The sequence below is a fragment of the Streptomyces sp. WAC 06738 genome (assembly GCF_003945505.1).
In the GTDB taxonomy this organism is placed as follows: domain Bacteria; phylum Actinomycetota; class Actinomycetes; order Streptomycetales; family Streptomycetaceae; genus Streptomyces.
The window spans coordinates 1-56,617 of sequence record NZ_CP029618.1 but is presented as its reverse complement, the minus strand read 5'-3'; the positions used below and the strand labels follow the sequence as shown (position 1 = coordinate 56,617).

Annotated in this window: 49 protein-coding genes and 1 pseudogene (1 of these 50 cut by a window edge); 17 read left to right on the top strand and 33 right to left on the bottom strand. The window is 70.9% G+C overall.

Annotated elements, in window-relative coordinates:
• Window positions 1-838, top strand: partial view of an alpha/beta hydrolase gene (locus DMB38_RS00245; RefSeq protein ID WP_206337792.1) — the 3' portion only. The gene continues 8 nt to the left of window position 1, outside the view; the window shows 838 of its 846 coding nt (coding positions 9-846); its start codon lies beyond the left edge, outside the window; it ends in the stop codon at window positions 836-838.
• Entirely contained in the window at window positions 835-1,854 is a 1,020-nt protein-coding gene (locus DMB38_RS00240; RefSeq protein ID WP_125933421.1) for a VOC family protein, read from the top strand. The genes DMB38_RS00245 and DMB38_RS00240 overlap by 4 nt, the downstream gene beginning before the upstream one ends.
• 87 nt (window positions 1,855-1,941) lie before the next feature.
• Here DMB38_RS00240 and DMB38_RS00235 read toward each other — a convergent pair whose 3' ends face one another.
• The 3 genes from DMB38_RS00235 to DMB38_RS00225 are packed head-to-tail and all read right to left on the bottom strand — an operon-like array spanning window position 1,942 to window position 4,911.
• Window positions 1,942-2,598 (bottom strand): response regulator transcription factor, encoded by a 657-nt coding sequence (locus tag DMB38_RS00235; RefSeq protein WP_125933420.1) that lies wholly within the window; start codon window positions 2,596-2,598, stop codon window positions 1,942-1,944.
• Entirely contained in the window at window positions 2,577-3,746 is a 1,170-nt protein-coding gene (locus tag DMB38_RS00230) for a hypothetical protein (protein WP_125933419.1), read from the bottom strand. Before DMB38_RS00230 ends, DMB38_RS00235 begins: the two co-directional genes overlap by 22 nt.
• Window positions 3,736-4,911: an ATP-binding protein gene (locus tag DMB38_RS00225; protein WP_240661863.1), complete on the bottom strand. Its 1,176-nt coding sequence runs from the start codon at window positions 4,909-4,911 to the stop codon at window positions 3,736-3,738. The genes DMB38_RS00230 and DMB38_RS00225 overlap by 11 nt, the downstream gene beginning before the upstream one ends.
• A 172-nt stretch (window positions 4,912-5,083) precedes the next feature.
• On the opposite strand from DMB38_RS00225, the gene DMB38_RS00220 reads away from it, so the two are divergent.
• Together DMB38_RS00220 and DMB38_RS00215 are read left to right on the top strand one after the other, a co-directional pair.
• On the top strand, window positions 5,084-5,998 hold the full coding sequence (locus DMB38_RS00220) for a peptidoglycan-binding protein (protein WP_125933418.1): 915 nt from the start codon (window positions 5,084-5,086) through the stop codon (window positions 5,996-5,998).
• Between the two features lie 175 nt (window positions 5,999-6,173).
• A complete protein-coding gene (locus tag DMB38_RS00215) occupies window positions 6,174-7,076 on the top strand; it encodes a peptidoglycan-binding protein (protein ID WP_125938719.1) in 903 nt (300 codons plus the stop codon).
• Window positions 7,077-7,125: 49 nt separating this feature from the next.
• Here the strand turns inward: DMB38_RS00215 and DMB38_RS00210 are convergent, their stop codons facing one another.
• Complete coding sequence (locus DMB38_RS00210) at window positions 7,126-7,785, bottom strand: response regulator transcription factor (protein WP_125933417.1); 660 nt, start codon at window positions 7,783-7,785, stop codon at window positions 7,126-7,128.
• Between the two features lie 2 nt (window positions 7,786-7,787).
• The gene (locus DMB38_RS00205; protein WP_125933416.1) at window positions 7,788-8,741 is read right to left on the bottom strand and encodes a histidine kinase; all 954 of its coding nucleotides are present in this window, start codon (window positions 8,739-8,741) and stop codon (window positions 7,788-7,790) included.
• A 233-nt stretch (window positions 8,742-8,974) separates the two neighbouring features.
• Here DMB38_RS00205 and DMB38_RS00200 point away from each other — a divergent pair, with 233 nt between their 5' ends.
• Entirely contained in the window at window positions 8,975-10,273 is a 1,299-nt protein-coding gene (locus DMB38_RS00200; protein ID WP_125933415.1) for an ArsB/NhaD family transporter, read from the top strand.
• A 118-nt stretch (window positions 10,274-10,391) separates the two neighbouring features.
• Here the strand turns inward: DMB38_RS00200 and DMB38_RS00195 are convergent, their stop codons facing one another.
• The 7 genes from DMB38_RS00195 to DMB38_RS00165 all read right to left on the bottom strand — a co-directional run bounded on the left by DMB38_RS00195 (window position 10,392) and on the right by DMB38_RS00165 (window position 22,029).
• Window positions 10,392-13,208 carry a family 20 glycosylhydrolase gene (locus DMB38_RS00195; protein ID WP_125933414.1) on the bottom strand — a complete coding sequence of 939 codons (2,817 nt, stop codon included), beginning with the start codon at window positions 13,206-13,208 and terminating at the stop codon, window positions 10,392-10,394.
• A 202-nt stretch (window positions 13,209-13,410) separates the two neighbouring features.
• Window positions 13,411-14,343, bottom strand: coding sequence for an NEW3 domain-containing protein (locus DMB38_RS00190; RefSeq protein ID WP_125938718.1), 933 nt, complete (start codon window positions 14,341-14,343; stop codon window positions 13,411-13,413).
• A gap of 154 nt (window positions 14,344-14,497) precedes the next feature.
• Window positions 14,498-15,928: a Gfo/Idh/MocA family oxidoreductase gene (locus DMB38_RS00185; protein WP_125933413.1), complete on the bottom strand. Its 1,431-nt coding sequence runs from the start codon at window positions 15,926-15,928 to the stop codon at window positions 14,498-14,500.
• Between the two features lie 402 nt (window positions 15,929-16,330).
• A complete protein-coding gene (locus tag DMB38_RS00180) occupies window positions 16,331-18,550 on the bottom strand; it encodes a family 20 glycosylhydrolase (RefSeq protein ID WP_240661859.1) in 2,220 nt (739 codons plus the stop codon).
• 109 nt (window positions 18,551-18,659) lie between these two features.
• Complete coding sequence (locus tag DMB38_RS00175) at window positions 18,660-19,598, bottom strand: carbohydrate ABC transporter permease (protein WP_240661857.1); 939 nt, start codon at window positions 19,596-19,598, stop codon at window positions 18,660-18,662.
• Window positions 19,595-20,551: a sugar ABC transporter permease gene (locus DMB38_RS00170; protein ID WP_125933412.1), complete on the bottom strand. Its 957-nt coding sequence runs from the start codon at window positions 20,549-20,551 to the stop codon at window positions 19,595-19,597. Before DMB38_RS00170 ends, DMB38_RS00175 begins: the two co-directional genes overlap by 4 nt.
• Window positions 20,552-20,760: 209 nt before the next feature.
• Window positions 20,761-22,029 carry an extracellular solute-binding protein gene (locus DMB38_RS00165; RefSeq protein ID WP_125933411.1) on the bottom strand — a complete coding sequence of 423 codons (1,269 nt, stop codon included), beginning with the start codon at window positions 22,027-22,029 and terminating at the stop codon, window positions 20,761-20,763.
• 252 nt (window positions 22,030-22,281) lie between these two features.
• Between DMB38_RS00165 and DMB38_RS00160 the strand changes: the two genes are divergently transcribed.
• Window positions 22,282-23,082 carry a DeoR/GlpR family DNA-binding transcription regulator gene (locus tag DMB38_RS00160; RefSeq protein WP_125933410.1) on the top strand — a complete coding sequence of 267 codons (801 nt, stop codon included), beginning with the start codon at window positions 22,282-22,284 and terminating at the stop codon, window positions 23,080-23,082.
• Window positions 23,083-23,143: 61 nt separating this feature from the next.
• On the opposite strand, the gene DMB38_RS00155 is transcribed toward DMB38_RS00160, so the two are convergent.
• From DMB38_RS00155 to DMB38_RS00135, 5 genes are all read right to left on the bottom strand, one after another.
• Window positions 23,144-23,563 carry a VOC family protein gene (locus DMB38_RS00155; RefSeq protein WP_125933409.1) on the bottom strand — a complete coding sequence of 140 codons (420 nt, stop codon included), beginning with the start codon at window positions 23,561-23,563 and terminating at the stop codon, window positions 23,144-23,146.
• 171 nt (window positions 23,564-23,734) lie between these two features.
• On the bottom strand, window positions 23,735-24,748 hold the full coding sequence (locus DMB38_RS00150; protein ID WP_240661856.1) for a carbohydrate ABC transporter permease: 1,014 nt from the start codon (window positions 24,746-24,748) through the stop codon (window positions 23,735-23,737).
• Entirely contained in the window at window positions 24,745-25,836 is a 1,092-nt protein-coding gene (locus tag DMB38_RS00145; RefSeq protein ID WP_240661854.1) for a sugar ABC transporter permease, read from the bottom strand. The genes DMB38_RS00150 and DMB38_RS00145 overlap by 4 nt, the downstream gene beginning before the upstream one ends.
• Complete coding sequence (locus tag DMB38_RS00140) at window positions 25,833-27,077, bottom strand: extracellular solute-binding protein (protein WP_125933408.1); 1,245 nt, start codon at window positions 27,075-27,077, stop codon at window positions 25,833-25,835. The genes DMB38_RS00145 and DMB38_RS00140 overlap by 4 nt, the downstream gene beginning before the upstream one ends.
• Before the next feature lie 99 nt (window positions 27,078-27,176).
• A complete protein-coding gene (locus DMB38_RS00135) occupies window positions 27,177-28,265 on the bottom strand; it encodes a LacI family DNA-binding transcriptional regulator (RefSeq protein ID WP_125933407.1) in 1,089 nt (362 codons plus the stop codon).
• Window positions 28,266-28,427: 162 nt separating this feature from the next.
• On the opposite strand from DMB38_RS00135, the gene DMB38_RS00130 reads away from it, so the two are divergent.
• On the top strand, window positions 28,428-30,542 hold the full coding sequence (locus DMB38_RS00130) for a glycogen debranching N-terminal domain-containing protein (protein WP_125933406.1): 2,115 nt from the start codon (window positions 28,428-28,430) through the stop codon (window positions 30,540-30,542).
• Between the two features lie 65 nt (window positions 30,543-30,607).
• Here DMB38_RS00130 and DMB38_RS00125 read toward each other — a convergent pair whose 3' ends face one another.
• From DMB38_RS00125 to DMB38_RS00100, 6 genes are read right to left on the bottom strand one after another with little or no spacing between them, the layout of a single operon-like run.
• Window positions 30,608-31,468 (bottom strand): urease accessory protein UreD, encoded by an 861-nt coding sequence (locus DMB38_RS00125; RefSeq protein ID WP_125933405.1) that lies wholly within the window; start codon window positions 31,466-31,468, stop codon window positions 30,608-30,610.
• Window positions 31,465-32,196 (bottom strand): urease accessory protein UreG, encoded by a 732-nt coding sequence (gene ureG, locus DMB38_RS00120; RefSeq protein WP_125933404.1) that lies wholly within the window; start codon window positions 32,194-32,196, stop codon window positions 31,465-31,467. The genes DMB38_RS00125 and ureG overlap by 4 nt, the downstream gene beginning before the upstream one ends.
• A gap of 49 nt (window positions 32,197-32,245) precedes the next feature.
• Complete coding sequence (locus DMB38_RS00115) at window positions 32,246-32,947, bottom strand: urease accessory UreF family protein (protein ID WP_125933403.1); 702 nt, start codon at window positions 32,945-32,947, stop codon at window positions 32,246-32,248.
• Between the two features lie 3 nt (window positions 32,948-32,950).
• A complete protein-coding gene (locus DMB38_RS00110; protein WP_125933402.1) occupies window positions 32,951-34,672 on the bottom strand; it encodes an urease subunit alpha in 1,722 nt (573 codons plus the stop codon).
• On the bottom strand, window positions 34,665-34,976 hold the full coding sequence (locus tag DMB38_RS00105; protein ID WP_125933401.1) for an urease subunit beta: 312 nt from the start codon (window positions 34,974-34,976) through the stop codon (window positions 34,665-34,667). The genes DMB38_RS00110 and DMB38_RS00105 overlap by 8 nt, the downstream gene beginning before the upstream one ends.
• A gap of 16 nt (window positions 34,977-34,992) precedes the next feature.
• Window positions 34,993-35,295, bottom strand: coding sequence for an urease subunit gamma (locus DMB38_RS00100; protein WP_047014232.1), 303 nt, complete (start codon window positions 35,293-35,295; stop codon window positions 34,993-34,995).
• A gap of 299 nt (window positions 35,296-35,594) precedes the next feature.
• Between DMB38_RS00100 and DMB38_RS00095 the strand changes: the two genes are divergently transcribed.
• Complete coding sequence (locus DMB38_RS00095) at window positions 35,595-38,825, top strand: family 78 glycoside hydrolase catalytic domain (protein WP_240661852.1); 3,231 nt, start codon at window positions 35,595-35,597, stop codon at window positions 38,823-38,825.
• A gap of 240 nt (window positions 38,826-39,065) precedes the next feature.
• Window positions 39,066-40,073 carry an ADP-ribosylglycohydrolase family protein gene (locus DMB38_RS00090; protein WP_125933400.1) on the top strand — a complete coding sequence of 336 codons (1,008 nt, stop codon included), beginning with the start codon at window positions 39,066-39,068 and terminating at the stop codon, window positions 40,071-40,073.
• Between the two features lie 213 nt (window positions 40,074-40,286).
• Here the strand turns inward: DMB38_RS00090 and DMB38_RS00085 are convergent, their stop codons facing one another.
• Window positions 40,287-40,601, bottom strand: a complete 315-nt coding sequence (locus DMB38_RS00085) for a DUF3618 domain-containing protein (RefSeq protein WP_125933399.1) — start codon at window positions 40,599-40,601, stop codon at window positions 40,287-40,289.
• 203 nt (window positions 40,602-40,804) lie between these two features.
• Window positions 40,805-41,026, bottom strand: a complete 222-nt coding sequence (locus DMB38_RS00080; protein ID WP_026276408.1) for a DUF6458 family protein — start codon at window positions 41,024-41,026, stop codon at window positions 40,805-40,807.
• Between the two features lie 371 nt (window positions 41,027-41,397).
• Between DMB38_RS00080 and DMB38_RS00075 the strand changes: the two genes are divergently transcribed.
• From DMB38_RS00075 to DMB38_RS00060, 4 genes are read left to right on the top strand one after another with little or no spacing between them, the layout of a single operon-like run.
• Complete coding sequence (locus DMB38_RS00075) at window positions 41,398-42,153, top strand: (5-formylfuran-3-yl)methyl phosphate synthase (protein ID WP_125933398.1); 756 nt, start codon at window positions 41,398-41,400, stop codon at window positions 42,151-42,153.
• An 8-nt stretch (window positions 42,154-42,161) separates the two neighbouring features.
• Window positions 42,162-43,565, top strand: a complete 1,404-nt coding sequence (locus DMB38_RS00070; protein WP_125933397.1) for an aldehyde dehydrogenase family protein — start codon at window positions 42,162-42,164, stop codon at window positions 43,563-43,565.
• 2 nt (window positions 43,566-43,567) lie between these two features.
• A complete protein-coding gene (locus DMB38_RS00065) occupies window positions 43,568-44,674 on the top strand; it encodes an NAD(P)-dependent alcohol dehydrogenase (RefSeq protein WP_125933396.1) in 1,107 nt (368 codons plus the stop codon).
• 60 nt (window positions 44,675-44,734) lie between these two features.
• A complete protein-coding gene (locus DMB38_RS00060) occupies window positions 44,735-45,634 on the top strand; it encodes a class I SAM-dependent methyltransferase (protein WP_125933395.1) in 900 nt (299 codons plus the stop codon).
• Between the two features lie 334 nt (window positions 45,635-45,968).
• On the opposite strand, the gene DMB38_RS00055 is transcribed toward DMB38_RS00060, so the two are convergent.
• The 4 genes from DMB38_RS00055 to DMB38_RS00040 all read right to left on the bottom strand — a co-directional run bounded on the left by DMB38_RS00055 (window position 45,969) and on the right by DMB38_RS00040 (window position 50,147).
• Window positions 45,969-46,502 carry an EF-hand domain-containing protein gene (locus DMB38_RS00055; RefSeq protein WP_125938712.1) on the bottom strand — a complete coding sequence of 178 codons (534 nt, stop codon included), beginning with the start codon at window positions 46,500-46,502 and terminating at the stop codon, window positions 45,969-45,971.
• A gap of 636 nt (window positions 46,503-47,138) precedes the next feature.
• Window positions 47,139-47,882 carry a hypothetical protein gene (locus DMB38_RS00050; protein WP_125933394.1) on the bottom strand — a complete coding sequence of 248 codons (744 nt, stop codon included), beginning with the start codon at window positions 47,880-47,882 and terminating at the stop codon, window positions 47,139-47,141.
• A 698-nt stretch (window positions 47,883-48,580) separates the two neighbouring features.
• On the bottom strand, window positions 48,581-48,910 hold the full coding sequence (locus DMB38_RS00045; RefSeq protein ID WP_240661850.1) for a hypothetical protein: 330 nt from the start codon (window positions 48,908-48,910) through the stop codon (window positions 48,581-48,583).
• 667 nt (window positions 48,911-49,577) lie between these two features.
• Entirely contained in the window at window positions 49,578-50,147 is a 570-nt protein-coding gene (locus DMB38_RS00040; RefSeq protein WP_125933393.1) for a hypothetical protein, read from the bottom strand.
• A gap of 659 nt (window positions 50,148-50,806) precedes the next feature.
• On the opposite strand from DMB38_RS00040, the gene DMB38_RS00035 reads away from it, so the two are divergent.
• Window positions 50,807-51,079, top strand: a complete 273-nt coding sequence (locus DMB38_RS00035) for a hypothetical protein (protein ID WP_125933392.1) — start codon at window positions 50,807-50,809, stop codon at window positions 51,077-51,079.
• Between the two features lie 3 nt (window positions 51,080-51,082).
• Here DMB38_RS00035 and DMB38_RS00030 read toward each other — a convergent pair whose 3' ends face one another.
• Together DMB38_RS00030 and DMB38_RS00025 are read right to left on the bottom strand one after the other, a co-directional pair.
• Complete coding sequence (locus tag DMB38_RS00030) at window positions 51,083-51,592, bottom strand: hypothetical protein (protein WP_125933391.1); 510 nt, start codon at window positions 51,590-51,592, stop codon at window positions 51,083-51,085.
• A 136-nt stretch (window positions 51,593-51,728) separates the two neighbouring features.
• Window positions 51,729-51,935: pseudogene (locus DMB38_RS00025) on the bottom strand (zinc-binding dehydrogenase); the annotation flags it as partial.
• A gap of 1,557 nt (window positions 51,936-53,492) precedes the next feature.
• Between DMB38_RS00025 and DMB38_RS36000 the strand changes: the two are divergent.
• Together DMB38_RS36000 and DMB38_RS00020 are read left to right on the top strand one after the other, a co-directional pair.
• Window positions 53,493-53,666 (top strand): hypothetical protein, encoded by a 174-nt coding sequence (locus DMB38_RS36000; protein WP_164715897.1) that lies wholly within the window; start codon window positions 53,493-53,495, stop codon window positions 53,664-53,666.
• 899 nt (window positions 53,667-54,565) lie between these two features.
• Window positions 54,566-54,985 (top strand): hypothetical protein, encoded by a 420-nt coding sequence (locus DMB38_RS00020; protein WP_125933390.1) that lies wholly within the window; start codon window positions 54,566-54,568, stop codon window positions 54,983-54,985.
• A 106-nt stretch (window positions 54,986-55,091) separates the two neighbouring features.
• Here the strand turns inward: DMB38_RS00020 and DMB38_RS00015 are convergent, their stop codons facing one another.
• The gene (locus DMB38_RS00015; protein ID WP_125933389.1) at window positions 55,092-55,406 is read right to left on the bottom strand and encodes a hypothetical protein; all 315 of its coding nucleotides are present in this window, start codon (window positions 55,404-55,406) and stop codon (window positions 55,092-55,094) included.
• Window positions 55,407-55,601: 195 nt separating this feature from the next.
• Window positions 55,602-55,784 carry a hypothetical protein gene (locus DMB38_RS00010; RefSeq protein ID WP_125933388.1) on the bottom strand — a complete coding sequence of 61 codons (183 nt, stop codon included), beginning with the start codon at window positions 55,782-55,784 and terminating at the stop codon, window positions 55,602-55,604.
• A gap of 397 nt (window positions 55,785-56,181) precedes the next feature.
• On the opposite strand from DMB38_RS00010, the gene DMB38_RS00005 reads away from it, so the two are divergent.
• A partial coding sequence (locus DMB38_RS00005) for a hypothetical protein (protein ID WP_164715896.1) occupies window positions 56,182-56,617 on the top strand: 436 nt, incomplete at its 3' end.

Genomic DNA, 56,617 nt, shown 5'->3' with positions numbered 1-56,617 from the left:
GACCACGTACGACATCGGCGGCACGAAGATATACGCCGCCGAGACCGGCGTCGGCCCGCCCCTCCTCCTGCTGCACGGTGGCGGCCCCGGAGCCTCGGGGGTGTCCAACTACGCGCGCAATATCGCGGAGCTGGCCGAGGAGTACCGGGTCATCGTCCCCGACCTGCCCGGATACGGACGCAGCACCAAGGGCATCGACGGCAGCGATCCCTTCGGGTACCTGGCCAACCGCATCCGAGGACTCCTCGACGAACTGGGCCTGGACAAAGCCCACCTGGTCGGCAACTCCTACGGCGGTGCCGCCGCCCTGCGCCTGGCACTGGACACTCCCGGCCGGGTCGACCGCATGGTCCTGATGGGCCCCGGCGGCGTCGGCACCACACGTGCCCTGCCCACCCCCGGCCTCAACTGCTTGCTGAACTACTACACCGGCGACGGTCCCTCGCGGCGGAAGCTGGAGAGGTTCATCCGCAACTACCTCGTCTTCAACGCCGCGGACGTCCCCGAGTCCGCGATCGAGGAGCGCTACCAGGCCAGCATCGACCCCGAGGTGATCGCCGCACCACCGCTGCAACGGCCCTCCGGACGGGGCGCCCTGCGGACTCTGTGGAAGATGGACTTCACCCGCGACGCCCGCCTGTCCCGGCTGCCCGTACCCACGCTGGTGCTCTGGGGAGCGCAGGACAAGGTCAACCGTCCCTCAGGTGGACGGATGCTGGCCGAGCGCATGCCCAACTGCGACCTGTACCAGGTTGCCAACACCGGGCACTGGGTCCAGTTCGAACGCGCACAGCTCTTCAACCGGATGTGCGCCGGCTTCCTGGCGGGCCGCCGATGAAGAGCGAAGCGACCACGACCGCCTCTGTTTTCGGCGCCGTCCACCTCGGCTACCTCGTCATCGAGACCAACCGCTTCGCCGACTGGCGCCGCTTCGGCACCGAAGCCATCGGCATGCACCACGACACCGTCTCCCGTGACCTGATGCGATTCCGCCTCGACGACCAGGAATGCCGGTTCCTCCTGCGGCGCGGCCCCGCCGAGGACGTGGTCGCCACCGGCTGGCACGTCGACGACCACGCCGCCTTCCACGAGATCGAGGCCCGCGTCCGCGCCCACGGCGTCCCTCTCGTCCAGGGCACGGACGAAGAGACGGCCCTGCGCGGTGTCGAACGCCTGCTGCGCTTCCCCGGTCCGAAGGGCATCGCCCAGGAGATCTACACCACCCCGGTGAAGTCCACGGAACCGCTGCGCATGCTCGCCTCCGGCTTCGTCACCGGCGACTCCGGCATGGGACACATCGCGCTGACCTCCACCAGGCCCACGCAGATCCGCGGCTACTTCGACACCGTCTTCGACGCCCGCCTGACGGACTCCATCGACGAGACCATCAGCGGCGTCAAACTGAAGATCCGCTTCCTGCGCGTCAACGAACGCCACCACACCATCGCGGTGGCCGCCACCCGAGGTCTGCCGATCGACCCGATCCGCACCCGCGTCCAGCACCTCAACATCCAGGCCGCCACCCTGGACGACGTCGCCCAGAGCTACCAGCGGGTGCACGACCTCGGCTTCGACATGGCACTGTCCGTCGGGCAGCACACCAACGACAAGGAACTGTCGTACTACGCCCGCACGCCTTCGGGCTTCGAGTGGGAGGTGGGCTGGAACCCTCTCGTCATCGACGAGACCACCTGGGAACCCAGCACCCACCAGGGCATCAGCGACTGGGGGCATCTGCCCGTCGGCCGGACCATCGTGGACAAGCTCACCCAGTTCCGCGTCGGCGCCCGTTCCCTGACCCGCCGGGAGGACACCGTGCCGGCCCTCAGCGGAGCCGGCATAGCGGACGACTGACCGCGTACGGCACTCCTCGGTGAGGACGAGGGAAGAGCGCGCACGTCCGCCACCTGCATGCCGGGCCGTTGCGGTGCCGCGCCCGCCTCAGAGGTCGTCGACCCGGACCAGGCCGTCCTGGATGGCCCGGGCCAGGAGCGCCGCCTTGGTGGGGGCCTCGCGGCCGCTCATCGCGTACTTGATCCGGATGTGTTCGAGATGGGTGTTGACGGTGCGCGGTGAGATGCCCAGGCGCCGGCCCACGAAGTCCTTGGACTCGGACTGGAACCACTCGATCAGAACCTCGGTCTCGCGCGCCGAGAGCGACGGCCGGCCCGTGGACCGGTCGCCGGCGAGCGCACCCGCCAGCGACGGCGGTGTGAACGCGCGACCGGAGGCCGCCGCGGCGGCGGCTTCCAGGAGGTGTGCGGCGCCCTCCGCCTTCGTCAGATAGCTCAGCGCGCCCAGCTCCAGGCACTGGAGGGCGACGTCGTCCGCCGGACGCATCGAGTAGACGACGACCCGCCGCCCGGCCTCGGTCAGCCGGCGCAGGTCGTTGAGGGCCGGAGCCGGCCCGCCCAGGTGCAGGTCGAGGATGACCACGTCGGCGGTGGCGCCCTCGCCGGTCCACGCGACCCGGACGTCGTCGCCCGAGGCGGAGACCCGGATCGGCGGGGTGCCGGTGGTCAACCACTGGGCGACCCCGGCGCGTACCGCGGGGTGGTCGTCGACGATGGCCGCGCTCAGCCCTGGTGCGTGCGCCATCCTGCCTCCAGCCGCAGGTAGTCCCCGTAGACGCCGCACTCGACCCGGACCCGGCCGGTGGCGGCGGTGGCCACGTCGGCGGCGGCGTCGGCCACCACCGCGACCCGTACCTCCCGGTCGGTGCGGAGCACGCTCACCCTGGCACGACTCCGCGCCGCCGACAATGCCGCGATCACCGGACCGGTCAGCTCGCGGCGCACCTGCGCGGGCACCGGCACGGCCGCGCCGCTCACCGCGAACGACACGTCCACGCCGCGCCGTTCGGCGGCGTCCACACACGCGGTGACCTCGTGCACCAGAGGGTCGGGAACCTCGTCGTTCTCGGCGAACAGCCGCCGCAACTGCGTCGCCGCCAGTGCGCACCGCCGCCGGGTGTCAGGGTCGCGCGGATCGAGTTCGCCGTCGGCCAGACCCGCGAGCAGCGGCAGCGTCGAACCCAACTGCCCGGCGAATGCGCTGTGCTGGTGCTCTTCCCACTGCTGTGCCGCCAGTACCTTGGTCATCAGACGGTCCCGTTCGCCGGCCGCCCGGCTTGCCTCGCTGCTCTGCCGCCGCAGCACCCGGGTGATCACGATGACCGCGAGCTGGACGTTGACCGCGGCGAACGCGGCGGCGCCTGCCGCACCCAACGCGGAGCGGTCCGGCACGCCCGCCGACAGGAACATCCCCATACTCACCACCAGATGGCCTGCCAGCACCGTGACCAGGACCCGGACCCGGTCCAGTAACAGCAGCAGCAGATGCCATCCCACCAGGCCGAACGACCAGTCCGCCGGGTCGAACCGCCGTTCCGGGCCGAGCGCCACCGCGGCACAGAACGACGCCGCCAGCACCACCGTCGTACCGGCGGCCACGAGCACCCCGGGCAACGGCCGGCGGCGCAGCACCCACCCGCAGCAGACGGCGGTGACGCAGGCCAGCGAGGCGAACGCGGCCACCGCGAGCCACCGGTGGCGGCACTCCTGTACGAGCACGGGGTGCAGGCTCAGGCCGAACTGCAGGACGCCGGTGGCGCAGACCAGGACGATCCGCATCGTCGCGTAGACATGACCGCCCGTCGCCCGCGGCTCACCCGCGGCCGCCGCTCGCGACTCCTCCCCAGCCGGCCCGGCCGGTCTGCCGTCTGCCGCCCGCAGCTCATCCCTCATCGGGCCACACCAGTCTGACGGTGGTTCCCGCACCGGGGTGTGAGGTGATCGCGGCACCGCCGCCGACGGCGGCCATCCGCTCGACCACCGAGCCCCGGATCCCGCGGCGGAAGCCTGCTACGCGGTCCGGCCGGAACCCCACGCCGCGGTCGGCCACCACGACCACCACCCGGTCGCCTTCGCCGCGTACGCACACGTCCGCGGCTTCGACGCCGGCGTGCCGCTCGACGTTCCGCAGCGCCTCGCGCACCGCACGTACGAAGGCGAGCGCCACCGACGCCGGGACCAGCAAGGTGTTCTCCCCGCTCAGGTCCACGGCGGGCCGGCCGCGGTCGACCACGGCGCGCAGGGAGGCCGTGAGGTCCACGGGGCTGTCCTGGGTGGTCGCCCCGCCCGCCGCGCCGGTGAGCACCGCCAGGTCGTGCCGGGCGTACTCGGCGATCTGCGCCGGGTCCGCGTCGTCTGCCCGCGCCGCCACCATCAGGAAGGTGGCCGCGGCCGTGTCGTGGAGCAGCGCCAGATACTCGCGCTCCTGCCGTTTCCGCGTCAGTGACACCGCCTCCGCGCGCGCCAGCGCCGACCGGCGTGCCCGCAGTTCGTCCACCCGCCTGCCCGACCGGCGGAGCAGTACGTACCCCAGGCGCGCCAGCAGGCACTCGAACACCAGGCGCGGCACCACGGTTCCGGCCAGGCCGGAGCCCATCCACGCCGGATCGGCGCCCGCCAGGTCGACCGCCACCAGGTCGACCGCGAGCAGCCCACCCGAGACCGGTGCGGCGACCAGCGGGGACCACTCCCACTGCAGCGTGATCGCGGTGGTGGTCAGCAGGTTCAGCGCCCACGGGTTCTGCGGCCCGCCGGTCCACTCCTGTGTCGCGCAGACCGCCACCACGCGCAGGACGGCGAAGACCAGCGACACCGCCGCGCCCCGCCCGGTGAACCCCGTCCAGAAGTCCGCCCCGGCCCCCGCGAGTACCAGGCCGAACAGGGCGATTCCCAGCGGCAGGGCTCTGTCGGGCACCGAGAGCAGGCCGAAGACGCTGATGACGACCAGCGCGACACCGCGCACCGGAGGCGCCAGCCGCCGGGCGGACGCCACGAACCGCGCCTCGACGCTGTCCTCCGGGTCGCCGGACGAGCCGTTACGTGGGGGGAGTGACGACAACGCGGCCACCTCACCTGCCGGTGCCGCACACCGGAGTACATGTCATGTTCCTGCTGCCTGTCGGTCGAACGCCCGATGCCTGCCGCATTCTTCGTTGCTACGTTCGGCGCCCACATGTTCCCAGATACGGGGAGTCGGGTTGCCTTCAGGAACGAAAGTCAGACGTGCATGGGTGGTCGTCGCCGCGGTGTGCGCGACGCTGATGGTCTCACTCGGGCTCGCCCAGTCGGCCACCGCCGCCCCGGGCTGGCCGGTACTCGGTAACGGTTCGACCGGATCGAACGTGGCCGCGGCTCAGCACCTGCTGCGTGGACACGGCTACGACATCGCCGCCGACAGCGCCTTCGGCCCGGCGACCGAGGGCGCCGTGGCCGCCTTCCAGCAGTCCAGGGGCTACGGCGCCGACGGCGTCATCGGGCAGGAGACCTGGCCGGGCCTCGTCATCACGGTGCGGCAGGGCGACAGCGGCCCCGCGGTCGCCGCGGCCCAGTCCGCGCTGAACAAGTTCGGCTACGGACTCGCCGTGGACGGGGAGTTCGGCGCAGGCACGGCCTCCGCCGTCACCTCGTACCAGAGTTCCAGGGGCCTGGCAGCCGACGGGGTCGTCGGCCCGGACACCTGGCAGAACCTGATCGGCGAGAACGGGGGCGGCGGGAGCGGCACCTACTCGCTGCCCATCCCGCGCGACGCCTTGTCCCGTGGCTACTACGACGTGCCGCACCACGACTACGCGGCGCTGGACCTGCCGGTGGGCACCGGGACCCCGGTGTACTCGATCAGCTCCGGCGTGGCGAACCAGATCAACAACGACCGGTGCGGACTCGGCTACGAGGTCGTCGGCGACGACGGTGCCACCTACTACTACTGCCACTTCTCCGCGCACGGAGCCGGCTCCGGCATCCGCGTCGACGCCGGGACCCAGATCGGGCTGTCGGGTAACACGGGCAACTCCACCGGCCCGCACCTGCACGTCGAGATCGCGGCCGGCGGCGTGAACCGCTGTCCCGGCGCCCTCCTCGGCCCGGTCTACGACGGATCCACCCCGCCCGCGCCCGGTGATCTGCCGACCGGCGGCTGCATCGAGTAGCGGTGTGCCGGGGCCCCGGCGAACAGGTCGTCGCCGACCTGCCCGCCCGGGGCCCCGGCGCCGTTCCGTCCGTCCCGTCCCGCACGGCACAGACACCCGTCACTCCCACCCCCCATCCGCCGAACGACTCCACGGGGAGCCTTTGTTGAACCCGACAACGATGACCACGCAGCGGCTGACCTCCCGTTGGTGGGCCGTGATCGCCACCGCGTGCGCCGCGGTCCTGCTGATGTCCCTCGCCGTCGTCCAGTCGGCCACTGCCGCTCCGGCCTGGCCCGTCCTCCGCAACGGCTCGACCGGTGCGAACGTCTCCACCGCCCAGTACCTGCTGCGCGACCGCGGCTACGACATCGCCGTGGACGGCGAGTTCGGCCCGGCGACCGAGAACACCGTGCTCACCTTCCAGCAGTCCCAGGGCTACGGCGCGGACGGCGTCGTCGGCGCGGAGACCTGGCCCGGCCTGATCTCCACCGTCCGCGAGGGCGACAGCGGCGACGCCGTCGCGGCAGCGCAGACCGCACTGAACAAGTTCGGTTACGGGCTCGCCGTGGACGGCGAGTTCGGCTCGGCAACCGCCTCCGCGGTCACCGACTTCCAGAGCACCAAGGGCCTCTCCGCCGACGGCGTCGTCGGCCCCCAGACCTGGCAGAGCCTTCTCGGCGAGGGCGGCGGTGACGACGGCGGCGGCTGCGCGGTGCCGGCCGAGCCGGACCCCGAGGTGCTCAAGACCGTCTACCGGACCGGCATCGAACTCGGCGTCAGCGACCGGGTGATGCTCGCAGGCTTCGAGGCAGGAGTGGTCGAGTCCAACATGAACAACCTGGACTGCGGTGACCGCGACTCGCTCGGGGTGTTCCAGCAGCGCCCGTCGCAGGGCTGGGGCACGCCGGAGCAGATCATGAACGTGTCGTACGCGTCCCACGCCTTCTTCACCCCCGCCATCGAGGTGGCGGCGAACAACCCGGACATGTCCGCGGGCCAGGTCGCGCAGAGCGTCCAGGTCTCGGCCTACCCGGACCGCTACGACGCGGTCGAGGCAACCGCACTCGCGCTCATCGAACGCGCCAAGGGGCTCTAGGAGAGCGTCATCGAGGCCGCGACCCGCGGTGACCCCGGCCCCGGCGGTGTCACGGCTCGATCAGGCCGACCCGGATGGCGTAGCGGGTGAGTTCGAGGCGGTCGCGCAGGCCCAGTTTCTGGAGCAGGTTGGCCCGGTGGCGTTCGACGGTCTTGATGCTGATGACGAGCGTGTCGGCGATCGCCTGCGAGGTGAGCCCTTCGGCGACCAGCTTGAGAATCTCCTCTTCGCGGAGGGTGAGCGCCCGGGACTGGGTGTCCTCGTTCGACGCGGAGGTTTGCAGGAAGTTGCGGATCAGTGCGTTGACGGCTCCGGGGTAGACGAACGGCTCGTCGCGTACCGCGGCGCGACATGCCTCGACGAGGTCGCGGTCGGCGACGGACTTGAGGACGTATCCGCATGCGCCGGCCTTGAGCGCTTCGAAGAAGTACTGCTCGTTGTCGTACATGGTGAGGATGAGGGTGCGCAGGTCGGGCAGGTGGCCGGAGAGTTCGCGGGCGGCCTGGAGTCCCGTCAGGCGAGGCATGGCGATGTCGAGGATGGCCAGGTCGGGAGGGTCGGCGCGGGCCAGCTTGATGGCCTCGGCGCCGTCGCCGGCTTCGGCCACCACGGTCAGATCCGGTTCGCCGTCGAGGATGAGCCGCAGACCCCGGCGTACCAGGGCGTGGTCGTCGGCGAGGAGGATCCGGGTGGGCTGCGGCTCGGGCATGGTCAGTGGCTCCTTTGCGGGGCTGGTACGCGAAGGTGCACTTCGGTGCCGTTGCCGGGTCGCTGGTTCAGGGTGAGGCGGGCGCCGATGAGCAGGGCGCGTTCGCGCATGCCGCGGATGCCCGCGCCTTCGCGGGCGGCGCCGAGGCCCTTTCCGTCGTCGGTGATCCGCAGGTGCAGTCCGGTGGCGTCCGCACCGAGGCTGATGTTCACGCGGTGGGCTGCGGCGTGCCGGACGATGTTGGTGAGACTTTCCTGGGCGACGCGGTAGATCACCAGTTCCGTCTCGTGGCTGAGCTGCGGGAGTTCCTGGTCGAAGTGGCGGGAGACGGTGATTCCGGCGTGGGAGGTGGTCTCGTGCGTCAGCGCGGTGAGTGCGGTGGTCAGCCCCAGTTCCTCGAGAACGCCGGGGCGGAGCCGCCGGGCGATGCGCCGGATCTCGTCGAGGCTGCCGCGGGTGGTCTCCTGGACCTGCCGCAACTGGCTGCGCAGCAGGGGCGGGGCATGGTCCGCGACATGCTTGAGTTCGAGCAGGACGGCGGTGAGGGTCTGGCCGATCTCGTCGTGCAGTTCCTGGGCGATCCGGTGGCGTTCGTCTTCCTGGGCGGACAGAGCCACGGCGGTGCTGGCGGCCCGTTCGGCTTCCAGCCGGTCGAGCATGGTGTTGAACGTGGAGATCAGTTCCGCTACTTCGCCCTGGCCGGCCACTACGGGCCGCCGGCCGGGGTGGAGCAGGTCCGTGGTGGTCATGGCCCGGGTGAGGCGCTGCAGGGGGGCGAGCCCCACCCGTAGCAGCGCGGCGTTGGCGACGAGCATGGCGATCAGCCCCGCCGTCAGGATCAGTGCCTCGGTGAGCACCACCGGCGTGGAGACCGTGACGGGGCCCAGGAGAAGCAGGGCCGCCGCCGCGCAGAGCACGGTCGCGTTGAGAAGGAAGATCCGCCGGAACAGAGACACGGCGTCCTCCTACGCATCGGTGCCGGGTGCCTGCCAGGGTCAGCCGCGCGTACCGGAGCTGTCTATGGGGGCCAACCCTCATTCGCCGCGCACATACGCAGGTTTCCGGCCCCGGGATATGGGTGCTGGGCCCGATGGCCGCCGGATGCCGCCACGAGTGAGGCTGAACCCCCGGCACGGGCGACCGCCGGCAGCACGTAACCGCACCCGGCGAGGCGGCGAGGAGGAGGGTCATGGGACTGACCTCCTGGCTGACCGTGGCGGTTTTCGCCGGGGTCTACGTCCTGATCGCCACCGAGGTGGTGCACCGGGTCACGGCGGCGCTCGGCGGCGCGGTGGTCATGCTGCTGATCGGTGCCACCGAGCCCGAGCACGCCTTCTTCTCCAAGCACTCGGGAGTCGACTGGGACGTCATCTTCCTGCTGCTGGGCATGATGCTGATCGTCTCCGTGCTGAAGCGGACCGGGATTTTCGAGTTCATCGCGATCTGGGCGGCCAAGAGGGCGCGGGGCAGGCCGTATCGGCTGATGGTGCTCCTCGTTCTGGCCACCGCGTTCCTGTCGGCGTGGCTCGACAACGTCACCACCGTGCTGCTGATCGCCCCGGTGACGATCCTGGTATGTACGCGCCTGGGGGTGCCGGTGGTGCCCTTCCTCATCGCCGAGGTGATGGCCTGCAACATCGGCGGTGCCGCCACCCTCATCGGCGATCCGCCCAACATCATGATCGGCTCCCGCGCCGGGCTGTCCTTCAACGACTTCCTCGTGCACATGGCGCCGATCGTCGTCGTCCTCATCGCCGTCTTCCTCCTGATGGCGCGGGTCATGTTCCGCTCCGCCTTCCAATACCATCCCGAGCGGGTGGAGGCGGTGATGGAGCTGCGCGAGCGGGACGCGATCAAGGACGTACGCCTGCTCGCCGTCAGCGGCGTGGTCGTCGTACTCGTGATGGTCGCGTTCGTCCTGCACACGACCCTCCACATGGAACCCTCGGTGGTGGCGATCACCGGCGGTCTGGTGCTGCTGGCCGCCTCGCGGCTGAGCCCCGGCGAGGTCGTCAAGGACGTGGAGTGGGAGACGCTGGCCTTCTTCACCGGTCTGTTCGTCATGGTCGGCGCCATGGTGCAGACGGGGGTGATCGCGGACCTCGGCGAGGCGGCCACCAATGCCACCGAGGGAGAACTGCTCGGCACCTCCATGGCGCTGGTCTTCGGCTCGGCCATCCCCTCGGCGGTGATCGACAACATTCCCTTCGTGGCCTCGGTGAGCCCCATCGTCGAGGAAATCGTCGCCGCCTCGGGCGGCACCGGCGAGGCCGGAATGCTGTGGTGGGCGTTCGCCCTGGGGGCCGACCTCGGCGGCAACGCCACCATCATCGCTTCCTCGGCGAACGTCGTGGTCATCGGCATCGCCGAGCGCGAAGGCCACCACATCTCGTTCTGGAAGTTCAGCCGCTACGGCCTCGTCGTCACCGCCGTCACCGTCTCCATCGCGGGTCTGTACGTGTGGCTGCGCTACTTCGCCCTGGCCTGAGCCCCGCTCCGGCACACGACCGCACCCCGGCCGAGCGTCGCCCCGCCTTGCCGTGCTCCGGTGCCAGGGCTCGAAGCACCCGGCACCGGAGCACGTGTCACCTCCGGAGCGGCCGGAATCACATGGGACGGCCTCCAATGTTGATTTCCGCCGCGCCGGCGAAGGCGTTGCCTGCCTGGGAGCTGGTCCCTGTCAGGCGTACGTACCGGCCGCCCACGGCGCCGAACTCCACGTTCTGCGGCGTGAGTGCTGCGGTGAAGGAGCCGGCCGCCGCCGGGGACCAGGTCGTGCCGTCGGGGCTCACCTCGATGCGGTAGTCCTTGATCCGGCCGTTGAAGCCGTTCTGCCGCTGGGTGTACTGCAGGCCGGTGACGTCGTACTGCTTGCCCAGGTCCAGAGTGATGTGGTGGGGGAAGGCCGAGGTCGCGTTGTACCACTCGGTGTGCCAGATGGTGTCGAGGTCTCCGTCGATGGCATTGACCGCGGCGCCGTTCTCACCGACGGTCTCCTCACTGTCGACGTCGTGCACCCGCAGCGTGGACTGGTCGACGAGATCCGGCAGCGGTCGCACCGAGGAGGACACCGAGACGGTCTCCTGCGCCGACCGTTCGCCCTGGACGGCGCTGATCGTCTGCTCACCGTGGACGGTCGCAGCCGGTATGACGCCATGACGGTCGAACCGGCCGGCCGAGTCGGCCCGCACGGTGTAGAGGGTCGTGTTGCCCATGCGGATGTCGACGTAGCCGGGCGCGAAACCGGTCAGCTCCAGCGGGACCCAGGTACCGGCCTTCACCTCGGACGGGACCGAGAGCGCAGGAGCGGAGGCAGTGCGCGCCTCATGGTTCGGGGCGTCAGCCTGCCTGACCCGGACGAACACCTCGTCGCCCGCGGATGTCTTCAGCGTGCACGCCGTGTCCTCGGCGAACGCCGCCCGCACTCCCGCGGTGTAGACACCGGCGGCGTGCAGGGAATCGCGTGACCGGCTCTGGCTGAACGTCACCGGCAGCGACCGGTTTCCGCAGGTCGCCGTCGCGGTCAGCGGCTCGGTCAGCGCGCTGGCGGAAGCGGGGTCGCCGTCGGTCGACACGGTGTCCGGCACGATTTTCGTGCCGTCCTCGGAGACCTTGGTCCCGGGAGCGGCGACCCGGCCCAGCTCGACGCGGGTCGTGACGCCCTGCGGCGCGGTCGCGTCGGTGCCGGCGACGGTGGCGGCCCACCGGGCACCGGGGCTCTCGTAGAAATCCTCACCGGCAACGGTGAGGTGCGGGCCGAGCCGGGCGAGACGTTCACCGAAGTCGGCGACGTCCTTCCGGTCCGCCGGAGTCCACCCGGTTTCCAGGATCGCGGCGGCTCGCGGCAGAGTGAGGAAGTCCGCCTGGTCGCTGCCGCGCACCGTCTCCGACCACAGCGCGCCCTCGACTCCCAGCACACCCGACTCGGGGATGCCGCCGCTGACCGTTGTCGTCGGGTCCCAGTCGTAGTAGCGCTGGAAGTCACAGGTGCCGCTGCAGGCCCAGGAGAGGCCGATCGGGGTTTCGCCGGTGTACTTCTGGTCCAGGTAGGCACCGCCCGCGGCGGAGACCACGGCCTTCCCGCCCTTGGAGATGAAGTCGCGCACCCAGTCGCCGCTGCCGACCCAGTACTGCACGACCGATCCGTCCCAGAATCCCTGCCCCTGGGAGAGCCCGGCCTCGGCATACTCCGACCAGCCCACCGTCTCCACGCCGGTCGCGGCCTTGATGTCGGGGACGGCGCGGGAGATGAAGTCGACGTAGCGCTCGTGTCCCATGGCATGCGACTCGTCGCCGCCGAGGTGCACGTACGGGCCCCCGGTCATCTCGGCGAGCTGCCGGAAGACATGCCTGACGAAGGTGTACGAGAGATCGTGCTGCTCGTCCAGCGCGGAGTACCCCACGCTGCCGGTCCCGTTCCAGTCCACCACCCCGGTGCCGGGGTCGCGCGCCGGGAGCGAGCGGTCGGTGTTCAACTCCGGGATCGCGTGCAGGGCCGCGTTGGTGTGGCCGGGGACGTCCACCTCGGGGACGACGGTGACGAACCGCTCCTTCGCGTACGCGACGATGTCGCGGTACTGCTCCTGCGTGTAGTAGCCCGTACGGCCCAGCTCCTTGCGGTAGCCGTCCCGGTTCATCGCGGTCTTGCCCGACTCCCGGTGCAGGTCGCGGTAGTCGATCGGATCACCCGGGTCCTTGCCCTCGTTGGTGATCTCGATCCGCCAGCCCTGGTCGTCGGCGAGGTGCAGGTGCAGCACGTTCATCTTCAACCGGGAAAGGGTGTCGATGTAGTCCTTGACCTCCTCGACCTCCTGGAATGAGCGGGCCACGTCGAGCATGACACCGCGGTAGGAGAAGCGCGGTGCGTCCTCGATATGCGTGGCGGGTACGCGCCAGTCGGTGACAACCGGCCGCGGTGACCCGGCCCACGCCGGCAGGAGCTGACGCAGACTCTGCACGCCGTTGAACGCGCCGTGCGCGGTGCGGGCGGTGATGGTGACGCCTCGGCGGTCCACGTCCAGGACGTACGACTCCGGGGTGGGGGCGGCACCTTCGACGGTGTACGCGGCCGCCGGGTCCACCGTGATACGGATGCCGGCGCCCTGGTCGCGCACCGGCACCTGGAACCCGGTCGCGCGGCGCAACTGCGCCGCGAGCTGCTCCCCGACGCGGGCGGCCTTGCCGCGGGCGACGATCTGGAGAGAGGGACGAAGGACGAACGGCTCGTCATCTGCATCCTGTTGAAGGACGACAGGGCGGGGGATGAGCGCATTGCCGCCGAGCTGGGTGGGCGAGTCCTGCTCGGCACCGGCCGACGGGGCCCCCGTGAGCCCGACCAGGGCTGTCAGGATCGCCGCGACCAGCAGATAGGGCTTACCGCGGGGGGTGAGGAACGAACGTCTCTTCCACTTCCGCAACTGCATGGGAACTCCCTATCGATGGACAGGTAAGTGCACGATCACGCACAGAGAGTGCGTACTTCTTGCAGGTCAAGCGCGGGAAGGCGCCCTGCGGTGGCGCTGAACCGGAGAGTGGCGGAGGAAGAGGCCCGGACCGTCCTGTCCACCGATGGGCGGACAGGACAAGTCCGGCTTCAGCATTGGTGCGGATGCTGCGCGTGGTACTTCAGGGCGCGATGGCCATGGCGAAGATGTGGATGCCGCCCTGCCCCGGCAACACCACCAAATCCACTGTCTTGCCCGCCTGGAGCGGGACGGAGTGGGCGAAGACGCTGTACGTGACGCCCGCGTTGCCGTACCCGTCCTGACGGTTGCGGCCGTTCGACGCGGCTATCTGGGTCGCGCCGTGGTCGGTGACGTTCTGGAACGACCAGTTGGGGAAGCCGAAGCTGCCGCTGCTGCTCGTGCCGTCGGTGTAGAAGACCCGGGCGGTGCCCACCGCGTTGTTGCCGACCCCCGAGCCGAGGAAGACCAGCTTGCTCCCGGATCCGCTGAGGGAGATCGCCTGGCCGCCGCTGGACACGTTGTCCTTGGCCCCCGGCGGGACGTCCGGCCAGGTCAGCTCGGCGCCCAGAGCGGTGACGGACGCACCCGGGCTCAGGCCCACGTCCGCGAGCTTCTGGGCGGAGAAGCTGTTGCCGCCGCCGTCGAAGTCGCCCGGCGCGGTGTTCGATTCATCGGTGATGCCGACGTTGTTGTAGGCCGCCGCGAGCGTGGGCAGCGGCTCGCCGCGCCGCTCCGTACGAGTGACCGTCGCGCGGGCGAGGCCGTCGCCGCCTTCGTACAGCGCGGTCGCGGTGAAGTTGAGCAGTTGGAAGCCGGAGCTCGGTGCCGGGACCAGCAGTTCGAAGGTCAGGGTGGCGTGGGCGTTCGGGGCGATGCCGCTCTTGACGGTCCGTACCTCCGGCTCCACCACCCAGCCGGCCGGCCCGGAGAAGCTCACGCGCAGGTCACGCATTCGCTGGGGAGCGGTGTTGCGGACGGTGACGGTGACGGTGGTGACGGCCGGTCCGTCGAGGTCGATGGGAGAGACGGTGATCTCGGTCTGCGCGGTGGCGGCGCGGGCCGTGCCCGCGAGGACGGTCGCGGGCAGCAGCACGGCCCCCGCTCCGGCCACGGCGAAGGATCTTCGGGACAGGGCGGCGCGGGATGGCTCGATCGGCATGAGCGTTTCCTCTCCTCCGGGGAGACCGGGCCGATGGGCGGCCCGAGGTTGGGTGGAGTCGATCCGGGACGACGTGGGTGAGCCCTGCTCACGCCACCGGCGGCATGTCCGACTCGCGCGTGTCGAGACCGAGACGGATGTTCACCCAGGATCCGCGGGTGAAGTCAGGCACCTGGACCGGACGCCCCTTGTCCTCCAGCGACATCACGCTGAGCGGCACCGGTGAGCACCACGCCGCCGCGTCGTACACGTCCATGTCCGGTACCAGGCCGGCGCGCATGCACTGGACCGTGCGCCACTGCAGCACATAGTCCATGCCGCCGTGCCCGCCGTTGTTGGCGGCGTCGTCGCCGATCTTCTTCCACAGCCAGTGGTCGTACTCGTCACGGTAGGCCTTGAAGTCCCGCCAGGAATGCCCGCCGTGGTCGGGCTCGATGTAGATCCGGCCCCCGGTCGGAGCCGGACCGGCGTAGTCCTCGAAGATGCCGCGGCTGCCGGCGATCGTGTTGATCCTGCTGTAGGGCCGAGGCGAGCTGACGTCGTGCTCGGCCCGGATGATGCGGCCGTCGGCGGTGTCGATCAAGCAGGTGACGAGATCGCCGTTGACGTACGTCTCCTTCCACGCCGGGTGACCCTCGGGCACGAACCGGGCACGGTAGTCGGCCAGTCCCTTGGGCTCGGTGGCGGTGGCGCGCAGGGTGACCATCCGGTCCCCGCGGTTGATGTCCATCGCGGCCGCGATGGGGGCCAGGCCGTGCATCGGGTAGAAGGAGGCGATCGAGCGCGTGTGCCACAGCCGCCGCCACGAGTCGGTGTAGTACGTGGGGGAGAAGAGCAGTTCACGCAGGTCGTGAAGGTAGCCACCGTGGCCGTTGGTGATGTCGCCGAAGGCGCCGTCGTGGGCCATGCGCAGCATCGCCAGTTCGTTGCGGCCGTAGGAGACATTCTCCGAGAGCAGCAGATGACGGCGGGTCCGCTCCGAGGTGTTGACCAGGTCCCACAGTTGGTCCAGCTCGGTGGCGATGGGCAACTCGACCAGCACGTGCTTGCCGGCGAGCAACGCGGCTTTGCCCTGCTCGTAGTGGAACTCCCAGGGGGTGGCTATGTAGACGAGGTCGATATCGTCGCGCTTGAGCATCTCCTTGTACGCATCCGGCGAACCGCCGAACTCCAGGGGCCGCGGCTTGCCGTCCGCCGCGAGCTGGTCGGCCTTGGCCTTCGCGCGTGGGGCCCGCACATCACAGACCGCGCGCACCACGCAACCGGGTACCGCAGCCCACCCGTTGGCCATCCCGCTGCCGCGGTTGCCGATTCCGATCACCCCGACCCGCACGGTCGGGTACACGTCGAAGGGCTGCTTCACCATCGAGGTCTGCCCCGCGGGCCGGCCGGGCGTCCCGGCTGTTCCGGCCGTTTCTGCGGCCCTCGCGGTGCCCGCGGTCCCCAGGGCGGCCATGGCTCCCGTGGCCGCCGCTCCTCCCAGAACTGCGCGTCTTGAGACTCCAGATGCTTCTTGCATGCGTTGCTCCCCGGCTTGGACGTCGCTGGTGCCCAAGAATCTCCCGGAGGCAGAACAGCATGTCAAGATGTGCGCGAAAGCTGCTTCTTTCAAGCAACTTCAAGCAAAGCGCACGGCGTTAGGGCATCTGCGGAACCGACCCGGCGTCTGCGGTCAACGACCTCCGGGCGCGCACGCGCGTGCCCGCGCACGTGCGCCGCCCGATGGCGGTACTCCGCGCCGGCCGCCCACGCCGGGCCTGCTGGCGCGCGCGGTCACGGGAAACGCCCGGCCTGGCGGAGCGTCAGGGCGCTCCGCCAGGCCCGGCCGCGGCTCCTACGCCTCTGGCGAGGCTCCCTTCAGTGTTCTGAGGTGTCGGGGCCGCAAGCCAGGAGCACGGTCGTTCGAGTTGCCCGCGGCCGGTCAGCGCCCGTATGCGGCGTAGCGCTGCTGCACCTGCGCGGGCGTCAGAGCCTCGTCCCAGGTGACGAGTTCGTCGAGGTCACCGCGGAGGCTGGCGTTGGGCGTGCCGATGGAGCGCAGCGGGAGGGGGATCGAGGCGTTCACGGCACCGACGGGTTCGCCGTCGGCGTAGAGCGTGGTGCGATCCGGCTCCGCCACCCAGGTCAGGTGGACCCAGCGGTTCAGCGGCACGGTGTAGCCGAAGCTGTGGTCGGCGTCGCCGAAGCGGGTGAAGCCCACCTTGCCGCTGCCGTATTGCTGCAGCTTCAGGGCGCCGGTGCGGGAGCTGAGCAACACCTGGTCGCTCGTGGTCGCGGTGAGCTTGACCCACGCGGAGGCGGTCCAGGGCGCTGCGACGTCCGTGCCGCCGAAGCCCACCCCGTCCCGGTTGTGGTCGAAGCGGAACGCCTGGCCGCGTACCCCGTCCTCGACGAGCGTCGGGTTGTTGATGATGTACGTGGTGCCGGGCAGGTCGCCGGCGACGTCTTCGGCCATGATCGTGTTGGGCGGGCTGCTGGCGTAGGTCCAGCCGGCCGGGTACGAGGCGGCGTCGAACGTCCAGTGGTGGCTGGGGCGGCCGTCGTCCGTCCGGGGCGGCTGGGGCGCGGTGGTGACGCCGGGCGGGTCGCCGAGCGCGGCCGTCCGGGCCCGGAATCCGGCGAGCGTGTCGGGGACGGCGGAGCCGTTCCAGGCCCGGTCCGCGAGGAGCGCCCGAGGAGCGGCCATGACCTGCTCGAAGTACCGGTCCTCGGCCCAGAAGTTGTAGTCGGCCCAGTTCATCAGGCCGGAGCCGAGCATGTCGTCAGCGGTGTTCGGCACCCACCTCTCGTACATCCACCGCTCGTCGGGGTAGAGGTTGTGGTAGTTGTTCGGCGTCACGTAGAAGGGGCCGATGGCGATCTCGTCGTGGCCCGGAATGATCGGGTCGGTGCCGGTCCCCTCCCAGGTGAGGAAGACCACGGGGGAGTGGACCTGCTGCTGCGGCGCTGCCAGGTGCTCGGTGCCGTTGTAGATGGCGGTCCGCTTGCCGTGGGCGGTCACCACGTCGTCGAGGGTGTTGATGTAGCCGTTGAGCAGGTCCCCGAGGGTGCTGACGTCCGGGTCCTCGGCGAGGTGGCGCTTCACCCGCGGGCACTCGGCGAGCTGCCCCGGCAGTTCATCGGCGCCGATGCTGAACAGCGGGGCGTCGAACCAGTCGGTGAACTCGGCTACGAGCCTCTTGGTCACCTCGACCGCGTCCCGGTCGGTGATGTCGATGATCCAGTCCGGGGTGAGGTGGGAGTGGGTGTGCGCGCCGGTGCACGGATTCGCGCCCGAGCCGAAGCCGATGCCGAACGCCTCGCTGATCACGGTCGCGTGGCCCGGCACGTCGATGCCCGGCATGATCTGGACGTGCTGGCGGGCGGCCAGTGCCTTCAGCCGCTCGATGTCGGCGCGGCTGTAGCTGTGCTTGCGCTCGGCGAGTCCGGGGAACTTCGGGCTGTAGAGGCGGAATCCCTCGGAATCCGACAGTTGCAGAAAGAGGGTGTTGAGCTTCATGTCACCCATGCGCCGGATGAGGTTCTCCAGGTAGTCCATCTCCCAGAACTTGCGACCGGCATCGAGCTGGACCATGCGTACCTGCTGCGTGGGCACGTCGGTGCTGCGGGCGCGCGGCACGGCGCGGTGTGACGAGTCGGCGCGCAGCGTCTGCAGCAGGGTGCGGGTGCCGTAGAACAGACCGTGGGTGGAGGCCGCCTCGATGCTGACCGCGCTCGAGCTGTCCAGGCGGTAGCCCTCGGCACCGAGTTCGGCATCGTCGGTGAGCCGGAGATGGATGTCGCCGGGCCGGGGCTCCTCGGGCCCGCTGCTGATGGTGAGCCGCAGTCCCGTGACCGACCGGATGTCGGCCTGCACCTGCTCGGCCAGGCCCTGCCCCGTCTGCCGGGCGGGGCCTGGCAGCTCCTGGCGGCCGGCCTCGGTCGTCGTACGGGCACGGGAGCCCGGATCGAGCAGGATGCGCGAGCGGGAGGTCAGGTCGACGGTGCCGCCGAGGTCCTCCCATTGCGCCGGCCGGGGCACCACCGGCGGCGGGCCGCCGTCGGCGAGGGGGTCCGGAGCGGGAGCGGCCGCCGCCGGGGCAAGGAGGGAGCCGAAGAGGGCAACGAGGACCGCTATGAGTACTGGTAGCGAACGACGCATGGTTGGAATTCACCCCATCTGACACGGAGGTTGGTGAGGAGTTCACCCGGACGATCGCCAAGGTGTCGAGCGGTAGGAAAGAGGAACCGGTCTCGGCTCGCCGTCTGTCCTATTTCACCGAGCCGGCTGTCAGGCCGGAGACGACGTGTCGTTCGATGAAGGCGAAGAGGACGACGACGGGGATGATGGCGACGACGGAGGCGGCGAAGAGGTAGTTCCATTCGACGGTGTAGTTGCCGATGAAGTTGTTGATGCCGACGGTCAGCGGCTGCTTCTCCGGCTCGGTCATGAGGGTCAGGCCCATCACGAACTCGTTCCAGGACGAGATGAACGTGAAGATGATCGCCGTGACCACGCCGGGCATGGCCAGCGGCAGCGTCACCTTGAACAGCGCGCCGAACCGGCCGAGTCCGTCGACCATCGCGGCCTCCTCCAGCTCCGCGGGGATGGAGGAGATGTAGGCGGTGAGGATCCAGATGGCGAAGGCGAGGTTGAACGCGCCGTTGGCCAGGATGAGTGTCCAGGTGGAGTTGAGCATGTCGAGCTGGTGGAACTCGCGGTAGAGGCCGATGAGCAGCGCGGTGGGCTGGAACATCTGGGTGACGAGGACCAGCAGCAGGAACGCTTTGCGGCCGCGGTAGCGCACGCGCGCCGTGTAGTACGCGGCCGGCAGCGACACCAGCAGCACCAGCAGCGTGGCGCCGCCCGCGATCAGCAGGGTGACCTGGAGGTTGTCGCCGAGCGTGGACTCCTCCCAGACGTCGACCAGGTTCTTCCACTCGAAGGAGGTGGGCAGGTAGGTGCGGTCGCGGAGTTCGTCCGCGGGCCGCAGCGCGGTGATGATCATCTCCAGATACGGTGCGATGAAGATGACCGCCAGCATCCACGCGCTCGCCGCGGTGACCAGGGTGCGCGGCCCGTACTTCCTGCGCCTGGCGGCGCTCTTGCCGCCCTTGGCTCCCCGGCCGCGGTCGCCGCCGCCTTTCCCGCCGGCTTCCTTGACGACGGGGCCGTCTTCCGGTGTGTGTGAGGGCGCGGAGAGGGTCATGCGTCCTCCTTGTTCCAGCGGCTGACCTTGAGGAAGATCAGGACGAGTACGACGACCATGGCGAAGTTGACGACGGACATGGCGGCGGATTCGCCGATGTCGGTGTCCTTCAACTGGTACATGAAGACCGTGGTCGTGGCGGTGTCGCTGCCGGGCCCGCCCTTGGTCATGGCCCAGATGACGGGGAAGGAGTTGAAGACGTTGATGAGGTTGATGACGAAGCCGACGAGGAACGCCGGGCGCAGCAGCGGCACGGTCACGCGCCAGTAGGTCTGGCGGGAGTTGGCGCCGTCGATCCGGGCGGCCTCGTACACCTCGTGCGGAATGGTCTGCAGGCCGGCGAGGAGCGTGTACGTGGTGAAGGGCAGCGAGACGAAGACCGCGACGAACATCATCCACGGCCAGGCGGTCGCGGGATCGCCCAGCCAGTCCTTCGGCCCGTCTATCAGACCGAGGTCGGTCATCAGGGTGTTGAGGACGCCGGCGGTCTGGTCGAGCATCCAGCGAAAGCCGATGGCGGTCATCAGCACGGAGGCGGCCCATGGTGCGATGAGCGCCCAGCGGGTGACCGTACGGCCCGGGAAGGGTTTGTTGAAGAGCTGGGCCAGGCCGAGGGAGAGGAGCATGGTGACGCCGACGACGGCGACGGTCCATACCACTGTCATCGTCAGCACGCTGGAGAAGCCGGACTCGTCGAAGAGCTGGCGGTACTTCTCGGTGCCGGCCGAGCCGCGGACGAAGCCGCTGATGCTGACGTTGAGGAACGAGGTGCGGATCAGTTCGTAGATGGGCCACAGCACCACCACGACGATCAGCAGGATGGCGGGGGCAATCCAGGGCAGCGGACCGAGCCGGGCCAGACCACCGCGACGGCGGCGGCGCTGCGGCCCGGTCTTCCGCCCGCCGGGCCCGGGGCCGGCAGCGGCCGCGGGCTCCTTGACCGTGACGGGCACGGGGGACTCCTTGCGGATACGGCGGTTGAGGGGACCGCACGAGGGGCTACGGGGGCTACGGGGGCTACGGGGGCGCGGCGGCGCGATCGTGCACGGGCCGCGCGAGAGCACGGGGGCGCCCGGGCGACGGCGCCCGGGGCGGGCCGCCGCGCGGCTACGGCGCGGCGGCCCGGTGGGGTCACCGAGGGCGGTTCAGCACCCGTGCGGGGTCACTCGCCCATGTCGGCGGCGGTGTCCTCGGCCTTCTGCTGGAGCTCGCCCAGCACCTTGGACGGGTCGTCGGAGACGGCCTTGCCGCCCGACTTCTTGATCTCCGCGGAGACCACGTCCCAGCTCGTGCTGCCCAGCGGGTAGAACTGGGCGGCCGGCAGCACCTCGAAGAAGGGCTCCAGGTCCTTGTGCTTGCCGCTCGACTGCATCTCCTCAAGGGTGTCCGTGGTCACCGGCATGAGGTTGTACATCTCGTCGAACTTCAGCGTGTTCTCCTTGGAGTACGCGAAGTCCAGGAACTTCTTGATCTCTTCCTGCTTGCCGCCGTCCTTGAACGCCATCATCCAGTCGGCGACGCCGAGGGTGGAGTCCAGCGGGCCGTCCTTGCCGGGGATCGGCGCGACCTCGTAGTCGACACCGCCGTCCTTCGCCATCTGGATCAGCGTCGGATGCCCGTTGAGCATGCCCACCTTGCCGGCGGCGAAGTCGGCGAAGGCCGTCTTGCGGTCGGTGGTGGCGGGGTTCTCATACGTCAGGCCGGGGTCGACCAGGTTCTCCTTCAGCCACTCGAACGTCTCCACGTTCTGCGCACTGTCGATGGTGTAGTTGCCCTCGGCGTCGGTGTAGCCGCCGCCGTTGCCGATCTCCCAGATCATCGACTCGCCCTGCGTCTCCTCCGGGCCGAGCGGCAGCGCGTAGGGGATCTCCGCGGCCTTCTTGTCCTTGATCTTCTGCGCCGCGGCGGCGACGTCGTCCCAGCTCTGCGGGACCTCCACACCGGCCTTGTCGAGGACTTCCTTGTTGTAGAACATCAACCGCGCCGAGGAGACGAACGGGATGCCGTACTGGGTGCCGTCGACCTCGCCCGCCTTGGCGAAGGATTCGATGAGGTTCGACTTCGTCTTCGGCGAGAGCACCTCGTCGGCCTCGTACAGCAGATCGTCGGCGACCTTGTCCGCGTAGCCGCCGGTCTGCAGGATGTCCGGGACGTTCCCGCCCTGGATCATCGTCTTGACCTTGGTGTCGATGTCGTTCCAGTTGATGACCTGGACGTCGACCTTGATGTCCTTGTTCTTCGCCTCGAAGCGCTTGACCACGTCGTCCCAGTACACCTTGGACGCGTTCGACGCCTTGTCACCGTAGTCGGCCGCCACCAGCTTGATCGTGGTGGCCCCGCCGTCACCGCCGCCTCCGTCGTCACCGCAAGCCGTGAGGCCCAGCGCACCGACAGCGCAGGCCGTGAGGATCCTGATCGTGCTCTTGCGCATCTCTGACGCCACCTTCGTGGGAACACTTTCGAGCGGATGCTTGAAGTTGATTGAATCTAGTGCTCTCAGAGCAGTATCGCGCACCCTGTGTGGCGTGAGTATGCATCCAGAGATGCCCCTCGTCCAGATGTCACCCCGAACTGTGACCTGACGGGCCTACGACGGCACGGTCGAGAGGGCCACGATGCGTGATCGTGCACTTGCGCACAGGGCTACGATGCTCGGCGGACTGTCGCGAGAAGGGGCGGTGGGATGTCCAAGCACGACCGGTGGAGCAGGCTGTTGCAGCACCTGGCCGAGAACGGGCGGCTCGAGGTGGAGGAGGCTGCATCGGTGCTGGAGGTGTCGGCGGCGACGATCCGCCGAGACCTCGACGAGCTGGCTGAGCAGCAGTTGCTCGTGCGTACCCGGGGCGGAGCGATCGCCCATGGGGTGTCTTACGAACTGCCGCTCCGCTACCGGTCCGTGCACAACGCCGCGGAGAAGCGCCGTATCGCGGAGGCGGTCGCCGATCAGATCGGCCAGGGGATAGTGGTCGGCATCAACGGTGGTACGACCACGACCGAGGTGGCACGCGCACTCATCATCCGGGCAGCGGGAGACGGCGCCGAGCAGGTTGCGGGGACGCCGGCGCCCAGCGTGACCCTGGTGACGAATGCCCTGAACATCGCGAGCGAAGCGGCGGTCCGGCCGCAGATCAAGTTGGTGCTGACCGGCGGCGTCGCGCGTCCCCAGACATACGAACTCGTCGGCCCACTGGCCAGCGGCGTCATGAGCGACGTGGCGCTCGATGTCGCGATCCTCGGCGTCGACGGTGTGGACTCCCGTCTGGGACTGATGACTCACCACGAGGAAGAGGCGAGCATCAGCCGCCTGTTCGCCGAACGCGCCCACCGGGTGATCGTGGCTGCCGACTCCTCGAAGCTGGGGCGACGGGCGTTCGCGAGGATCTGCGGCCTGGATCGTATCGACGTCCTGGTGACCGACTCGGCCGCCTCCGGCGAAATGATCGCTCGCCTCACCGACGCCGGGATCGAAGTGATCAGCGTGTGAGAGAGCGGCGTGGGCGCAGCGATACGAGCCGCCGTACGCGTCGGACCCCGGAATCGGCCGGCTATCGCCCCGGCTGGCGGGGCCAGTTCCGCGTGGTCAGGACCAGCAGGTAACCGTCGGGGTCCTGGACCGTCACACCCCAGGTGTCCCAGTACGGATTGTGAGCGGGTACCCGTTTGCCGCCGTGTTCTTCAAGCCGTTCCACCAGGCTGTCGGGCACCGGTTCGCCGAGGTAGATCACCAGCAGGTCCTCGACGGTGGGTCGCGGATCGACGGGGGCGGCGGGGTCGTGGACGAGTTCGAGGTGCCAGGCGGCTTCGGGCCAGCCGACCATGAGGAGTGAGTGCTCGCCGGGAGTGCCGTCCGCCGTGTGCCGGTACTGGATATCGAGACCGAGACCGGAGGTCCAGAAACGTTCGGCCGCGTCAAGGTCGCGCGACGGGCGGGCGATGCGTACGTGAGCTGTGGCGTCAGCCGGCAAAGCGCTGCCTCCTGATGGACGTGGCCCCGCGGGGACCCGGGCACGTGTCACGGAGCCTAGGGACCAGGGAACCTTCCGGCCATCGGGCGTTGGTCCTCCTACCTCGGTTGTAGAACGTACTGCTGCTGTTCAGGGCGCCACGAACCCCCGGCAGTGCCGGAATGCCCGGCCTCACTCCTTGACCGCTCCGGCGTTGGCGCCGCGGATGAAGTGGCGCTGGAAGAAGAAGAACAGCACCGCCACCGGCACCGTCGACAGCACCGCCGCCCCGAGCTTCAGCGGGAACTGGCTGCCGCCGCCGAGGCCGCCGGAGACGAACCTCGCCAGGCCCGTCGTCAGCGTCTCGTACTGCTCGGACTGCGTGGCGACCAGGAAGTGGGTGAACTCGTTCCAGGAGCCCTGGAAGGAGAGGATCGTCAGCGTGATCAGCGCGGGCCTCGCCATGGGCAGCACCACCGACCAGAACGTGCGCAGGACCCCCGCCCCGTCGATCCGCGCCGCTTCCTCCAACTCGCGCGGCAGGGTCTCGAAGAACTGCTTCATGATGAAGATCCCGGCCGCGTCCACCAGCAGCGGCACCACCATCCCGGAGTAGGTGTCGAACATGCCGAAGCTGTTGAGCACCAGGAACCGGGGAATCAGCAGCACGACCCCGGGCACCGCCATCACCGCCAGGACGAAGCCGGCGAGCACCGCCCGGCCCGGGAACCGCAGCCGGGCCAGTGCGTAGCCGGCCATGGAGTCGAACAGCACCCGCCCCGCCGTTATGAGCACGGTGACGAGCGCGGAGTTCGCCAGCCAGCGCGGGAACGGCACGCTGTCCGCCGTCCCGCCCAGGCCGAACAGCCGCTCGTACGTGACCGTCGTCGGCGTCGACGGCCACAGCGCCAGCGGGTCGGCGGCCGCGTCCGCCTCGGTCTTGAAGCTGTTGGAGATCTGCAGCAGGAAGGGCAGCAGATACAGCAGCGCCAGGCCCGCGACCAGTGCGTAGCCCAACAGCCGCGCGGGCCGCGGGAAACGGGGCAGGACCGGCCGCTCGTCCGGGGCGTCGCCTGCCGGGCGCCGCCGGCCGAGCACGCGGGCGCCGAGACGCAGGCGACGTACGGACCTACGGCGAGCCGTGCCCTTACCGGCCATGGCGCGGCCGTCCTCCCCGGTGCGAGGCGTGGTGTCGGTGGCGGTCATGCACGGCTCCTCTGTGAGATGCGCCGCCGCCCTCGATGCCCGAGCCGGTCCCGCCCGGCGTCGCGCTCCCGCAGCAGCCGGCGCTGCAGCACGACGAGCGTCAGGATGATCGCGAAGAGGAGGAAGGCGACCGCCGCGCCCTGCCCGAAGTCGGCGCTGTCGAAGGCCGCGCTGTACGACAGGAAGGCCGGCGTCAGCGTGGTGTTGGCGGGGGAGCCCTGCCCCATGACGTACACCATGTCGAACACCTGCCAACTGCCGATCAGCGCCAGGGTGAGAACCAGGAACACCACGGGGCGGATCGACGGAAGGATCACGTGCCACAACATCCGGCGACGGCCCACGCCGTCGAGCGCCGCCGCCTCCTCCAGCTCGCGCGGGATGTTCTGCAGGGCGGCCAGGAAGATCAGCATGAAGGTGCCGGAGGTGGTCCAGGTCGCCATCAGCACCAGGGTGAGCAGCGCCACCGAGGGCCCGGCCAGCCACTCGGTCAGCGGCAGCCCGAGGAAGTCGTGCGCCGCCAGGGACGCGCTGGGATTGTCGGGGTCGACCAGGCCGAGCCCGCCGAGCAGCACCCAGATCACGCCCCGCGGGTCGTTCAGCCAGTTCGGTCCCTCGACGCCGACCCAGGAGAGCAGGTTGTTGACCGCCCCGCTGCCCTGGAAGAGGAAGAGGAACACCGTGGCGACGGCGATGGAGCTGGTGACGGACGGGAAGTAGAACGTGGTGCGTGCCAGCCCGCGGCCCTTCAGCAGCCGCTGGTTGACGACCAGCGCGAGAAGCAGACCGGCCGACGTGGCCAGCGGCACGGCCAGCAGGACGTAGTACGCGTTGTTCCGCAGCGAGGTCGCGAACAGGGTGCGGTCCAGGCCGTCCTGCGTGAGCAGCGCCCGGTAGTTGTCCAGGCCGACGAACTCCGCCTCGCCGCCGGTGAAGGGGTTGGACTGGCCGTTCCAGTCGAGCAGCGACACCCACATCGCCATGAACACGGGCAGTGCCAGGAACAGGCCGAGGACGACCGCCATGGGGCTGACGAACAGCCAGCCCCAGACGCGCTCGTGGCCGCGGACGGTGGCCCTGCGCCTCACTTCGTGCTCTCTTCTATCACCGGCTCTCCGTTGCGCTGCAGGTCGGCGAGGATCGTCGCGGGGTCCGCGCCCTTCAGCCCGAGCAGCTCGCTGTTGAGCTGGGCGAGCACCTTGTCCATGCCCTTGACGGTCACCGGCCCCTGCATGCCCTCGCCGGCAGGGGTCCAGGGCTCGCGGTCGGGGTGGTCGCCGAAGTACGTCTCCGCCGCGCTCTCCCGGGCGGGTATCGCACCGAAGCCCTCGCCCATCGCGGCCTGTTGCTTCGGCGAGGTGAGGTGCCGTACGAGATCCACCGCGGCGGCGCGGTGCGACCCGTCCTGCGCCACGCCCCAGCAGGTGCTGAAGGCGAGGTCGCCGCTGCCCGCGGGGCCGTCGGGCAGCTCGACGAGCCGGTAGCCGGTGTCCGGGTAGTCGTGCTCCATCTGACCGGCGAACCAGCTTCCCTCGATGGTCATGGCGGCCTTGCCCTGGCCGAAGGCCTCACCGGCGTTGAGCGCGTCGACGTCCTTGGCGTACTTCCACCAGCCGTCCTGCAGCCCGCGCTTGACGAATCCGAGGGCCTCGGCGTTCTGCGGGGAGTCGGCCGTCATCTCCGTCTGCCCGGCGTCGGTGACCCATCCGCCGGCCTGCTTCATGAACGCGCCGAGGCGCTGGTACTCCTCGCTGGTCACCAGCCCCGTGACGTCGCCGCGGGTGAGCTTCTTCGCCACACTCTCCAACTCGGCCCAGCTCGTGGGGTGGTCCGCCTCGGTGAGCCCGGCCGCCTTCCACAGCTTCGGGTTCACGGCCAGGGCCAGGGAGCTGGCGTCCTTGGGCACGCAGGTCAGGTCGCCGTCGTACGAGAACGACTGCCGCAGCGCCTCGGGGAAGTCCTCGACGTTCTCGACCTTGTCGCCGTACGGGAAGAGGGAGCCGCCGGAGGCGTAGTTGGCGAACTGGTCGGAGGCGACGTAGAAGACGTCGGGCGGGTTGCCGCCGGCGAGGGCCTGGCCGAGTTGCTGGTTCATGTCCTTCGCCGCCTGCACGCGGACCTCGTTGCCGGAGGACTTCTCGTAGCCGGCGACGGCCTTCTCCACGGCGTTCGTCTCGGCCGCGCCGGAGGAGGCGATGAGCACCGTGAGCTCTTGCTTTCCGCCTGCGTCCTGCTCGGTGTCGTCGTCTCCGAAGCCGGAGGAACAACCGGTGGCGGCGAGGAGGCTGAGGCCGCCGGCAAGGGCGACCAGAGAAGTGCGGTTCGTCATCGGGGAGTCCTTCGGGTTGCGGCTCGGGATACGGGGGGTGCGGTACGTGGATGCGGTGCGGGGGAGGTACGCGGGGGGTACGGCTCGGTGCCGTACGGCTCAGTGACGTGTGCGCGGCTGCGGCCCCGCTGCGGGGGCCGCGGAGTCACGGACGACGAACGAAGGCGGCAGCAGCAGCCGTTCGGGCGCGCGGCCGGGGTCGGCCATACGGGCGAGCAGCAGCCGGACGCACTCGCGGCCCGCGGCGTCCAGCGGCTGCGCGATGCTGGCCAGACTCGGCGTGAGCAGCGGCGCCGCGGGGGTGTTGTCGAAGCCGGTGACGGCCACGTCCGTGCCCGGCGTGAGGCCGCGGTCGGCGAGCGCCCGGTAGCAGCCGACGGCCAGGGTGTCGCTGGCCGCGACGACGGCGGTGGCGCCAGCGTCGAGCAGCGGGCCGGCGGCGTGCCGGGCGGCCTCCACGTCGTCCTCGCACTCCGCACGGCGGCCGCGCACCGGAAGCCCGTGGCGCTGCAGGGCGCGTTTCCAGCCCGCGGCGCGCTCGTCGCCGGTGCCGGAGCCGCGCGGCCAGCCGAGGAAGGCGATCCGCTCGTGGCCCAGGCCGACGAGGTGCTCGACCGCGGCGTCGGTGCCGGCGGCGTTGTCGATGTCGACCCAGTCGCCGACCTTCCGCCCCGACCACATCCGCCCGAAGGCGGCGAACGGTACGCCGCGCCCGGCGAGCCACGCCTGCCGGGGGTCGCCGTGCGCGGTGCCGCTGAGCACGAAGCCGTCGACGTTGTGGGTGTCCAGCAACTCCTGGTACGCCTCCAGCAACCCGGGCCCGGTGGGGGCGGCGAACAGCAGGATGCGATGGCCGGCCTCGTCCGCGGTCTGGGAGAGCGCGTGCAGAAAGTGATCGAGCACCGGGGTGGCGGTACCGGGCGGCACGGGCTGGATGCCGTAGCCGAGGAGTTTGCTCGTACGGGTGCGCAGGGTCTGCGCGGCGCGGTGGGGGCGGTAGCCGAGGGCGTCGATGGCCTGGCGTACGCGCTCCAGGGTGTCGGGGCGCAGAAGGTCGGGGGAGTTGAGGGCGTTGGAGACGGTCTGCGGGGAGACCCCCGCGCGTGCGGCGACCATCGCAAGCGTCACGTTCCCGGTCGTCCCTGCCCGCTGGGGCGCTCCCGCCCGTTGGCCCGACAGCTCTGCCATGGCTGTCCCTCCTGCGCCGTGCTCCCGGTGACAGTCCGCGGAGCTCCGTGAAAGCCGCTGAAGCACCGCGGGTTGGAGCGATCCAAAGGATTGTGATCCATTTGAACTGCGCTTACATTTCTTGGAACGCTCCAATGCCTCAGAGATTGGTCCTCACCTGAGATGAGTGTCAAGACCCCGGAGGGGACCGGCGTCGAATCGGTCTCCCACGCGGGCCTGCAGCCCTTTCTGCACGACCGTGTCGTCACGCTGCATGCGCCGGCCTTCGCCGTCTCCCGGCCCGACGGGCAGATACACGACGGCGCGGACGGCTTCTACCACGGCGAACGCCGCGCCCTGGCACGGCTGTCGGTCTCCGCCGACGCCGGGCCCGCGGCACCGGTCTCGGGCGGGCTGGAAGGCGCGGACCGGGCGCTCTTCCGCGCCGTGCTGCGCGGGGTCGCCGAGACCACCGCCGACCCCGCCGTCGTACTGGAGCGGAGGCGCGCCACCGCCCCGGGCCGGCTGACGGAGTCGCTGCGGGTACGCAACTCCGGCCGGATCCCGGCGCTGATACGGCTGACCGTGGACGCGGGCACCGACCTGGCCACCATGGAGCAGGTCAAGGCGGGCCGGCCGCCGGGCCCGGCCGCTGCCGCGATCGACGTCGCCACCGGCACCACGCTCGTCTGGACCGACGCCACCGTGACGGTACGGCTGACCGGCTTCCCCGCGCCCACCGGCATCGAGGCGGGCGCCGCCGGGGGCCGGCTCCACTACGACGTGGCACTGGCCCCCGGCGACGTGTGGGACGCCGACCTCGTGTGCACCGCCGAAGACGCCGAGGGCGAGCCGTTCCCCGCCGCGGCCCCCGGCAGCCCACCCTGGCGCACCCCCCGGGTGCGCAGCGCCGACCGCCGGCTCGACGCCTGGCTCGACCGGTCCCACGCCGACCTCGAACGGCTCCTGCTGGCCGACCCCCGGCGCCCCGACGATCTCTTCCTCGCGGCCGGAGCCCCCTGGTTCGCCACGCTCTTCGGCCGCGACTCGCTGTGGGCCGCGCGGATGCTGCTGCCGCTCGGCACCCGGCTCGCCGCGAGCACACTGCGGATCCTGGCCCGCCGCCAGGGCACCGTCACCGACCCGGCCACCCAGGAGCAGCCGGGCAAGATCCTCCACGAGGTACGCCGCGCGGGCCTGCGCCTGTCCGGCAAGTCCGCGTCGCTGCCGCCCGTGTACTACGGCACGGTCGACGCCACCCCGCTGTGGGTGACCCTGCTGCACGACGCCTGGCGCTGGGGTCTTGACCCGGCCGAGGTCGAGGCGCTGCTGCCGCACGCCGAGCGGGCCCTGGCCTGGATGAGCGAGTACGGCGACGCCGACGGTGACGGCTTCCTGGAGTACGTCGACACGACCGGCGCCGGCCTGGCCAACCAGGGCTGGAAGGATTCCGGCGACGGCATCCAGTACCACGACGGCCGGCTCGCGGCGCCGCCGATCGCCCTGTGCGAGGTGCAGAGCTACGCCTACGAGGCCGCCCGCGGCGGAGCCGCGCTGCTGCGCGCCTTCGGCCGGCCGGGCGCGGACCGCTGGGAGGAATGGGCGGAGCGCCTGAAGTCCCGGTTCCGCGAGGCATTCTGGGTCGAGGACGCCCGCGGCCCGTACCCCGCCGTCGCCCTGGACCGCGACAAGCGCCCCGTCGACTCGGTGACCTCAGGCTTCGGACATCTGCTGGGCACCGGCCTGCTGGAACCGGACGAGAGCGCGCTGCTCGCCGAGCGGCTCGCCGGCAGCGACCTCGACTCGGGCTTCGGACTGCGCACGCTCAGCAGCGACTCCGGCGGCTACAACCCGCTCGGCTACCACATCGGCTCGGTCTGGCCGCACGACACGGCCATCGCCGTGCATGGCCTGGCCCGCGCCGGCTTCCCGGAGCCCGCGGTCGCCCTGGCCACCGGCCTGCTCCACGCATCCGGCGACTTCGACGCCCGGCTGCCGGAACTGTTCGCCGGCTACGGCACGGACTCCGGCAGCCGTCCGGCCCCGTACCCGGCGGCCTGCCGCCCGCAGGCGTGGGCAGCGGCGTCCGCGGTCCTGGTCCTGCAGTCGCTGCTGGGCCTGGCCCCCGACGCTCCCCACGCCACACTGACGATCTCCCCGCAGGTCCCCCGAGCCCTTCTCCCTCTCCGCGCCACGGGCCTCGAACTCGCCGGCGCGCCCCTGGAGATCGCCCTGTCCGCCGACGGCACCCCGACGATCCAGGCGCCTCCAGGCATCGCGGTCCAGACCGCGGGATGAACCGGCACGGCCGAGCGTTCTCGGCACGCGGGCCGCCCGCCATGACACCACTCCTGTAGCACCCTTCAGGCCTTTTGATGCAGGTAGGTGGTCCGGGATTGGGCATCCTCCAGCAGGGTGCGGAGGAGCTGGGCGTCCGGCGCCACGGCGGTGGCGAGGGTACCGGGGCCAGGCAGAGGGGTGAGGACGGCGCGGCCGGGGGCGAGGACACACGGCTCGGCCGGAGCGTCATGGAACTCGGGAGCGACGGTGAGCAGTTGTCCCGCGGCGAGGTTGCCCGCGAGCACGGCGGGGCCGTCCCATGCAGGGGCGCCGGGGCCGTAGTCGGTGGTCTGGTCGAGGAGCGGGCGACCGCCGCTGCGTACCGTGAGGCGCGAGACGAGCCGGCCGGGCGGTTCACCGGCGCGGCCGAGCACCTGCTCCTCGCGGAGCACCAGGCGGGCGGTGGGGGCGAGGTGGACGCGGTAGGCCACGTGGAGTCGGCTGCCGCGCACGGAGACCAGCGGCTCGGGCAGCCAGCGCAGCACGGCGCCGTCGCCGACGGTGAGGCGCACGTCGTAACGGGCGGGCTCGCCGGTGGTGCCCGGCAGTGCCAGGGTCGCGGCGGCGCTGGTGACGCTCAGGGCGGCCCCGGCCTCGACGCGCACGTCGAGCCCCAGCCGGTCGCCGCCGAGCGGCCCGGCCATCGCCCCGACCAGGCACACCCGCGCCTCCCCGGCGCCCGCCCGGATCCGGCGCAGGGCGAGTGGCCCGTCCCCGGCCAGCTCCGGCAGTGCGGTGCCGCCGCGCCCGTCGGGGGCGGCGGTGATACGGGCACGGGCGCGGACTTCGCTGGCGGGCCCGCGCGCGGCGGGCCGGCGGGGGCCGGGCGGGCGCGGGGCCGGCCCGTCCGTACGGTGGGCGTGTGCGGCCCCGAGGTCCGTCATGCCGTACGCCACGCGGCGACGCGCCCGCGGAGCCAGTCCGCGACCGGCCGTACGCCCCCCTCTCGCGCCAGCGAGGTGAACACGACCGGTCTCTCACCGCGTTGGGCCCGCGCGTCGCGCGCCATGCGCCGGAGGTCGGAGCCGACGTGGGGGGCGAGGTCTACCTTGTTGACGACGAGCAGGTCGGCCATGGTGACGCCGGGCCCGCCCTTGCGGGGGATGTCGTCGCCCCCCGCGACGTCGATGACGAAGAGCTGCACGTCGGCCAGGCCGCGGGAGAAGGTGGCCGTGAGGTTGTCGCCGCCGGACTCCACGAGCACCATGTCGAGGGGCCCCACCGTCGCCTCCAGTTCCTCGACGGCCTCGACGTTGGCGGAGATGTCGTCGCGGATGGCGGTGTGCGGGCAGGCGCCGGTCTGGACCGCGGTGATCCGCTCGGGCGGCAGTACGGCCTCGCGGAGCAGGAACTCGGCGTCCTCGCGGGTGTAGATGTCGTTGGTGACGACGGCCAGCGCCAGTTCGTCGCGCATCAGCCGGCACAGCGCGGCCACGATGGCGGTCTTGCCGGAGCCCACCGGACCGCCGAGCCCGACCCGGAGGGCACGGCGCGGGGTGGCGCGGGTGGAGCTCCCTGCCGGCCCTGCCGGCGCCGGGGGTGTGCCGAGGCGGGGCGCGGCGGTGCCGTAGGTGTAGCGCTGCGGAGCGGTCTCGGGGTGGTCGCGGTGCATGCCGTCTCCCTGGGTTCTCACGAGCTCGGCCGGGTCGGCCGGGGTCTGCCTACGAGGCGAAGAGCCGCGCCGCCCGGACGGCGTGCTCCTCCGCGGCGATGTCGAGGAGTGGGGCGCCCGCCGCGGGCAGAAGAGCCCCGACATCGGCCCGGCCCGCGGCGGCCGCACGTACACCCGCCGCCGTGGCCCGCGCGGCGACGTCGTCCAGTTCCGGGGCGAGGCGGGCGAGGACGGCGGTGGCCTCGAAGGGGTCGAGGCCGAGGAGCCGCACGGTCGCGGTCGCCGGCCCGGAGACCGCCTCGTACGCGGCCGCGTGTGCGGCGTCGCCGGGGCCGAGGCCCGCGGCCCGCGCGGCGAGGCCCAGGACGACGGGCTGGTGGACGCCACGAGGGCGGGCCTCGGCGAGGGCGTCCAGCTCCGCGTTCGGCCAGGCGGCGCGGGCGGCCCGCAGCAGTTGGCGGCCCAGCTTGCGGGCGGTGGCGCGCAGGGCGGGGGAGGGGGTGCGGGCGTCGGCGGCCTCGTCGAGGCGGAGCGGGTCGGCTCCGGCGCAGGCGGCGGCGGCCAGGGCGGCGGAGGTGAGCCCGGCGGTGTGCAGCCGCCCGCGGCAGTACGCCGCCAGCCCCGCGGCGTCCGTGATCCGCCCGGCGGCGACGGCCTCTTCGGCGCCGCCGGAGTGGGCGTGGCCGCCGGCGGGGAAGCGGCCGTCGGCGAGTACGAGCAGCGCGGCGCGGATGGCGGGCGGGGGCGGCATGGCTCAGAACAGGAAGTAGCGCTGGGCCATCGGCAGCTCCGCCGCCGGGGCGGGCTCGACCACGTCGCCGTCGATGGTCACGGTGAAGCTGTCGGCGTCGACCCGTACGTCCGGGGTCGCGTCGTTCAGCCGCATGTCCGCCTTGGTCAGCGATCGCGTGGAGCGGGCCGCGACCATCGGCTTGCCCAGCCCGAGGCGGTCGCGGAGGTGACCGTCCAGCGCGAGCGGGGAGACGAAGGAGACGGAGTTGGCGTGCGGGGCGCGGCCGGCGGCGCCGTACATGGGGCGCGGCAGGACCGGCTGCGGGGTGGGGATGGAGGCGTTGGCGTCGCCCATCTGCGCGTACGCGATCTGGCCGCCCTTGATCACCAGATGCGGCTTGACGCCGAAGAACGCCGGGTCCCACAGGACGAGATCGGCGAGCTTGCCGGGCTCGACGGAGCCGATCTCGTGGTCGACGCCGTTGGCGACGGCGGGGTTGACCGTGTACTTCGCGACGTACCTGCGCGCCCGCAGGTTGTCGGCGCGGCCGTCGCCGGGCAGTGCACCGCGCCGCTTCTTCATCACGTGTGCCGTCTGCCAGGTGCGCAGCACCACCTCGCCGATGCGGCCCATGGCCTGGGAGTCGGAGGAGATGACGGAGATGGCGCCGAGGTCGTGCAGGACGTCCTCCGCGGCGATCGTCGTGGGCCGGATGCGGGACTCGGCGAAAGCCAGGTCCTCGGGCACGGCGGGGTTCAGGTGGTGGCAGACCATCAGCATGTCGAGGTGCTCCTCGACGGTGTTGACGGTGTGCGGGCGGGTCGGGTTGGTGGAGCTGGGCAGGACGTGGGGGGTGGAGACGACGGTGATGATGTCGGGGGCGTGGCCTCCGCCGGCGCCCTCGGCGTGGTAGGCGTGGACGGTGCGGCCGGCGAGGGCGGCGAGGGTGTCGCCGACGAAGCCGGCCTCGTTGAGGGTGTCGCTGTGGAGGGCGAGCTGCGCGCCGGTCTCCTCGCAGACGGCGAGGCAGGCGTCGATGACGGCGGGGGTGGCCCCCCAGTCCTCGTGGATCTTGAAGCCGAGGGCACCGCCGCGCAGTTGGCTGCGCATTGCCTCGCTGGAGACGGTGCTGCCCTTGCCCAGCAGGCCGACGTTGACGGGGACGCCGTCCATGGCCTCCAGCATCCGGGCCAGGTGCCACGGCCCCGGGGTGACGGTGGTGGCCTTGCTGCCCTCGGCGGGTCCCGTACCGCCGCCGATGAGGGTGGTGACGCCCGAGGCGAGCGCCTCGTCGGCGAGCTGGGGGCAGATGAAGTGGACGTGGGCGTCGACGGCGCCCGCGGTGAGGATCTTGCCGTTGCCCGCGACGACTTCGGTCTCCGGGCCGATGACCAGCTCGGGGTGCACGCCGTCCATGGTGTCGGGGTTGCCCGCCTTGCCGAGCGCCGTGACGCGCCCGTCGCGGACGCCGACGTCGGCCTTGACGATGCCCCAGTGGTCGAGAACGACGGCGCCCGTGATCACGGTGTCGGGGGTGCCGTCGGCGCGGGCGGCGCGGGAGACGCCCATGGACTCACGGATGACCTTGCCGCCGCCGAAGACCGCCTCGTCGCCCGCGCGCCCCGGGCCACCGGAGCGGTCCTCCTCGATCTCGATCAGCAGGTCGGTGTCGGCGAGCCGGATGCGGTCGCCGGTGGTCGGCCCGAAGAGGTCGGCGTACGCGGCCCGGGACAGCTCAGCCATCGAGCGCCCCGCCCGTCTCGCCGCGCAGCCCCGGCACCACGCGCCGGCCGTCGATCGGGACCAGCGCGACCTCCACGGGCACGCCCGGCTCGAAGCGCACGGAGGTGCCCGCGGCGATGCCGAGGCGCCTGCCGCGGGCGACGGCGCGGTCGAACTCAAGTCCCGGGTTGGCCTCGGCGAAGTGATAGTGGGAGCCGACCTGGACCGGCCGGTCGGCGGCGTTGAGCACGGTGAGCAGGACGACGTCCGCGCCCTCGTTGAGGCGGACGGCCCCGTCGCCGTAGCGGATCTCTCCCGGAATCATCACGGCGGTCCTCCCGTCAGGCGATGGGGTCGTGGACGGTGACGAGCTTGGTGCCGTCCGGAAAGGTCGCCTCCACCTGCACGTCGCGCAGCATCTCGGGGATGCCGTCCATGACGTCGTCGCGGGTGAGGACCTTGCGGCCTGAGGCCATCAGGTCGGCGACGCTGCGGCCGTCGCGGGCGCCTTCCAGTACGTGGGAGGTGATGAGCGCGACCGCCTCCGGATGGTTGAGCCGCAGGCCGCGCGTCCGGCGCTTCTCGGCGACGTCCGCGGCCACATGGATGAGCAGCCGCTCCTGCTCCCGGGGGGTCAGTCGCACACGTCCCACCTGCCTTCGGCTCGGCTCCCTCCGGGGCCGTCCCGGCCCGGAGTCCGGCCACGCTAGCCCGCGCTCTTTTCAGGCGCGTTACACGGACCGCCGCCACCGATGCCGGGCCGCCGGGCCAACACCCTCTCTGCCGTGGTCCCTTGCTCACCGACGCCGCCGGCCGAGGTGGCCTGAGCGGACATCATCGGATTCCATGAATCGTGTCAGCATATATTGACGCGCGATTTCAAGCGAAATACGGTGCCGCTACACCCATGGATTGAATCGTTTCAACGAGGGATGGGGCACTCATGAGACTTCGGAGAAGAAGACCCGGGCCCTGGCGCGCCGTCACGGTTGTGGCCGCGGTGCTCGCGTCGGTCGCCGCCCTCACCGCGCCGGCCGCCGGGACCACGGACGAGCAGGGAGTGTCCCGCGCGCCCGAGCGGCCGTCGGCGCCGACCGGGCTGCGGACGAACTCGCTGCCGGCTCCCACGGACGTGGACGCCGCGGGGACGGTCGAGTTCGGCTGGCAGTCGGCGCTGCGCCGGCAGGGCGCGTACAAGATCGAGGTGACGCGCGTCGGCACGGACCGCCCCGTGTGGGCGACCGGAAAGGTCGCATCCGCGCAGTCGTCGGCGGTGCGCTACGCCGGCCCCGCGCTCCGGGCGGGGGAGCGGTACCGGTGGCGCGTGCAGGTCTGGGATGGTGACCACCGGCCCTCCGGGTGGTCCGAGTCCGCCTCGTTCGGCACAGGTCCCGGCGCCGACTGGGGAAATTCGGCGCCCGTGTGGCCCCGCCCGCCCGCTGGTGAGAAGTGGACCGACTACCGCGTCGACCTGACGCTCACGGTCACCCGCACCGCGCTCGGCGTGCGCTTCCGGTCGCCGGACAAAAGGAACGGCTACATGTGGCAGTTCCGGGCGGCCGGCGCCGCCAACCCCAACACCCTGGTGCCGCACATCCAGACCGACGGCACGTTCCGTGCCGGCGCCCCGGTGCCGCTCGGGGCGGAGCTGAAGACCGGCACCGAGCACCGGGTCAGCATCGAAGCCGTCGGCTCCACCCTCACCACCTCCCTCGACGGCCGCGTCGTGGACCGCCGTACCGACACCACCTACACCGAGGGGGTCATCGGCTTCCGCAACGGCGGCAGCGAGACGGGCGTCGTGGACGACGTCCGCGTCACCGACCTGACCGGCGACGGCGACGAGCTGTACCGCAACGACTTCGACGACCCCGCGGCCGGCTTCCCCTGCGGGACCGTCCAGGACGGGGCGCTCAGCCTCGGAACCGGTGTCGACTGCCTCAACGTCAACCTCGCCAACGACTGGGCCCTTTTCCGGAACGACTTCTCGCTCGCGCCGGGCAAGAAGGTCGCCTGGGCCACCGTCTTCGCCACCGGCTCCGCGTTCTCCAGCGCCAAGCAGTACGTGTACAAGATGTACCTGGACGGAGAGTTCGTCGGGCTCGGGCCGACGAGCCCGACCGGCGACGAGGTCCGCTACGACGGCTTCGACCTCACGGACCGGCTCCGCGAACGCGGCCCGCACACCCTCTCGGCGATCGCCTACGCCACCAAGGACCGGCGCTTCCAGGCCCACGTGATCGTGCGCTACACCGACGGCACCACCCAGACCCTCGGCACGGGAGCCGGCTGGCAGGCCAGGACCGGAAGCGACATCTGGACGTCGACGGAGAGCATCGGCACGAACTACTGGTACGCCCCAAGGGAAGACGTCGCCATGGCCGCGTTCCCGGACGGGTTCAAGAAGCCGGGCTTCACCGGCCGGGGCTGGACCGCCCCCGAGGTCAAGGAGCCGTTCGAGAAGCTCGCCCCCACACCGTTCGCGAAGGTCGAGGAGCAGACGCACGCCCCCGAGGAGATCGTCGATCTCGGCGGCGGCGACTACTTCGTCGACTTCGGCCGCACCTGGATGGGCGGCGTCCGGCTCACCCTGGACGGCCGCCAGGACCAGCAAGTCCGGCTGCGATTCGGTGAGGAACTGTCGGCTCCGCACACCGCCCGCTACCGGATGCGCACCGGCAACACGTACGAAGACGTGCTCACCCTCCGAGACGGCCGGCAGACCGTCGACACCTGGGGCATGCGAGTCTTCCGCTACCTGAACATCGTCGACTCACCCGTCCCGATCACGAAGGAGAACCTGAGCGCGCTCGCCATGGTCTACCCCTTCGACCGCGACGCGGCCGAGCTGACGTCCTCCGACCCCGATCTCGTCAGCGTCTGGCAGTTCACCAAGGACACCATCGAGACCGCCAACCAGAACTTCTTCACCGACTCCTGGACTCGCGAACGCACCAACTACGAGGCCGACGCCTACATCCAGCTTCTGTCCAACCTCCACCTCACCGAGGACCCGACACTCAGCCAGTACTCCATGGACTACTTCGAGGAGAACCGCACCTGGCCGACCGAATGGCCGATGTACGTGATCAGCGCCGTGTACGACACCTGGCAACGCACCGGATCCACCGCCCAGATCGAGCGCGCCTACGACACGCTCAAGCCGAAACTGCTCGACGAGGACTACGACCCGGCCACCGGCACCATCGTCCAGCGCGACGCCATCGTCGACTGGCCCGACAGCCAGCGCGACGGATACCGGTTCACCGACCAGAACACCGTCCTCAACGCCCTCGCGTACAGCAACTACCGGCAGATGGAGACCATCGCCCGCGAACTCGGCCACACGAGCGACGCCGAGGAATTCCGGGCGAAGGCCCGGACGATCCGCGACGCCCTGAACACCAGGTTCTACGACCCGGAGCAGGGCGCCTACGACGACGGACTGGACAGGGACGACGTCCCGACCGGCCACCACGCGGTGCACGCGAGCGTCTTCCCGTCGGCGTTCGGCGTCCCGGACGACGCCGAACAGCGCGGCGCAGTCGCGGACTACATCGCCTCCCGCGGCATGGCCTGCAGTGTCTACTGCTCCGGGTTCCTGCTGGAGGCCCTGTACGACGCCGGCCACGGTCAGGACGCGCTCGACCTGCTCACCTCCACCGGCACAAACGGCTGGCTGCACATGCTCGACATCGGCGCCGGCGCCACCGGCGAAGCCTGGGACCCCGGCCAGAAGAGCAACATGACCTGGTCGCACCCCTGGGCGACGGCTCCCGCCTACGTCATCCCACGCGACATGTACGGCATCGAACCCACCTCGCCGGGCTACGCGACCTTCCAGGTCAAGCCCCAGACAGGCGACCAACGCTTCGGCTCCGTCACGCTGCCGACCGTCAAGGGCACAATCGCGGTCTCCTTCCACCGGTCCGGCGACCGGCAGGACCTCGGCGTCCGGGTGCCCGGCAACACCACCGGGACGGTCAGCGTGCCCGTACCCGAGGGCCACGAAGGAGCGGTGGTGTTCGTCGACGGCAGACCCGTCCGGGGCGAACGCGACGGCGACCGCATCGCCGTCCGGGTGGACGCCGGCTGCCACGTCCTCAGCACCTCTTGGGCAGTGAGCGTAGGCAATGACGACCGGCTGACAGGCATCTGCCGAGAAGGGAACTGAAGCGCTGCCGCGCGGGAGCCGGCGACCCGGCCGGCTCCCGCGCAGCGCCCGACATCGAGGCCGTTTGCCGCGCTCGTGCGCAGTTCTTCGCCGACCCCGACTCGCTTCGGGCCAGGAACCGGACGACGGAGGTGGCGCGGTGCTGGGCGGGCCGGTCGCCAAGGGGCCGGGGACGCGCCGCTGGCGGGCCCGGGCCTCCTAGGATCGGTGGACCGGAACAACGATGGGGGTGGGCGCGGGATGAAGCGTACGACGGGGGCACTGCTGGGACTGGCCATCGGGGATGCCATGGGCTTCCCCACCGAGTTCAACACCCTCGCCCAGATCGAGGCGAAGTTCGGAGAGTGGCGTACGCTCCCGCTGCCGGTCTCCTCGGGCACGGCGTACGTCACCGACGACACGCAGATGACGCTCGCCCTCGGCGAGGCGCTGCACACGGCACTGGCCGACGGCCCGCTGACCGCCGAGCGCATGGAACCACCGGTCCGGGAACACTTCCTGAGCTGGTACCACTCGCCGGAGAACAACCGGGCCCCCGGGGGCACCTGCCTGCGCGCCTGCGAGGCGCTGGAGCGGGGCGGTCCCTGGCAGCGGGCCAGCGAGGTGGGGTCCAAGGGCTGCGGGGCGAACATGCGGGTCGCACCGCTCGGCCTGATCCCGGGGCTGAGCGCCGAACAGCGCTCCGGCGCGGCCCAGTTGCAGTCCGGCCTCACCCACGGGCACCCCACCGCGCTGGCAGCCAGCGACCTGACCGCGCACACCGTCCACCTGCTGGCCCAGGGCACGGCCCCGCAAGAACTGCTGCCGCTGCTGCGCGCCTACGCGGAGGCGAACCGGGCGCTGTACCGGGCCGACTGGCTGGGCGACCTGGCCGAGCACGCCCAGGATCCGGACCGTATCTCCTTCATCTCCCGCGGCTGGCAGGAGTGCCTGGCCGTCCTCGACCGGGTCGAGGCCGCGCTGCCGGACGCCGATCCGGACGCCGACCCCTGCCTGGCCACCGGCGAGGGCTGGATCGCCGAGGAGGCGTTCGCCACCGCGCTGTTCTGCTTCCTCCAGCACCCCGACGACCCGCCGGCCGCCGTGCGCCGCGGCGCCTACTCCGGCGGAGACTCCGACTCGATTGCCGCGCTGGCCGGGGCGTTCGCCGGCGCGTACCACGGGGCGGCGGCCTGGCCACCGGAATGGGTCGAGGTCATCGAGTACCGCGAGCGCCTGCTGGCGCTCGGCGCGGCCTGGGACCAGTAGGGCCGCTTCACCGAGTACGCCATCACCGCCTGATTAGACAGGCAACTCACCGAGAGGTGACGGGCCGAGCAACTGCTTCGCGACGCACCTGCGGCAGCCGGGGCCAACGGCGTCCGGGCCCGGCGTGCCCCCTGGCCGAACGAGCGACCTGGGGAGCGCCGAGCCCGGAAGGGCGACGTCGAAGAAACCGTGCCGGTCGAGCCGGCCGCCCGCTCAGCGGCCGTTGCCCCGGCGACGGCGGAAGAGCAGGAAGACCAGCGCCAGCACCGTGCCACCGACGACGGTCGCCGCCGGCACCGGGCGCTTCTTGCCCGTACGGGCCGCCCGCTCGGCCGCATGCCCGGCACGCCCCGCGGCGTGGCGCACCCGGTCCGGCGTCTTGTCGTCGACGACCCGTTTGACGTCCGCGACCCCCTTCTCGGCCCGGTGTTTCACGCCCGTCCTGGCGACCAACTCCTCGACACCGTCACCCAGTCGGCCACGAGCCGTCTCCACCTGCTCGCGCAACTTGCCCTGCGTGCTTGCCATGATGAATCGTCCTCTCCCTGATCCGTTCGAAACGCTCGCTCGTCGGCCCCCCGGCACCGTGTGCGGCAACGGACCCGCAGTGCGGATGAGGGTCGCTCCCTCGCCGGTGAGCTAGTCCGATGGCATAAGCGTCGTCGGCTTGTCCGTCATCGAGGGGCGGGTACCACGCCTCGGCGGGTGTGAACACCGGTGGCCGTGCGCCGCTATTCGTAGTAGCGATGCCGCTCCTCGACGACCGCCTCGGTGGGAGGCGCGACCGCGCGGCGGCGGCGCTGCACGCTGGAGATGACGACAAGGCCGACGAAGCCGGCGAGCATCATGATCCAGCCCATCACCTGGACATCCAGACCGTTGACGTTCCAGTCGGTGGCGAAGGCGAGAATGCCGCCCGCGGCCATCAGAAGAATGCTTCCGCCAAGTCCCATGAGGCTGACCTCCGTTCATGGCGATGAGTGCGTTGCTGCCGCGTCCGGGTACCCCAAGGACGGCGAGACACGCACCCTGCGGCGGCGTCAACCGGCCGCGTGACTCAGGTGAGGCGCAATGGTCGCCGTAGAGCAGGCTGGTTGTCACCAATGCCACGAGCTACTCGCCACCCCGACGAATCATCACCTATGGGATGCTTTAACCCGGTATGCACGGCGCGTGGATGCGGGCCTGAACATCCTGGGTACTCTGTGCGCTCTCCCGGTTCCCGAGAGTGACGGAAATGATGAGCACACCGCACATTCGCCAGGTGACCGCGGGGTCCCCTGTCCCTCGGCCGGGCGGATGACTGGCGGCGAAGGAGGTCAGGGTGTTGCTTCTCATCTCCCCGGACGGTGTCGAGGAGGCTCTCGATTGCGCGAAAGCGGCGGAGCATCTCGACATCGTCGACGTCAAGAAGCCTGACGAGGGCTCTCTCGGCGCGAACTTCCCCTGGGTCATCAGGGAGATCCGCGACGCGGTCCCGGCGGACAAGCCGGTCTCCGCGACCGTGGGGGATGTTCCGTACAAGCCCGGCACGGTGGCCCAGGCTGCGCTCGGCGCGGTGGTGTCGGGGGCCACGTACATCAAGGTCGGCCTCTACGGATGCACCACGCCTGATCAGGGCATCGAGGTCATGCGCGCGGTCGTCCGGGCGGTGAAGGACCACCGCCCGGATGCGCTGGTCGTCGCGTCGGGCTACGCCGACGCCCACCGGATCGGCTGCGTCAATCCGCTCGCCGTGCCCGATATCGCCGTCCGCTCCGGCGCGGACGCCGCCATGCTCGATACCGCCGTCAAGGACGGGACGCGGTTGTTCGACCACGTGCCGCCGGATGTGTGTGCTGAGTTCGTCCGGCTGGCCCATGCGTCCGGTCGGCTCGCGGCCCTCGCGGGCAGTGTCACACAGGCCGACCTCGGTTCGCTGACCCGCATCGGTACGGACATCGTGGGCGTGCGGGGAGCGGTCTGTGAGGGCGGTGACCGCAATGCCGGAAGGATCCAGCCGCATCTGGTGGCCGCTTTCCGGGCGGAGATGGACCGGCACGCCGCCGAGCACACCGTCGGCGTCTCCTCCGTGAACTGAGGGCCGCCATGCCGACCTCTGAGGCCGATCGCGTCCCCGGACGCCTGGGCATACGTTTCCCCGTCGTCGACCCGGCCACCGGGGAGGCTTTCGACGAAGCTCCCGATCAGCAGCCGGACGAGCTGGATGGTGTGGTTGACCGGGCTTACGGGGCTTGGCGTGGTTGGCGGGCGGATCCGGCGGCGCGTACTGCTGCGTTGCGTGTGGCGGCCGGTGCGGTGGAGGCGGCCGGTGATGACCTCGCGCGGTTGCTCACCAGGGAGCAGGGCAAGCCGCTGGCCGAGTCGTGTGCGGAGGTCGCCCGTACGGCCGCCCGCCTGCGTTACTTCGCCGACCTCGCCCCCAGAACCCGGCGGATCGTCGATGGCCGGCCGGTGCGCAGTGAGGTCCGCTGGCGTCCGCTCGGGCCGGTGGCTGCGATCGTGCCGTGGAACTTCCCCCTCCAACTCGCGGCGGCGAAGTTCGCTCCCGCGCTCGCGGCGGGCAACACCGTGGTCCTCAAACCGTCCCCGTTCACCCCCTTGGCCACCCGGCTGCTCGGCTCCGTCCTTGCCGCGGCTCTGCCCGAGGACGTCCTGACCGTCGTCACCGGCCGCGAACCCCTTGGTGCCCGTCTCGCCTCCCATCCAGGTATCCGCCACGTCACCTTCACCGGTTCGGTCTCCACCGGGCGGGCCGTCGCCGAAGCGGCGGGGGCCTCGCTCGCCCGGGTCACGTTGGAGCTGGGCGGCAATGACGCTGCCGTGCTGCTGGACGATGTCGACGTGGACCGGATCGCGGACCGGTTGTTCTGGGCGGCGTTTCGTAACTGCGGGCAGGTCTGTATGGCGGTCAAACGCGTCTACGCCCCGGCCCGGTTGCACGCCGAGGTCGTCGAAGCCCTCGCCCATCGCGCGAAGACCGTCACCGTCGGGGCCGGCCTCGACCCGGACACCCGGCTGGGCCCGGTGAGCAACGCCCCGCAGTTGGCCCGGATCGAGCAGATCACCCAGCATGCTCTTGCGGACGGTGCACGGGCGGCGGCGGGCGGCCACCGGCTGGACGGGCCGGGCTACTTCTTCGCTCCCACGGTCCTCACCGACGTGCCGCCCGGCGCTCCGGTGGTGACCGGGGAGCAGTTCGGACCGGTGCTGCCGGTGCTTCCGTACCGGAAACTCGACGAGGCCGTCGACGCGGCCAACGGCACCGGCTTCGGGCTGGGTGGCTCCGTGTGGGGGACCGATCTCGACCGGGCCGAGGCGGTGGCCGAGCGGCTCGAATGCGGCACGGCCTGGGTGAACCATCATGCCGAGTTGTCCCTCGCCCAGCCCTTCGCGGGTGTCAAGGACAGCGGGGTCGGCGTCGCGGGTGGGTTGTGGGGGCTGTATGGCAACCTCCGGCCGTTCGTCGTCCACCGCCCGCAGGAGGGGTGAGGGTGAGGTTCCGGGCAGCGGTATTGCGCTCGTACGAGGGCCCGTTCACGGTCGAGGAGGTGGTTTTGCGGGCGGAGCCCGCGGCCGGCGAGATCCTGGTCGAGATCGCGGGTACCGGGATGTGCCGGACCGATCTAGCGGTCCGGCAATCCGCCGGCCGCAGCCCGGTGCCGGCGGTCCTCGGCCATGAGGGTGCCGGGGTCGTGGTGCGGGCGGGGGGCGGCCCGGGCGCGGCGATCGGTGTCGGGGACCATGTCGTGCTGAGTTTCGACTCCTGCGGACGCTGCCGGATGTGCCTCGGTGCGGCCCCCGCCTACTGCGATTCCTTCGCTTCCCTCAATCTCTTCGGCGGGCGCCAGGAGGAGCCGCCGCGGCTCACCGACGCGGCCGGCAAAGCACTGGCACCCCGGTGGTTCGGCCAGTCCTCGTTCGCCGAGTACGCCCTGGTTGCGGCTCGTAACGCCGTACGGGTCGACCCCGCGCTACCGCTCGAACTGCTCGGGCCCCTCGGCTGCGGTGCCCTCACCGGCGCGGGCGCCGTACTGAACACCTTCGGCGCCGGTCCGGGCGAGACCCTTGTGGTCCTGGGCGCGGGAGCGGTGGGTCTGACCGCGGTGATGGCGGCCACCGCCGCGGGCGTACTGACCGTGGCTGTCGACGGGCATCCTGACAGGCTCGCTTCGGCCGAGCGGTTCGGCGCGACCCCGCTGCCTGCCGCCTCGCCGGACCTGGCCGGACGGATCCGGCGGTTGACCGGCGGTGGCGCCCAGTACGCGCTGGACACCACGGCCTCACCCCCGCTCATCAACAAGGCGCTGTACGCCCTGCGTCCCACCGGCACCCTCGGCCTGGTGGCGCGCCTCCACACCCCGCTGGCGCTCGAACCGGGCACGCTCGAGGGCGGCCGCAGCATTCGTCATATCTGCGAGGGGGACGCCGTACCCGCAGTGCTGATACCCCGGCTGATCGGACTGTGGCAGGCCGGACGCTTCCCCTTCGACCAACTGATCCGCACCTACCCGCTGGCCGGCATCAACGAGGCCGAACGCGACTGCGACGCGGGCCGTGTGGTCAAGCCCGTCCTGCTCCCGGAGAGGACAGACCGGTGAGCGAGGCACATCCGGGCAGTGAGCATCCCTCACCCCCGCACTTCCGTCGATGGAGGAAGCATGGCAGGAATGACGCCCGAGCACATGGACGTGGAAGGCGTGGCCGGAGGTGTGGGCCTGACGGCCCTCCTGGTCGCCGCGGCACGGGCTATCGAGACTCACCGCCGCGACAGTTTGGCGCGGGATGTGTATGCGGAGCACTTCGTCCGCGCAGCTCCTGCCTGTGCGAACTGGCCGGTGCGTATCGAGCAGGCCCGGGACGGGGATGCCAGCCCGTTGTGGGGGCGGTTCGCGCGTTATTTCGGTTTGCGGACGAGGGTGTTTGATGATTTTCTCCTCCGCTCGGTCGGTGCGGGTGCCCGCCAAGTGGTTCTGCTGGGAGCGGGGCTGGACACCCGCGCCTTCCGGCTGGATCTGCCGTCCGACTGCGTCGTCTTCGAGATCGACAGGGCCGGCGTGCTGGCCTTCAAGCAGCGGGTGCTCACGGCCCTGTCGGCTGCCCCGAAGGTGAAGCGCGTCCCCGTACCGGTTGACTTGCGCGAGGGCTGGGCCGGTGCGTTGACGGCCGCCGGCTTCGACCCGGCCGCACGGAGTGTTTGGCTGGCTGAGGGGCTTCTTTTCTACTTGCCGGGTCCTGCCGAGTCGTACCTCATCGGCACGGTGGACGGGCTGGCCGTGGCAGGCAGTGCTCTGGCCTTCGAGGCGAAGCTGGAAAAGGACCTTGAGGCCTATCGTGGTAGTGCGATCTATACGGCGACGCGAGAAGAGATCGGCATCGATCTGCTGGACCTTTTCGACAAGGGGCCGCGCCCCGACTCGGCGGGCGTTCTGGTGGCCAGGGGCTGGTCCGCTTCGATGCACACGCCGTTCGATTTCACCCGCCGGCACCGGCGCGGCCCTCTTCCCGAGCCCAACGACGCGCTGGAGGGAAACCGGTGGGTGTTCGCGCGCAAGCCGTAGGGTCTGTCTTCTGTCTCTCGTCTGCGGCGCGCGGCTGGCATGCACGCTTGCTGCGTTGTCGGGGGTCGGCCGGATAGGCCCGCTATGCGGTCGATCCTCCGCCCTGCGATCGCGCGGACCAGCCGCCGCGCCGCCCGCCTGCGGGCGAACGACACGAGACCGAAGACAGACCCCGCCATGACGCCTGCACCGCTCACGATGACCTCCGCAGGGGGCCTGAGGCCGGCGCTCTGCCCTCAGCCCCCATACGGCGGCACGTGTCCTGGTGGAAGGCGGCAGTACGGTGATGTCGTGGCGGTGTCGCCGGCGGCCGGGAGGCCGCTGGCGGGTTGTGTCAGCCGGCGCGGGCGGCTACCAGTTGGTCGCCGGGGATCCCGGCCATGTCGGGCGTGTAGTAGTCCTTGATGCCGTCTGCCCAGGTGGCTACGGTGATGCGGTCTTCGGTGTCCGGGTCGAAGGCGTCGAAGAGGGCGTGGATGTTCGTCTCTTGGAAGCCGATCGCTGTCATCAGTGAGACGAAGAGGGGCCGCTGGATCAGGCCGTCCCTGTCGGGGTCGCCGAGCGCGGAGAGGGCTGCGGCGAACTCGGCGACCGTGGGACCGAAACGCTCGGGGTCGAGCACGAACGGACGGAACTCGTCCAGGGTGATCACGCCGTCGTCGTTGGTGTCCAGTTCTGTGGCGAGTGTGGTCCAGTAGCGGCGGAACGCGGCGCGGATGGCGGCTTTGGCGTCGTCGTCGGAGGCGGCTGCCGCCTGCAGAACACGGCCGGTCATGAGGTCGAAGTCGTGGGAGTCGATGACTCCGTTGCCGTTGGTGTCGAAGAGGGAGAAGACCAGCTCGACCCGTTTGGCGGCCTCATCTCGCATGTTCATCACCTGTCTTGTGCGGCCTGACGGTTTCGGGCCTGGGCCGATGGGGTCCTTCGGCTCAGCCGAGTGGGGGACCCCGGCGTGTGTAAGGGCCATGAGCCATGGAACCGTCTTGAGGAGCCGCTGGCTCTCGATCTTCGCATCTGGTGCCAGAAGGGCTGTTGAATGAGCGTATGTGACAAGTCGGTTGCCTCGCGTGAGGCAACCGGACCGCTTCGCTCGATCCCATTCGCCAGCTCATGAGCCCCGCTGCTGACAACCCTCCGCTCTTCGGCTCACCGCTCCGCCCGCTTCCTCGCCCTTCCGTACCCGGCGTGGTCGCCGACGCTGTCGCCCAGTTGCACCACGCCGCCGGCGCTCCACGGCTTCCGCGCCCCCGGACCGGGCCGTCGTCCTGCATCCCCGGCCCCACATGCGCCGGCCCCACATGCGCCGGCCCCGCCTTCCCCGGGCCCCGCCTTCGCCGGCGCTGTGTTCGCCGCGGGCGCCGGCGTCGTCGTCGACGGCCTGCTCCTCGACTTCGAGAGCCCCCGACACACCGGCACCCTCTGCCTGGTCGGCGCCTGGCGGCTCTCCGGCGAGCTGCTCCTCGATGCCGCCGGCCGCTGGGACCATGCGATCGCTGCCGTGGTGTCAGGCCCGGGTCCGGTGGGGTTTTGCGCCGACCGCCTGCTGTGCCGAGCCTGGATGACCTGTCGGTTTTCTCTGTTTGCCTTCGGGGGTGAAGGTCAGCGATCGGCTGAACGAGTTGCTGCCGAATCGCGCCGCGAGGAGCAGTGGTTGCTCATGTTCGGGTGGCCACGGCTTGGTCCCTGGTTCGCTGCCGTTCCACAGGTGGAAGGCCACGATGGGCTGCTGGGGATCCTGTGTGAGGTAGCTGAGCGTTTTCCCGTACGGGGGATTGTTTCCTCCGGAGAGTACGGAGGGTGGGCCGAACTCGGCTGTCACGTCAGGCCAGGTGTGGTCAGCGGCGGCCCACTGCCGGACCCGGCGGGTGAGGGTCTTGTACTCCTGTCTGGTGAGGACGCGATCGGGCTTGAGCCAGCCGCGTCGGTGTACGAACTCCGCGTAGACCGAGGCGGTGTCGTTGCAGTCCGCCTGTGCGGGGAACAGGTCGTGGAGGGCCCCGGCGATTCCGGTGGGGGTCCACAGTCCGCGGTTCTCCCAGTCCTGCTGCAGTTCAGCCCACGCCTCGGGCTCGCGCTCCATGAACAGCAGGTGATCGATGAGGATTCGAAGAGCTGTCTCGCCGCCGTGCATCCCTGGCCGGCGAAGGGCAAGGTTCAGCTGATCAGCCAGATGAGCGTGGATCTCTTCTGCAGCGGCCAGCCGGGTAGGAAGCGTCACGTGCACAGTCTTCCGTACGGTGATCACCACGGAGCGCGCATTTGCGGATATTCCGGTGCTCCGCCCCGGGCGTCCGTGGTCGGGCGGCTGTGGTGCCGGGGATCAGGCTCCGTAGGGCCGCGCGGCCGACTCCGGGTCCCGCTGTTCGGGCGGGTCGAGCGGCCCGGCGCGATCCGGGTTCGCCGGTTCGGGATCAGCGCGGGGAGGAAAGCGTGCGCCCGGTCCCGCCGGCCGGTGCCGGTCACCGGCCTCGGCTGAGGTACTCACTGCCTCGCCAGTGCGGTGCCGTACGCCCTGGTGACTGCCCGGGTGACTGCGATGCCCCTGCTCTGCCCGATCGTCACGGCATCGCCGCAGGTCGCCCCGTGGCATCACCGCGATTTCCCTCCTGGCGGCCTTGCTCGCACCTGAGGCCGGGTGATGGCGGGGAGGGGGGCGAGGGCAGCGCATGGCCGCGGGGGAGGGTGCGGCCGCGCCCTGGGGCCTCGCCGCGGGCCGGGTGCGTGGAAGGGGTGCGCGGACCGCGCACCGGGGGGTGTATCGCTCGTCGGCGCGCCGGCCGGTGCGCGGGCGGGTGCAGGAGGCTTGCGCGGAGGGCGGGTTGCACCGCAGGTGAGGTCACCTGTGCGGGCGGTCCCGTGCCGCCGGCACCTCTTGCCCGCGCGGGGGAAGAGGTGTGTGCCTGGCCGGCCGGATGGTCAGGCGCCGGTGATCCGTTTGTTCGCGGATCAGTTGAAGAGGGCGGAGCGGAGTTTGAGCCGGTCGCTGGCCTGGCCGCCGGGGCGGAGGCTGTAGTAGTCGCCGTCGCAGTCGGGGCCCGTGAACATGGTGACGGTGCTGCCGGTGAAGTTCCGGGGCGCGAATGCCGGCTCGGTGGTGTCGGGGTCAGCCGCCTCGGGCAGCGTGACGCAGACCCGGCTGTCAGGGTCGACGAGCACGCCCGGGGCCTGGTTGCCGAGGTCGTCGTAGTAGGTGTAGCGGAACTCGCCCACGGCTGCGCCTGCCGGACTCGGTAGTACGGCGACCAGGGCGAGCGAGGCTGCAGCTGCAACGGCCATCTGACGGAAGCGAATGGACATTCGACACCTTTCATGCTGCAAGGAAGAGATCGCGGATACCGACGCGGAGACCATAAAGGCTGCACCACCTGGCGAAACGTTCCACCCAGGCGCCACCAGGAGGCGCCAGGTTGACGTCTCCCGGCGCACGCCGCAGGAGCTGTCCGGGAACCGCTACCGCGACCGCCCCCCGGAACGGATACGCAAAGCTCGACTTCAGGCCCCACCCCATTCGCGGGTCGTTCTGCGACGGTTGTTAATCGGCGGAAGCAGAAGCGGGCGGTGGCGATTTGACCCGGGGCGGTTTGAGGCACCTCCGGGATAATTTTTCCGTTCCGGAGGCGTTTCGTGTTTACGGCGGAATTCCGTGCGGGGTGTCCAGGATGTTTGGCGCGACAGCGGGTATCCGGCCGGGACGGCTGATGGCATGTCAGGCCAGGGGCGCGGGCGGGCCTTCGCGGCGGGGTCCCGGACGCGGTGCCGCGCGCCTGCCCGCCGTACGGCGAGGGCCAGGCCCGCGCGGCTGCGTACCGTTGTCTACGCGCGTGTCAGGCCCGCTCCGAGCCCCGAGGCCCCGGAGCGGCACCGCGACGCCGAACAGCCGCGCCCACGGGCCGCAGAAGCCCGCCACCACGCCTCCACCGGTCCCGCCGGGCCCAGGTAGCCATCATCGAGGACGCGACAGCCCGTCTGCGACCCGCTGAGGGGGCGCAGCAGGCGCGCACGGGCGAGGGGCCGTCGGGTGCACGGGCCGGTGCGCCGAGGGCGTCAGGTGGCGGTGTGGGGGTCGGGGGCGGCCTTCGCGCTCGTGCGCGGCTGCCTGTTCGTCGAGCTTCAGTGCTCCAGCGAGGGCCGTGTGCTTCCGGCAGCATGACCGCGGTGCAGATCGCGACGGCATGGCGCAGTCCGGCGGCGCCAGGTCCTCCAGCGCGCGGGTGGGTCCCGTTTCTCCCGCAGCGACGCGGCGTACGACCGTGGTCGTCGCGAACTCGGTCTCCGGCGGCGCCAGGGCCGCCAGCATGTTGAGGTTCCCCACCGTCATGGAGGGCTCCCCGAGGTCCTCGAAGAGCGCGTCGTGATCCAGGACCAGCCACGCCAGGAGGTCCTTCATCTGGCCGGTGTCCAGGCCGGTGAGGCAGGCGCCGATGTGGGCGGTGTCCCGGGCGAGACAGGCACGAGTCAGATCGGCTGCCCGCCATAGCGTCTCGATCAGCCGCACATTGCCCGCATACGCCATGCCCCTCTTGTACCGGAGCGGCAGGGGGCCGCACGGCGGTTCCGCGTTCGGGTTGACCACGGCGGGCGGCGTACCCCTTCAGGGCCGGCTCGGGTGCCGCCCCCCCGCGGCACGGTGCCGCGCCGAGGGGCGGGACGGTCTTGCCCCTGGGCGCCTGTATCCGGTCAGGGATGGTGTCGCTCGGCGCGGCAGTCGCCTGATCAGAATTCGTCGTCGATGAACGGGGTCGGGGTGTCCTCACGGTCTCTGTGCAGGTCTTCCAGGCCCTTGACGGTGCCGGCACCGAAGAAGCGGTAGGGCTGGGTGCGGTGCCACCAGCCGTTGCCCCGTCCTTTCGCGATCCCCGCCCCTGCTCGGTGACGAGCATGTGGGCCGCTTGGCCCGCGGCGCTGAGCAGCAGGAGGCCCGAGATCAAGAGGGCGATGGTCAGCGCGCCGGGATCCGGCAGCGAGAGCGCGAAGCCCACGGCGAACCCGGCGCCGGGTATCAGGGAGAGCAGGAGGACCAGCAGCTCGCGCCGCTTGCGCACACGGGTGAGCTCAGCGCTCAAGATGCGCAGACCGACTGAGTTCCCGCAGGTGGCGCAGCGCAGCCACCCCGTGCGCACGCCGCTCTCCGGGCGGTCGACCAGCGTCTGCTGGATGCCGTAGGAGATCGTGGTGGACGTCATGCGGCTGTCGATACCCGTCGTGTGGATCAGCTTCACCCTGACCTGTGGCTCCACCCGCATGTCCGGCGAGCCTAGCCGCCAGCCCCGGGACCGGTCCCTGAAGCCGCGTGCGCCGCCCGCCGGCTACGGCCCCTTCCCGGACGGCCCCGAGGAGCCCGGCCAGTTCGTGCCGGAGCTGGAGGCCGTGCTGCGGGTCTACCTGGACCACCCCGCCTGGGCCGATGGGCGGCCGGGCCCCGTCGGTGGGGCCTGGCCGCCTTGAGCGCTACCGCTGTACCGGCACCACCGCGTTGCTCGGGTCCGATACCTGGCTCAGGCCCCGGCACTCTGCCGTGATCGGGTCGCAGTCCCAGGCGTAGCTGACCTGGACCGTGAACGACTCGGTGCCCCGCAGGTCCGTCAGCCGTTGGTACACGCACGGATACGGCTCCGGGCCGTTGTCCGCGCAGATCCGGAACTTGTACACCCACAGGTCGCCGGTCTGGTTCGGGGCGTACGGGTGGAAGCCGGCGCCGTCCGCCTGGACCCGGATCGCCGGAGTCGCCGACTGCGGGATGTCCGGCCCGGGCGAGGGCGGCGCGAAGCGCACCGTGACCACCCCGGATTCGTCCGGGGCGCAGGGCGCTTCACATCCCTCCACCGCCGCGTCCACCATGTGCATCGTCGGTGGCTTCGGGCGCTCGTCGGCTGCTGCCGCCGACCCTCCGGCCAGCACCACACCGAACGTCATCAGCACGGCCGCGGCCGCTTTCACCACGCGTGCACGCCTTCGCATACGGTCCTCCTTGCCGTCGATGAAACGCAAGCAGCGAGGCCCGTGCACCGGCCGTCGCACGGGCCTCGCACGCGCTTACGGCGGCACGCACCAGAACCGTTCAACGGCCGTGGAATCCGTTACACAGCAAGCCCTGTCAGGTCGTCAGGACCACCTTGCCGAAGAGGTCGCCGGCCGCCGTCTTCTCGAAGCCCTCCCTCGCCCGGTCCAGCGGCAGCACCGTGTCGATCACCGGCCGTACGCCCTTCGCCGCGCAGAAGTTCAGCTGCCCCGCCAGTTCCTCCTTGCTGCCCATCGTCGTGCCGACGACCTTCAGCTCCAGGAAGAAGATCCGCTGCAGCTCCACCGCCGGCGCGCGAGGGGGACAGCCGACATCGGCGGAACGCCCTCGCACTCCGCTGGCGACAACCGCCCCGCGACGCTGAACAGCCGTGCCCACGGCCGCAGAAGCCCGCCACCACGCCTTCACCGGCCCCGCCGGGCCCCCGGTTAGCCACCGAGGACGCGACAGCCCGTCTGCGACCCGCTGAGGGCCGCGGCAGGCGCGCACGAGCAGGGGGGCCGTCGGGGTGCACGGACCGGTGCGCCGAGGGGCGCGCAGACGGGTGCACGGACCGGCGTCGACGGGTGCGATGCGTTCGTGGACGTCGCCAGCCGCTACCTGACCACCCCATGAGGGAAGTAGCCGGCGCCCGCCGGAACCCCCTTGACAAGCTTGCTGACCTCGCACGATCCCGCCCCCTGTGCGGGGCCCGAAGCAACCTGACAGGCACCCCGAGAGGCAAGCCGAAGGGCCCCCTGAGAGGCCCTCTGAGGGGCAAGCCGAGGGGCGACCTCCGGGGGTGCCGGTCCGGGTACCGCTCCGGGTGCCTGCCAGACGGGTCCAGGGCCCGCTGCGCCTTGGCGCCGGTCACCCCGGCCTTGTTCTCTTCCCGCGCGGCGTCCGACTTGACTTCCCAGGAGAAGGCCAGATCACAGTAAGGTCAGCCGCTGCCGCACGGTCATCATCATCACCGGCTGCGGCGTGATGAATCCGGGCCCTGCATGCGCGCCTACACGTGCGCGTGCAGGGCCCTTCACTCGTTCATCTGGCGAGGCCCGGCCCGTGAACCGGACTTGCGCGGCTTGCCCCGCATCCCGGCATCATCACCACGGTGCCGCGTGTGCCGGCACCACTGCCGCGGGTCTGCCGCGCGGACTGCTGCGGGTATGAGCCGGTGCCAGCGTCAGCGCTAGCACATCCACCAGCACACCCGCGGCGCCCCCCCCGGGGGGGAAACAGACGCTGCTGACACACAGACAGACGTGTCACCGCCGCCCGGCCCCTTGACCACCGCCCCTGACCTGGAAGTCATCCGCCCGCCTCGGCGGACACCGCGAAACCAGCGGGGAAAGCCCCGGGGAAACCGGTGGGGACACCAGCAGCGAAACCGGACACCTTCGGGAAACCCGAGCTGCCGCCGGCGCTTTCACCGCGGCGCCGTGCAAGCCCTAGCGCAACCGCCCCGCGTGCAGGAAGGCGTTAAACGCGGGAAGCACTAGCAAGTTGAAGGCGCTGGTCTAGCACCCGGTCCCCGCGGCGGTGAACAAGACATCTCCCGGGGCCGGGCGGGGTGCCGCCAAGGCCGCTAGATCGCTAGATGCCTGGTCAACAGGGGTGTGCCTAGCAGTGGGGGCGCTAGGTCTTAGCACCCCCGCTAGCACCGCCCCGGCCGCGTGTCCTCACCGCACATCCAGCCCCATCCGGGGCTGGCCAGACCGGACTTGCGGAGCTAGCCCCCGACCTCAGCACTCTGAGCCAGCCCCGTCCCGGGAGGTAATCCACCCCTAGACCCGGGAGGGCACACACCGGGGGCCGCGCGCCCCGCCGCCTACACACCATCTGACCGAGGGGAAACCCGTGTCTCCGCTTGCCCAACTCGTCGTGCTGCTCCTGGTCCTCGTCGGGCTGCTCCTGGCCGCCGGCATCTTCTACGTCGTGCACCGCCACCCGGCGGTGTACCCCCCGCTCACGGCCGCGTGTGCGGTGGTGATGGTCGTGGTCGTGTTGGTCGGCGTGATCCTCGCCCCATGACCGGCAGGCCGCGCCCGTCCCGGGGGCGCCGGCGCCCGCGCCTCCCGGCCGTACGGGGGCGTTCGGGCGCCAGGGCCCCGGGGCGGCCGAAGTAGGGCCCGTCCTGGGCAGACGTCGACTGAGCTACCCACTGCCCTTGCCACTGGGGTGTCCTCTGCCCGTACGACTGCGGTGTCGACTGCGCTGGACACCCACCCGGGCTACCAGCGCATCATCGCAGGCCAGGCACCGTTGCTGATCGTGGTGACATCCGAACGTCCCTCCTGGCGGCCCTGCTCGCACCTGGCACCGGGTGATGGCGGGGAAGGGGCGAGAGCAGCGCAGGGCCGCGGCGGAGAGAGCGACCGCGGCCCCGGGTCCCGCCGCCGGCGGGGGTGCGTGGAGGGGTGCGGCGAAGGGTGCGCCGACCGGTGCGCGGACCGGTGCGCCGACGGGTGCAACCGGCCCGGACGGAGGGCCGGTTGCACCGCAGGTCGGACCAGCTGTGCAAGCGGCCCTGCGCCGCCGACACCTCTTCTCTGCTGAAGGGAAGAGGTGTGCGTCTGCCCTCGCCGGGCGCGGCGCGGGGCTCCGGCTGGGCCCGGGGCGTTGTCGGTGCCGGTGGCTATCGCGTGTAGTGGCCGCACCGCGTCGGCCTGACTCCGAGCCGTATCCCGCCCACGCCGGGGCGCGGCCTTCGAGGACAAGGGGCACTGCCTCACGCGCGTTCGCATCAGCTTGTCCACGGCTGGCTCTTCGTGGTGGTGATGCGTGGGGTCGTCACCGGGACCGGGAGAAGACCGTGACTGCCGACAAGCAGGCCAAGCGCGCCGCCCGCGCCCTCGCAGAGCGCGAGGGCATCTCGTACACCGCCGCCCGCCGCCGCCGTCGAGACGGCTGGCGGACGGGTGGCTGACTGGATGGTCGACATCGATGAGGACCGGCGGATCTACCTCACCCTCGGCAAGGACGACGACGACCTGGACGAGGACGAACGGCGCTGGATGCTGGGCTGGATCGACACCCACGGCTGGTTCAGCCTCCGAGAGCCGGCCCGCGGCGAAGCGCTGGGCGACCTCCTGGAAGACCTGCCCGTGCCGTACATGGCGCTGCCGGACGAGGTTGCCCAGGCGGGAGCCCACCTGTGGGGCGGCGCCAACAGCGACGAACCGCCGGGGCCGGAACGCCCCGCCTCCGGATGGGCACCGCCCGCGGACTACGACCCCGCCCCGGACGGCCCCGAAGAACCCGGCCACAGGACGCCGGAACTGGAGGCCGCGCTGCAGGCCTACCTGGACCACCCCGCCCACCTCGCCCACACCCGACGCGAGGCGCCCTGACGCAGCGGGGGGTAGGGGAATTCCCGGGTCGTTACTGCGGTCGCACTGTTCTCGCCCGGTACGCCGAGGCCGGTGACCGCACTCGGCACATGTGGCCCCCTCAGCTCTATTCGATAGGCACGGTGGGGTCGCCGACGGCGATGATCTCGTTGTCGGTGATGACCCGGATCGGCACGTCGGTGAAGTCGGTGATGGTCGCGTCCTGGTAGTCGTACTCGAACGCCGACGTCCCCGGGGGGTTGATCGCCAGGTCGAGGTGGTCCGGCGGCGGGATGTCCCCGACGTAGAGGAGGACTCGTGCGTCGGGGTCGTCGAAGCCCTCGTTGAACTGGCCGGTCATGCGGACCGTGGAGGTCTCGGTCTGGGTGAAGGTGACCCGGCCACCGAGCATGTCGGTGTAGGCGACGTCGACGATTGCCACGGAATCGCACTCCTCCGCCCGCGGGCTTCCCCTCTGGTCATCTCTCGTGAGCAGGGATCAGGTTCGGTGAGTGGTGGTATGCGGTGGCGTCCTCGGCGGCAGTCTGGCTGGAGATTCCCGCCCACTGCCCGTATCCGCCCTTGGCCCGCGCTGCTCTTCATCCCCGGGCCACGGCACTGGTCCCGGGTTGCGGGGTCATCCGTAGACGCCGACAGCGGTGAGGAAAAGGGTCATGGCGCCGCCGACGGTTCCTCCGCCGATCAGGATGGCCTGGCCGGTGCTGGAGCCGGCTAGGCCCGCGATGATCCCGGAGAGGCATCCGAGGTTCAGCGCGATGGATTGGGCCAGGAGCAGTGTCAGGAGCTGGATCATGGTCATGACGCACCACCGCTTCCCGGGGCTGTCGCCGCCCGATCCGTAGAGGCGTCTGTCCTCTGCCAGGAGCGGGCCGCTCGGCGTCGCGCGCGGCCGGAAGAGGCATATGCCTCTTCCGGGACGGGTGGGTGTGCACGCATGCTGGGGAGGTCCTTCCAGTAGTGACATGGCTGGATAGTGGCCGGCCCGCGTCGTGGCGGTTGGGAAGCTGTTCGCGGCGCGGGCCGTTGCTGTGCGCGCCAGAGTGAGTGCTCCAGCGGCGCCGTGCCCTATTCCAAACCCGCTGCAGTCACGACGGAAAGACGTGACAATTGAGCGACTTTGCAGGCCAGGCCGAATGTCAACAATTCCAGGATTGTTGCGGCAGGGTCCGGACGGCCGTTCGGGAGGGGCAGGCTGAGTGCAGGGTGACAGCGGGCCGCAGCTGGACGACGACGGGCGTGAACCAGGCATGCCCGGCACCAGCAAGCCCTCCACGCCGCCGGATCGCGCCTTCCGCCCGGAAGGCCGCCGCGGGGTACTGAGCAACGTGGAGTTGTTCGTCCGGGCTCAGCGCGAACCGGGGTGGCTGAACAGTCCGCACAACAAGATGCGCGACAAGGCCCTGGTGGCGGTAGAAACTCTGAGGGCGAGGTTCAAGCGTCCGCTGCTGGCGATGATCGTCTTGCTGGAGGACCGCATCCGGTCGGCGCACGGCACACGCCAGGGATTCATCGACCATCTGAAGAAGGCGGATCCCCAGCACTGCAGGCTTATCAACAAGCACGTGCTCAGCGCGCAGCTCGGAGGCCGCAGGGCCTCCGGCCCAGACGAACTGCTGGCGCGCCTGGTGGGTG

Bases quoted from the DNA above. Each gene is read 5' to 3' on its own strand.
- DMB38_RS00125 (WP_125933405.1), bottom strand. From the start codon at position 31,468: ATGACGGACCTCGGGGCCGCACACGCCCACCGTACGGACGGGCCGGCC.
- DMB38_RS00165 (WP_125933411.1), bottom strand. From the start codon at position 22,029: ATGCGCAAGAGCACGATCAGGATCCTCACGGCCTGCGCTGTCGGTGCG.
- DMB38_RS00175 (WP_240661857.1), bottom strand. From the start codon at position 19,598: ATGACCCTCTCCGCGCCCTCACACACACCGGAAGACGGCCCCGTCGTC.
- DMB38_RS00105 (WP_125933401.1), bottom strand. From the start codon at position 34,976: ATGATTCCGGGAGAGATCCGCTACGGCGACGGGGCCGTCCGCCTCAAC.
- DMB38_RS00080 (WP_026276408.1), bottom strand. From the start codon at position 41,026: ATGGGACTTGGCGGAAGCATTCTTCTGATGGCCGCGGGCGGCATTCTC.
- DMB38_RS00020 (WP_125933390.1), top strand. From the start codon at position 54,566: ATGGTCGACATCGATGAGGACCGGCGGATCTACCTCACCCTCGGCAAG.
- DMB38_RS00090 (WP_125933400.1), top strand. From the start codon at position 39,066: ATGAAGCGTACGACGGGGGCACTGCTGGGACTGGCCATCGGGGATGCC.
- DMB38_RS00160 (WP_125933410.1), top strand. From the start codon at position 22,282: ATGTCCAAGCACGACCGGTGGAGCAGGCTGTTGCAGCACCTGGCCGAG.
- DMB38_RS00185 (WP_125933413.1), bottom strand. From the start codon at position 15,928: ATGCAAGAAGCATCTGGAGTCTCAAGACGCGCAGTTCTGGGAGGAGCG.
- DMB38_RS00210 (WP_125933417.1), bottom strand. From the start codon at position 7,785: ATGCCCGAGCCGCAGCCCACCCGGATCCTCCTCGCCGACGACCACGCC.
- DMB38_RS00135 (WP_125933407.1), bottom strand. From the start codon at position 28,265: ATGGCAGAGCTGTCGGGCCAACGGGCGGGAGCGCCCCAGCGGGCAGGG.
- DMB38_RS00150 (WP_240661856.1), bottom strand. From the start codon at position 24,748: ATGACCGCCACCGACACCACGCCTCGCACCGGGGAGGACGGCCGCGCC.
- ureG (WP_125933404.1), bottom strand. From the start codon at position 32,196: ATGCACCGCGACCACCCCGAGACCGCTCCGCAGCGCTACACCTACGGC.
- DMB38_RS00200 (WP_125933415.1), top strand. From the start codon at position 8,975: ATGGGACTGACCTCCTGGCTGACCGTGGCGGTTTTCGCCGGGGTCTAC.
- DMB38_RS00230 (WP_125933419.1), bottom strand. From the start codon at position 3,746: ATGAGGGATGAGCTGCGGGCGGCAGACGGCAGACCGGCCGGGCCGGCT.
- DMB38_RS00235 (WP_125933420.1), bottom strand. From the start codon at position 2,598: ATGGCGCACGCACCAGGGCTGAGCGCGGCCATCGTCGACGACCACCCC.
- DMB38_RS00195 (WP_125933414.1), bottom strand. From the start codon at position 13,208: ATGCAGTTGCGGAAGTGGAAGAGACGTTCGTTCCTCACCCCCCGCGGT.
- DMB38_RS00115 (WP_125933403.1), bottom strand. From the start codon at position 32,947: ATGCCGCCCCCGCCCGCCATCCGCGCCGCGCTGCTCGTACTCGCCGAC.
- DMB38_RS00045 (WP_240661850.1), bottom strand. From the start codon at position 48,910: ATGGCCGTTGCAGCTGCAGCCTCGCTCGCCCTGGTCGCCGTACTACCG.
- DMB38_RS00085 (WP_125933399.1), bottom strand. From the start codon at position 40,601: ATGGCAAGCACGCAGGGCAAGTTGCGCGAGCAGGTGGAGACGGCTCGT.
- DMB38_RS00040 (WP_125933393.1), bottom strand. From the start codon at position 50,147: ATGGCGTATGCGGGCAATGTGCGGCTGATCGAGACGCTATGGCGGGCA.
- DMB38_RS00055 (WP_125938712.1), bottom strand. From the start codon at position 46,502: ATGCGAGATGAGGCCGCCAAACGGGTCGAGCTGGTCTTCTCCCTCTTC.
- DMB38_RS00060 (WP_125933395.1), top strand. From the start codon at position 44,735: ATGGCAGGAATGACGCCCGAGCACATGGACGTGGAAGGCGTGGCCGGA.
- DMB38_RS00030 (WP_125933391.1), bottom strand. From the start codon at position 51,592: ATGCGAAGGCGTGCACGCGTGGTGAAAGCGGCCGCGGCCGTGCTGATG.
- DMB38_RS00130 (WP_125933406.1), top strand. From the start codon at position 28,428: ATGAGTGTCAAGACCCCGGAGGGGACCGGCGTCGAATCGGTCTCCCAC.
- DMB38_RS00070 (WP_125933397.1), top strand. From the start codon at position 42,162: ATGCCGACCTCTGAGGCCGATCGCGTCCCCGGACGCCTGGGCATACGT.
- DMB38_RS00180 (WP_240661859.1), bottom strand. From the start codon at position 18,550: ATGCGTCGTTCGCTACCAGTACTCATAGCGGTCCTCGTTGCCCTCTTC.
- DMB38_RS00240 (WP_125933421.1), top strand. From the start codon at position 835: ATGAAGAGCGAAGCGACCACGACCGCCTCTGTTTTCGGCGCCGTCCAC.
- DMB38_RS00095 (WP_240661852.1), top strand. From the start codon at position 35,595: ATGAGACTTCGGAGAAGAAGACCCGGGCCCTGGCGCGCCGTCACGGTT.
- DMB38_RS00140 (WP_125933408.1), bottom strand. From the start codon at position 27,077: ATGACGAACCGCACTTCTCTGGTCGCCCTTGCCGGCGGCCTCAGCCTC.
- DMB38_RS00010 (WP_125933388.1), bottom strand. From the start codon at position 55,784: ATGACCATGATCCAGCTCCTGACACTGCTCCTGGCCCAATCCATCGCG.
- DMB38_RS00110 (WP_125933402.1), bottom strand. From the start codon at position 34,672: ATGGCTGAGCTGTCCCGGGCCGCGTACGCCGACCTCTTCGGGCCGACC.